The sequence below is a fragment of the Nocardia macrotermitis genome, assembly GCF_009604405.1.
GTDB classification, from domain to species: domain Bacteria; phylum Actinomycetota; class Actinomycetes; order Mycobacteriales; family Mycobacteriaceae; genus Nocardia; species Nocardia macrotermitis.
This window is the reverse complement of record NZ_WEGK01000010.1, coordinates 226662-282816: the sequence shown is the minus strand read 5'-3', so window position 1 is coordinate 282816 and position 56155 is coordinate 226662. Positions and strand designations below refer to the sequence as shown.

Below are 56155 nucleotides of genomic sequence, written 5' to 3'. Positions count from 1 at the left end.
CCGCGGCGGCCAACGGATCTGGCGGGCAGCGGATGTGGTGGGCAACGGATTCGGTGGACAACGGATGTGGTGGGCAGGGGATTCGGTGGACAACGGATTCGGCGGGCAGCCTATTCGGCGGGCAACGGATGTGGCGGGCAGCCGATTCGGCGGGCAACGGATTCGGTGGACAACGGATGTGGTGGGCAGGGGATTCGGTGGACAACGGATTCGGCGGGCAGCCGATTCGGCGGGCAACGGATGTGGCGGGCAGCCGATTCGGCGGGCAACGGATGTGGCAGGCAACGGATGTGGCGGGCGGCGGATTCGGTGGACAACGGGCGCGGCGGACAGCGGACGCGGCGTCGGCCCGGTCGACGCCCCGAGCACGTCAGGCCCGGCCCATCACACCGTCTTCTCGACGACCAGGCACGTGGCGGTGAATCCGATGCCGGTGGTGATCAGCAGTGCGATGGCACCGGTGGGCAGCGTCGGATTGGATTCGGCGTCGACGAGATTGGCGAGCATATCGCCCGCGCCGAGATGTCCGGTGTCGTCACCGAGCAGCCGCACATGGGCTCGCAGCGGCTCGGGCAGGGCGGGCGTGACGGATTGGCGGGTGACGAGGGTGCCGAGCCGGGGCGGATAGACGGCGAGGATACGCGGGTCGTCCTCGGCCAGACCGGCATCGGCGAGTGCCTCCCGGACGACGGTCGCGATGGTCTTGCGGACGGCGAAGGCGTTGTCGGCGAAGCCGATCGCCGGGGTGCGGCGATTCGTGGTGAGGCGGAACGGATGATCCGGCGGGAAGGTCTCCTCGAGGCGAGGATTGCCCGCGGTGACCAGCGCCGCTACCCGGAAGGCGCCGGTACCCCGCCCCAGCAGCGCGGCCGCCGCGCCGTCGCCGTAGGCCATCGCGGGCGCGGAAGCCCAACGGGGAAAAGGCAATCCGGTGAAATCGCTCGCCGACGCGGCCAGTGCGTATCGGGTGCGCTGCTCGGTGGCCAGGCCGGTGACGCAGTGCTGTATCGCGGCGGCTCCGCCGTTGGACATCTGGGTGATGCCGAGCGCGACCGCATGGTCCGCGCCCAGGCGGCGGGCGATGTGATGCGGCGAGGACCACGGCGACAGCTCGGAGAAGTGAACTTCGGTGTACGCGAACAGATTCAGCTCGGCCGGGTCGAGTGCGGCATCCTTCAGCGTCTCCTCGCAGGCCCGCAGACCCAGTTCCCAGGAGGGTTCCGTGGTGACGGTGACGGCTCGGGCCGAACAGATCGGCAGGTCCCGCACGTCGAGTTGGCCCTCGGTTACCGCGTCCGCGGCGGTCGACAGGGTCTCCGGCAGCACGCACGCGGTCGAAATGATCGAAATACCATCGACTTTCATACTTGCTCCAGTCGCACCGGCACCGAGACCGGATTCCAGGCGATCACGCCGATGTTCCAGGCCAGTTCCGCCGGTTCGGCCGCCAGGGACAGCCGCGGGAAGCGGCGGAACAGGGCGGGCAGCGCGACGGCCGCCTCCAACCGTGCCAGCGCCGCGCCGACACAGTAGTGCGCGCCGTAACCGAACGCGAGATGCGTTCCACGGGTGGCGTTCTCGTCGAACAGCAGGCTGTCGGGGCGGTCGAACACGCGCTCGTCCCGGTTGACCGCGGGCAGGCTGATCAGCACCAGATCGCCCGGCTCGATGTTCGCCTCGCCGAGTTCGACGGGACCCACGGCGAAGCGCCAGGTGGTGTGCAGGGTGGGCGGGCGGTACCGGAGCAACTCGTCGACGAGGGCGGCGCATTCGCGTTCGTCGTCCAGCATCCGTTGCAGCGCAGGCTGATCGGCGATCGTCGCGGCGCCCGCGCCGAGCAGGGTCGCGGTGGTGTTCATGCCGCCGATGATGGTCGTCACGATCGTCGCGGCGACCTCCTGCAGCGTCCACTCCCCGCGCTGGTGCAGCTGGATCAGATGGCTGATGAGCCGGTCGTCGGGGTGTGCGCGCTTGTGGTCGATCTGATCCAGGGCACTGTCCATCAGCGCCCCGATCGTCGCGGCGAGTGTGGTGGACGGGCGGCCGCTGGCGAAGTCGGTGGCCAGCGCGTTGATCGTGGAGACCTCCTCGGCGGGCACGCCGAGCAGATGCGCGGTCACGTGGGCGGGAATCGGTTCGGCGAACTGCGCCATGAGATCCGCTGCGGGACCGCCGGACATGCGGTCGAGGCAGTCGGCGGTGACGGATTCGACGATCCGCCGATACCCCTTGACCGCCTGCGCGGACAGGAACGGGCGGTAGGCGGCGCGCAACCGCTGATGATCCGGTCCGTCGGTATTGAGGACGTGCCGCCCGAACACCACCGTCGCGTCGTCGGGGTAGCGGCGGCCGCCGAAGATACCCGCGGGGTTCGGTGACCTGCGGGGATCCTTGATCAGCTCGGGATGATTCAGCGCCCGCTTGGCCTCGGCATGGCGGGTGACCAGCCAGATCTCCGGCCCGTCGGGCAGTCGCACCCGGCAGACCGCGGCCCGCTCACGCAGCAGCGCCAGGGTTCGATCGGCGTCGTCGGCGCTCGCCCACACCGGCAGCGTCTCGACCGCGGACTCCGCCGAACTCACTTCCGCTCTCCCGCTATCAGCCGGGCCAGATCGGCGACGGTGCGCACCCGCAGCATCGCCTCGTTCTCCAGAAGGGAAGCGCCCGTTGTGTTTTCGAGCAGAGTGACCGCGTGCACCAGGCGCAGTGAATCGGCCCCCGGCAGACTCAGCAGCAGCGTTTCCGGCTCCACGAGTTCGGGCTGGATCATCAGCACGATGACGAGTTTCTGCCGGACGAGGTCCAGCGCTTCGGATTCGGACAGTGTGCTCATATCATCGCTTTCCGCTCATCCCCGGTGGTCCGGGGTGGATATCCGGCCGAGAAGCTCGCGCGTCGCCGAGCGCCGCCATTTGCCGCTGGTCGTGCGCGGTAGCTGTCCCTTGCCGACGACGTGGACCGCCACGTCGGGCAGACCGCAGGCCTGCGCGACCGCGGTGCGGACCAGCTGCGCGACCGCGGGGCCGTCCGGTTCGTCGCTCTCCACGACCAGGACGGCCTGTTCGGCGGCGGGATCGACCAGCGCAACGCAGTGCCGCCGGTACACGCCGGGCACCTGTCCGGCCACCGCCTCGAGATCCTCGGCGTACAGGTTGCGACCGGAGAGGATGATCATGTCCTTGATCCGCCCGCACACGAAAAGCTCTCGCTCGCTGAGGAATCCGATGTCGCCGGTGCGCAGCCAGCCGTCGTGGAAGGCCGCGGCCGTCGCGGCGGGATCGTCGAGGTATCCGGTCATCAGCGCGGGGCCGCGGATTTCGACCTCTCCGCAGTAACCATCGGCGACGGCCGCCCCGGACGGGCCGGTCAGGCGGATCTCCATGCGGTCGGTCGCCGCGCCGAGCGATACCAGGGTCGTCGCACCGGACCGCGGCTCGGCCTCCGCGCGGATCTCGGCGCGTTCTCCGCTGGTGAGGGAATCCAGTTGCGCCGCAACAGTTCTGGTTACATTTCCCGGGATGTTTCCGGTGACCGAGAAGGTGGCCTCGGCCAGGGCGTAGCCGGGGATCATCACGCCCGGGCGAACTCCCCACGGCGCCAACGCTTTCGGGAACCGGTGCAGCGTGGTCGCGGTCACGCGTTCGCCGCCGTTCACCGCGAACCGCCACCGGCTCAGGTCCGACCCGCCCAGCGCGTCGCCGCCCGCCGCGGTGATCATCCGGTCGAAGGCGAAGTTGGAGCCGGTCAGGCCGGTTCCGCGGATATCGGCGAGGTACCGCAGCGCACCGGCGGTGTCCCGGATGAACTGGACCGTCGGCATCAGATGGGCCTCGGCGCCCGCGGCCATCGCGGTGAGCAGACCGAACAGCCCGAGATCGTGAAACAGCGGTGCCCACAACAGAATTCGATCCTCCGCGGTGACCCCGGCGCGGACCGCCGACCCGGCCGTCGCGCTCAGGGCCGCGCGATGGGATATCAGAACTCCCTTCGGGGCGGCCGTCGAGCCCGAACTGAATTGCAGCACAGCGGTATCGGAGGGTCGCGCCGGGGCGACGGCGGGGGGATCGGCCGACAGGGCGCACTCCTCCACCCGGATCACCGTGACATCGCAGCGGCTCGCCAACTCCGCGCCGAACTGCCCGAACGCGCCGGCCACGAGGACATGTCGCATGCGGGCCGCGGCGATCATCGGGCCGAACTGGGCCATCGGGTCGTTGCCGGTCAACCGCACCGGCAGCACGCACGCCGCCGCGCCCGCGACCACGGCCCCGAAGAATCCCGCTACGAACCCGGAACTGTTGGGCGCCAACACTCCTACGGTTTCGCCGGGCCGGACACCCGCCGCGATCAGGCGGTGAGCCACGCCGTACGCCGACGCCGGTATGTCGCGATAGGGGACCGCCGTCCCCTCGGCCGGAAAGACGATCCTGCCCGGGTGCGAATGGAAGGAATCCACCAGCTCGGACATCGACTCGAACGTCGCCCAATCACCCACCATGAGGCACCCACCATCTCCAACGTCATCCACTCCGGCAGCGAACAGCAGACCCGACATCCTCGGTGACCGAAACATCCGGATACCGGTCAGTACCGTAATGTCGGCCGGGTCGGCGCGCGACTCGAACCCGAAGCCGCGCAGCGGGATCGAACGGTCGGCGACGCGGATCGAATCGGAGCGGCTTGCATCGCGCGCGACCGCTGTGACCAGCGGTCCGGGATATCGGAGAGCGGCGCGGACGGCATCGCGCGCCGGGCGGGTTCGCGTGACGAACATCCCATAGGCAGGGGACATGGTGTTCAAGTGCCGGTCCGCGTCTGGTCGACACGGCTTCGCGGAGGCTTCACCTCGAACCCGGAGCGGGATCAGCGTGCCGCTGAAAACTTGAACCCGACCCACCGATTCGCCCTGGGAGTGAATCGCACACTTCCGGGGCATTGCGTGTACTTCTACTCTGGGGACACCACGACAGGAGTCGCCCATGACAACGCAACGCCATCTGCATCTGAACCTGGTGGCCAACGATCTCAACCTGCATCAGGGAGCCCGCGAATACGAACGGGCGCAAGGGGTTCCCGAACGCAGTGCCTTCGAGCGGCTGCTCGAATACGGCGCGTTCGGTGACGAAGGGTTGTTCACCGCCCTGTTCGTCGGCGACATTCCCGGGATGCAGGGGTCTCCGGCATTCGATGGCGGTCCGGCCGAGCCGATCACCGCGCTGACCGCGATCTCGCAGCACACCGAGCACGTGGGTCTGATCGCGACGGCGTCGACGACCTTCTACGACCCGTACAACCTGGCCCGGCTGCTGGCCTCGCTGGACCAGGTGTCCGACGGCCGCGCCGGATACAACGCGGTCACCTCGGTGGTCGATCGGTTCGCGCTGAACTACAGCCTGCGACAGCATCTGGATCGGGCGGCGCGTTATGCGCGTGCCGACGAGTTCCTCGAGGTGCTGCGCGCGCTGTGGGACAACCGGGAGATGCGTCGGGACGCCGACGGCCACCTGCGCTTCCACGCCGAACCGATCGATCACCGGGGCAACCATTTTCAGGTTTCCGGCCCGCTCAATATCGCGCCCAGCCGCCAGCAACGGCCGCTGATCGCGCAGGCCGGGGGATCCGGTCCCGGCATCGAGGTCGCGGCGAAACATGCCGAGATGGTGTTCACCAACTCCTCCACTCGCGCGGGCGCGGCGGATTACCGTGCGGCACTGGACAAAGCGCTCATCGCGCAGGGCCGCGCACCCGGCTCGGTCCCGGCCATCCCCGGTCTCATTCCCTACCTGGGCCGGACCGCGAAGGAGGCCGAGGAGAAATTGCGGGAGCTGGACAGTCACGTCGATTGGGCACCGCTCGCGCCGATGGCGTTGGGACAGTTCGGCATCGACGTCCCCCTCGGTGACCTCACCGAACCCTTCCCCACCGAGCTGCTACCCCGCCCGGCCGACGTCGAGGCGACGATCAAGAGCACCTTCGGCAACTACGTCGGACTCTACGACTGGATTCAGGAACGCCCGGGCGTAACCGTGCGCGAGGTCGTCGCCCAGGCCGTCGGCCGCGGCGGTGCGACACACCGCAAATTCGTCGGCACCTACGACGACCTCGTCGAGGACTTCGCCGCCTGGCACGAGGACGGCAACGTCGGCGGCTTCAACCTCATGTTCGCCACCGGCTCGACAGCCATCCGCGAGTTCATCGACGAGGTCGTCCCCCGCCTCACCGCCCGCGGCATCTACCCCACCACCCCCACCGATCGCCCACTGCGAGAACGATTCCGCCCCTGACCTCCGCACGGCCCCGCGACCCGGACGTAGTGGATGTAACCGTCCGGGACCGGTGGCACGCCCTCGGCCGGGCCGATCCCGGTGCGACCCGGAGGAATTCGCTCGACGGCGTGGGGTACCGGCTTCTACGCTCGGCTGGTCGAGAAAGGGGTCGGTATGTCCACGCTTCGAGTTACTTCCGAACAGCTTGTCGTGCACCCGCATTCGAATGCGGATCGGCTGGAGTTGGCGCAGGTCGGGTTGTATCGCGCGGTGGTGGCCAAGGGGCAGTTCGCCACCGGCGACTACGCGGTGTACATCCCGGAGCAGGCGATCATGCCCGCGGCGCTGGTCGAGGAACTCGGGCTGACCGGGAAATTGGCTGGGCGCGAACGGAATCGGGTGAAGACGGTGCGGCTGCGCGGCGAGGTCTCGCAGGGCATCGTCTGCCGTCCGGAACAGCTTCGCGATGTGGATCTGGCACAGGCCGCGGCCGCGGGCACCGATTTCGCCGAATTGCTCGGCATCACGAAATGGGTTCCGCCGGTGCCGCTTTCGATGTCCGGTCAGATGGAATCCGCGCCGGATCTGCTGCGCTGGATCGATATCGAGAACATCGCGCGGTACCCGGACATCTTCACCCCGGGTGAGCCGGTGGTGGCGACGGAGAAGATCCACGGCACCGCATGCCTGGTGACCTATCTGCGTGATGGCGATCGAGTTCTGGTGTCGTCCAAGGGAATCGGTGCGCAGTCGCTGTCGCTGACCGAGGCCGAGGGTAATCTGTACTGGCGGGCGGTGACCCGTTTCGCGCTCGCGGATGCCGGGCGGAAGCTGGCCGTGGCGCTGAACGTGGACCGGGTCGCGCTCTTCGGCGAGGTGTACGGCGACGGTGTGCAGGACCTGCACTACGGGGCGAGCGCGAGGCAGGACGACACCCTCGGCTACGCGCTGTTCGACATCGCCGTCGAGACCGGCGAGGAACCCCGGCGCTGGCTCGGCCGCGCCGAAATCGACTCGGCCCTGGGCGAACTCGGCCTGAACGTACCGCGGGTACCGGTGCTGTTCGAGGGACCGTACGACATCGATGTGCTGTTGCGGCATGCGGACGGCACCGAGACGATCACCGGTACAGCGGCGAACATCCGCGAGGGCCTGGTGGTCCGCCCGGCCACCGAGCGGTACTCCGAGATACTCGGCGGCCGTGCCATCGGCAAGCTGGTCTCGCCCGCCTACCTGCTTCGCGACGGCGGCACCGAATACGAGTGATGCCGGCAGAGGTGTGGCACCGGCCTGCTACCCAGAGTCACGGGTATCCAGGTAATCGCAGTGCCTCCCTCGCATGTCACGGACGTTTTAAGGTCGAGGTATGACTACTCCGAATCTCACCCTGAACAACGGCGTGACCATGCCTGCCCTCGGGTTCGGCGTTTTCCAGACGGCTCCGGACGAGACTGTCGCGGCCGTGGAGGCGGCTTTGGCGACCGGATATCGGCATATCGATACCGCTGCGGCGTACGGCAACGAGCGCGAGGTCGGCGAGGCGGTGCGCCGCAGTGGGCTCGGTCGCGAGGAGGTGTTTCTCGAGACGAAGATCTGGATCACCGATTTCGGGTACGAGGAGACTCTGCACGGTTTCGACAAGAGTGCCGGGAAGCTCGGCGTCGAGCAGATCGATCTGCTGATCCTGCATCAGGCGCTGCCCGGGGAGTTCGAGCGCACCATCGGGGCGTACCAGGCGTTGGAGAAGCTGTACGCCGATGGTCGGGTGCGGGCGATCGGCGTCTCGAATTTCATGCCCGAGCACATCACTCGGCTGCTCGCGGCGACCGAGGTGGTGCCCGCGGTCAACCAGATCGAGGTGCATCCGTATTTCCGTCAGTCGGAGCTGCTCGCGGTCGACGGTGAGCACGGGATCCTCGATCAGGCGTGGTCGCCGATCGGCGGGATCACCTTCTATCGCGGCGGGCCGCACGGCTCCACGCTGGAGGATCCGGTGATCGTGAAAATCGCTGCGGCGCACGGTAAGTCGCCCGCGCAGGTGATGCTGCGCTGGCATCTGCAACAGCACCGGCAGGCGATCCCGAAGTCGGTGCGTCCCGCCCGGATCGCGGAGAACTTCGACATCTTCGATTTCGAGCTGACCGCCGCGGAGCTGGCGGCGATCGATGCGCTCGACACCGGTGTGCGCGGGGGGCCGGACCCGGTCGACATCACCCGGGAGACCTACGGCAGGGAAATCCCCGAGGCCTGATGCGGCGCGTGGTGATGAATGGGTCGTGGGCCGGGCGGCCGAATCCGTTCGTATGGGACGATCCGGGCGGAGTGTAATGATGGTCGGTCGGTAGTCTGGACACATGTATCGGTGTTGGGTTTCGAGGTCCGGGTCGTCGGTCGGGGTGGGACGATGACGCGGGTGGCGGACACTCGGGATCTTCGGATATGGCAGCAGGCTCCGGCGTGGGTGGTCGCGGTGGCCGGGTTGTGCGTCGCGCTCGGCGGTGCGCTCGGTATCGGGACGGAATCCGCGTTCGGGGCGCTGCCTGGGGTGACATTGCTGTTCGCGGTGATTCACGGATTGCTGACTGCGGGGTGGCGGAGTTTTCTCGGATTTTGTCTCGTCGGTTATGTCGTGGCTTTCGTTGCCGAGGTGACCAGTGTCGCGTACGGGGTTCCGTTCGGGTTTTATCAACACTTCACCGCCGGACCTCGGTTGTTCGATGTTCCGCTGATCGTGCCGATCGCGTATGTCGGGAACGGCTGGCTCGCGATAACGCTCGCGTCGGCTATCGTGCGGGGAATTTCGTCCCGGAAGGGAGGGAATGGTCGGTTCGCGATTCCGGTGGTCGCCACCATTGTTCTCGCCGGATGGGATCTCACCGTCGATTCGATATATTCGACGGTGGAGGTGCGGTACAGGTACACGACGCCCGGGGCGTTCTTCGGGGTGCCGATCAGTAATTTCTTCGGGTGGTTGCTGGTCGGCTGGATCATATTCCAGATATTCGTGCTGTTGCGGCGAGATACCGATACTCGGACAGCGACTGCCGGTCGGCCGCTCGACCTACTCGCGTGTCTGGTGTGGGTGTTACCGGTGCTGCCATTGTTCGGCTATTTCTCGGATCCTCCTCCCGGGCGCGTCAGCGTGGGCGGACGTGTATTCGTCATCGCCGATATCTATGCCTCGGCGTTCATCATCGGTCTGATCACGCTGGGATTCACCGCTGTGCTGGCGGCAATTCGGATATGCGATCGCTCGGACCCCGCGCTTGCCGCAACGGCGAAAAGCTAGACGTCGGTTGGCTCCGGTAAGTCGGCGGTGACGGTGCGGGTGATGTTCCGGAGCCAGCGTTGCGCGATATCGCCGTCGAGGCGGGGGTGCCAGGCCATCTGGTAGTGCAGTGGGCGGATTTCCTTGGGCGCGGGCAGGATTCGGATTCGCGGGTCGGTGGGTTGCTCGGTGAGCAGCCGGGTGGGCAGGGTGAGAATCAGGTGGTTGCCCAGGACCGAGAGGGCGGCCAGGGAGTGGTAGGGGACGGTGAGTCCGGCGCGGCGGCGGGTGCCGAACTCCTCGAGTCGCCGGTCGATCGCGGTCTGGTGTTCGCCGGTGGTGCCGACCACCACGTGGGTGGCGTCCAGGTATTCCTCCAGGGTGATCTCGGGGCGTTCGGCGAGCGGATGGTCGGCGGACATGACGCAGGCGAACCGGTCGTCGAAGAGGTGTTCGGTGTGCAGGGTGGGGGTCGGTCCGGATCTGGCGACGAAGACGAGATCGACGACGCCGCGGTCGAGGTCGTCGTAGATGGCGTCGTGCCAGGTGCGGAAATGCAGTGTGGAGCGCGGTGATTCGCGGAAGAAACGCTGGAAGAGGGTGGGGGCGAAGACCAGGCTGTAATCGGTCCCGGCGACCCGGAACGTCTCGGCGGCCTGGGCGGGATCGAACTCCTCGGGGGCGAACAGGCGCTCGAGTCGCGGCAGCACCGCTCGCAGTTGCCGCTGGACACGTTCGGCTCGGGGCGTCAGCCGGTATCCGCCCGGGGTGCGGACCAGCAGTTCGTCGCCGAGGGTGTCCCGCAGTCGTTGCAGGGCCCGGCTCATCGCGGGCTGGCTCATTCCCGCGACCTCGGCGGCGCGCGACACGTGCCGCTCCTCCAGGAGTGCGGCCAGCGGGGCCAGCAGGTTCAGGTCCACGCGTTCGATATGCGTCACTCGAATAATCTACATATTGAGAATGCATTAGACAAATAATTGCAGGTGGATCAGAGTGGATTTCGTCGCCGGAGGAAACCCGCGACTTCCACAGTGATCGGAGAACCACCATGTCGACCGTGCTCATCACCGGTGCAGCCACCGGCATCGGCAACCTGACCGCGCGGGCACTCGCTCGCGCCGGTTACCGCGTCTACGCCTCGATGCGCGCCCCCGGCACCCGCAACGCCGACCGCGCCGCGGAACTGCACGCCCTGGCCGCGGCCGAACGACTCGACCTGCACGTCATCGAACTCGACGTCGCCTCCCAAGAATCCGCCGACCGCGCGGTCGCGGCCGTACTCGACGACGCCGGATCACTCGACGTCGTCATCCACAACGCCGGACACCTGGTCACCGGCTATGTCGAGGCATTCACCGCCGAGGAGATCGCGCACCTGATCGACGTCAATACCCTTGGCGTGCAACGTCTCAACCGCGCCGCGCTGCCGCATCTGCGCGAACAGGGCACCGGCACCCTGCTCTACGTCGGCAGCACCATCCCGGTGACCACGCCCCCGTTCCTCGGTCCGTACGTGGTGTCGAAGGCGGCGATGGACGCGCTGGCCCTGGTGACCTCCTACGAGGTGGCTCCGCTCGGCATCGAGACGGTGATCGTCATGCCGGGCCCCTTCACCGAGGGCACCGACCACTTCCCCAAAGCGGGACGACCTGCCGACTCGACCGGCGTCAACGTCGCCTACCGCACCCTGGATCCGCTGGCCGCCCGCAACGAGGCGGCCACCGAGGGCCTGTTCACCCCGGGCGCCCAGGCCGACCCCGTCGTGGTCGCCACGGAGATCACCAGAATCCTGTCCCTCCCCTTCGGCGACCGCCCCTTCCGCAGCGTCGTGGACCTGACCAACTCCCAGGTCGAACAGGCCAACGCCGCAGTACTGGAGGCCCGCTCGGATTTCGTGCGGCGCATGGGTTTCGAGCAGGTTCTGCACGTGGCGCGGGCGTAAGTCGCGTGCGGCCGTCCGAACAGCACGAAGGTGTAAGGCCCCCGCCCGCGGTCCGTGACCCACGCAACAAGTTGCTTCCGGCAACTAAATGTTGGATACTTGCCTGAGGCAACCAAATGTGGGGGCGGTTCGGGGCATGGAAAGGAATGAGGGATGGCAACCGTTGCGTCGGCCGAGACGCGGGTGACGGCACCCGACGATGAGGACGTTCCGATGTCGCATCGGCAGATCATGGAGGCTTTGTCCGGGCTGTTGCTCGGCCTGTTCGTGACGATTCTGTCGTCCACGGTCGTGTCGAACGCGCTGCCGACGATCATCTCCGACCTGCACGCGACTCAGACCACGTACACCTGGGTGATCACCGGCACCCTGCTGGCGATGACGATCACGACCCCGATCTGGGGCAAACTCGCCGACCTGGTCAGCAAGAAACTGCTGATCCAGCTCGCGCTGGTGATCTTCGTCGTCGGCTCGGCCATCGCGGGTCAGGCACACAATCCCGCGATGCTGATCACGGCCCGGGTCGTGCAGGGCCTGGGCGCCGGCGGACTCAGCGCCCTGGTGCAGGTGATCATGGCGGCGATGATCTCGCCGCGCGAACGCGGTCGTTACTCGGGCTATACGGGCGCGGTGTTCGCCCTGGCCACCGTCGGCGGTCCGCTCATCGGCGGTCTCATCGTCGATACTTCCTGGCTCGGCTGGCGCTGGTGCTTCTACGTCGGCGTGCCGTTCGCGGTCATCGCGTTGATCGTGCTGCAGAAGACCCTGGATCTGCCCGTGGCCAAGCGGAAGGTCAAGATCGACTGGCTCGGTGCGACATTGGTGTCCGGTGCGGCCGCGCTGTTGCTGCTGTGGGTGTCCTTCGCGGGCAGCAAGTACGACTGGCTGTCCTGGCAGACCGGTGCGATGCTCGGCGGCACGGTCGTGCTGGTGGCGCTGTTCATCGTGGCGGAGAACTATGCGAGCGAGCCGATCGTGCCGTTGCAGCTGTTCCGCATCCGCACTCTGTCGCTGTCGACGCTGGCCAGCCTGTTCGTCGGTGTGGTGATGTTCGGCGCGACGACCTTCCTGAGCCAGTACTTCCAGTTGGCGCGCGGTGATTCGCCGACGAAGGCGGGTCTGATGACGTTGCCGATGATCGCTGGACTGGCCGTCGCCTCGACGATCTCCGGACGCATCGTCACCTCGACGGGACGGTGGAAGAACATCCTGGTGCTCGGTGGCGCGGCCATGACCGCCGGTTACGGCCTGCTGGGCATGCTGCGGTACGACACCGCCTACTGGCAGCTGGCGATCTACATGGTCCTGGTCGGTGCGGGTCTGGGTATGACCATGCAGAACCTGGTGCTGTGCGTGCAGAACCAGGTGCGGCCGCAGGAGCTCGGCGTGGCCAGCTCGACCGTGTCCTTCTTCCGCTCGCTCGGTGGCGCGATCGGTGTCTCGGCGCTGGGCGCGCTGCTCGGCAACCGGGTCACGCACTATCTGACGGACGGGCTCGCGAGCATCGGCGTCCACTCGCTCGGTGGTGACGGTTCGGTGCCGAAGCTGTCGGCGCTGCCCGCGCCGATCCGCGCCGTCGTCCAGGCTTCCTACGGGCACGGCATCGGCGATGTGTTCCTGTATGCCGCGCCGTGTGCGCTGGTCGCGGTGATCGTGATCCTGTTCATCAAGGAGGTGCCGCTGCGCACGTCCAACAGCCAGGAGGTGGCGGCTTCGGTCGATGCCGCCGCGGGTGGTCGGCACGCGCGGCGACCGGGTTCGGATGTCGCCGGGAGTGCGGTGCTGTCCAACGGTCGGGTCGTGGAGCATGCGAATGCGGCTGTCCGAGTGGGAGATTCACTGGACAGCGGCACGATTCGCGGGTTCGTTCGCAACGGTGGTGTTCCGGTTTCCGGTGCGGTGCTCACGTTGATCGACGTCGGCGGGCGGCAGATCGGGCGCGCGATCACCGGGATGGACGGGCAGTACGTGCTGTCCGCTCCCGGCAGCGGCAGTTACGTGTTGATCGCCGCGGCGGGGGATTACGATCCGCAGGCCGCGACGCTGATGGTCGGCGATCAGCCGGTCGAATTCGATGTGACGCTGGTCGGTTCCGGTGGACTCGCCGGGCTCGTGCGCGGTGCGGACGGCGTGGCCATCGAGGACGCGAAGGTCGTCGTGACCGACGGACGCGGTGAGGTCGTCGCCGGTGGTGCGACCGACGCGGCGGGTGGATTCCTCGTCCCGGCGGTGACCGCCGGGGTCTACACGCTCGCGGTCAGCGCGCCCGGGTATCGGCCGGTCGCCATGCCGGTCGAGGTCGGTAGTGAACAGATCCGTCAGATGGTCGAACTGCTGCCCGATATGCGGGTGCGCGGCACGATTCGGGTCGAGGGGCGCGGGTCGGTTCCCGACGCTCGCGTCAGGCTGCTGGACGAGGCCGGAAAGGTGGTCGGCGTGGCGACCACCGGACCCGACGGAGAGTACGACTTCACCGGTCTCGCGGCCGGTCGGTACACCGTCACGGCCAGCGGATATCCCGTGGTGACCAGTGGGGTCGAGGTGACCGGGTACGGCGACGACTCGCACGACCTGTGGCTCGGCCACCCCGCCGAATGACATCGCTCCGCCGGACCGCCGCTCGTCGCGGTCCGGCGGAACCCGATAGGTTGCCGGGTATGGAAGCACCGGCCGCCCCCGAACACGAGGCTTATCAGGCGGTCGAGCACGAGCTCGGTGTGCTCTTCCGGCGAGCGCGGGCGTTGTCGACGGAGGTGGCGCGCGAGGTGCATCCCGAACTCGAGCCCGCCGCGTACGGCCTGCTCATCGGCGTCTACGACCGTGCCCGCTCCCGCCCCAGCGATCTGGCCGACTACTTCGGCGTCGGCAAGGCCACCATCAGCCGACAGGTGAAGGTCCTCGAACAACTCGGCCTGATCGAGCGCCGCGCCGACCCCGACGACGGCCGCGCCCACCTCCTGGTCCTCACCGACGAGGGCCGCCGCCGCGTCCAGACCGCCCGCACCGCCCGTCAGCAACGCTTCCACGCCATGCTCGCCACCTGGCCGACCGACGACGTCCGCATGCTCGGCACGATGCTCGCCCGATTCAACGACCTCGCCGAAGGTCGGGCCGACCGCCTCTGAGCGCGAATGTTCCGGCGGCTCAGGGGTTTCGGCGATGGCGGATGATGTACCTGCGTTACTACGCACTGAGATCTGAACGGAGAGAGAGCTGGATTCGGCTCCTCAATTGCCTGTGTGTGACGAATCTGCCTTGCCTGGAAAGGATCTGCACGATCGGTGATCCGGCAGTGATGATTACCACATTGCGGCACAACTCTTTACGGATATCGACGGTCACGTGGCTTCGGGGGTGGAGACGACCTGGATGCGAACTGCTCTGCGGCCGCGGTGTGGTCGATTCGATTGGGGTGCAGGTTTTTACGTCTGTCGACTGGTGGTGGGAATGCGTTGTTCGTCGTAAGTCTCGCGGGCGGTAGCGATGGTGTCGCCGTGACGATCGGCCCAGTCGGTGAGCGCGAGTAGCGTTTGGTAGAGCTCGCGGGCTATGGGGGTGGCTTCGTATTCGGTTCGGGGTGGGACGGTGGGATGGACTGTGCGGGTGAGTAGGCCGTCGCGTTCCAGATTGCGCAGGGTGAGAGTGAGCATTCTTCTGCTGATGCCGTTGATTTCGCGTTCCAGTTCGGTGAAGCGCATCGGACCGCGGGTGGTCAGCAGGAGGATGCCGATGGCCCATTTGCCGCTGATTCGGTTGACGACCTCGAGGACGGTGCATGCCTGGTCCAGGGGAGAGTCGCGCGAATCGTCGGTGGTGACCGGATCGGTGTCGACGGGAACATCGGTGTTCCTCGGGAACATGAAAGTGCCTTCTTCCCATGGGGTTGCCGGTAACAGATCATTCATTCGGTAACAAATAGTGCACCATGAGGATGGAGAGTCAGCGTGAGCGATGGTGAGCAGCCGTATGGACCGGGCCGAGGAGCGCCGCCGACCCGGTTGTCGCCCGAGCGGTTGGACAGTTTTCTGGCGGCCAATCGGATGGGCGCCCTGGCGACTGTCAAACGTGATGGGCATCCGCACATGTCTACCGTTGCGTACCAATGGAATTCCGGCGAACGCCTGATTTCGATCGGCTCGACCGCCGATCGGCTCAAGGTTCGTCAACTGCGCCGGGATCCGCATGCCGCGTTGTATGTGAGCAGTGCGGACCACCTCACGTTCGCGGTTGCCGAGGGGGTTGCGGAGGTCTCCCCGGTGAGCGCCGTTCCCGGTGACGCGGTGGGACTCGACATGCTTGCCATGTTTCCCGAGTTCGACAATCTCGACGACAGGCCGAAGTTTCTCGCGAATATGGTCGAGGACCGTCGGGTGGTGATCACGCTCCGCGTCACGAAGTTGTACGGCGATACCCTCAGCGGCGATTCGTAACGGCTTACGGCGGCGCGACTGTCCGGCTGCCGTCGAGAGTGTGGCGACGGACGAGATAGGTTCGGCCGGTTGGTGATTCGTGACCGGCGGGACCGAGGCGGCGAACAATGGCCTGACCGTCATGGTGGGTGGTTCCGAGGATGCGGTGCGGCGGGTGCGTCCGATTCTCGAGGATTTCGCGAAACTTGTTGTGCACTGCGGTGATTCGGGTGCGGGGATGGTCACGAAGATCGCTCGCAACGCGTTGACCTACTCGGTCTGGGCGGCGGTGCGGGAGGCGGCCTCCCTTGCCGATGCCGGTGGGGTCGCGCTCGATCGTCTGCTCGAAGTGTTGCAGCAGACCGATGGTGGCACCTCGCCGCTGACGCTGCTTCAAGTCCACGCGGCGGGGATCGAGATTCCCGAGGAACGGCTCGAATCGGCGGATGCGTTGGCGCAGAAGGATCTTGCCGCCGCGCAGGAGTTCGCCGGGAGTGTCGGGCTGGAGGTGCCGATCGTCGATGTCGTGCGGCCGCGGATGCGTGCGGTGTACAGCGGCGAGCTGGCCGACGCGCTGCCGGACGAGCCGTGGGAGCGGGGGTTGGCGATGATGGACCGGGTGTACGGCGAGGGCTTCAGCGGGCTCGTTCCGCCGGGCACCACGATCCCCAGTGTCGAGCACACCGTCGAGCAACTGTTCGCCCAGGTGTGGGCGCGCCCCTATCTGACGTTGCGGGACCGGCGTCTGCTCACCTTCGGTGTCACCGCGATGCGTGATCGCGGCGACATGTTGCGCACGCAGTTGACCGGAGCGCTGGCCAATCGCGAATTCACCGTTGATCAGCTCCGCGAGATCGTCGTGCATCTGCACTACTACACAGGCTGGCCCGCCGGCTCCACGGTGCAGGCGGTTTTCGAGGAACTGATCGCGAAATCGTCGTCCCGAGGCGGTGTGTGACCCGGCCGTAGGAGCGTATGCCCGCCCAATAACTGGACTAATGTCTAGACGCTTGGCTATGCGCGTCGTACGCTCGTTACGGACACGGTCGAAGGTGGTCGTGGTGACCTGCGCGCCGGAGGCCGGACAGAGGAGGAATCATGGGCTACGAAGATCTGGCCAGGGCACAACCGGCACGGTTGTCACCGAATCAGATGCTCAGCGGACACACCATCCAGGATCCGCCGATTCCCGCAGCGGCCGTCGAATCGGCGAGTTCGGAGCATGGTCAGGCAGTGGGTCGGTGACCGCGGATCGGCGGCGATACCGTGTAATCGTCTGGGGCACAGGGGCTGTCGGTTCCGAGCTGATCGCAACCGTCCTCGATCATCCGGACGAGTTCGAGATCGTCGGTGCGCGAGTGTATTCCGAGCACAAGCACGGCACGGACATCGGGACACTGGTCGGCCGGGAGTCGATCGGGGTGCGGGCTTCCATCCATGTCGACGCGATCCTGGCGACCGACGCGGACTGCGTGCTGTACGCACCGCGCATCACCGACCTGGACGACGTGTGTGCGATCCTGGCCGCCGGAAAGAACGTGGCCACCACGGCATTTCTGTTCCACCCCAAGCGAATTGCGCCCGATGACCGCGAACGGCTGCTGGAAGCGTGTCGCGTCGGGGGAACCACCGTGCACGGCAGCGGTCTCAATCCGGGCAATATCTCCGGGGTGCTGCCGCTGGCGTTGTCGGGGATGAGTCGCACCATCGAGCGCATCACCTTGCAGGAACGCGCGGACTGGTCGGTGTACGAGAGTACGTCGATCACGTTCGGCGCCATGGGTTTCGGGCAACCTGCCGAGCGGATCAACGTGGCGGAGAACGAGTTCCTGGCGTTCAACAGCGGCCTGTTCACCGAGCAGGTGTGGTTTCTGTCCGACGAGTTGAACGCGGGAATCGATGAGGTCACCGCGACCGTGGAAGCGGTACCGGCGCAAGAGGATCATCGGATCTTCGATCATCTGCTGCGCGCTGGAACCACGGCCGGACAGCGCTGGATCTGGACCGGGCGTCGCCGGGGTGAGCCGCTCATCGAGATCGAGGTTTTGTGGACCGTCGGCGGTGAGTACCCGGGGCATTGGCCTACGCCCGAACACGGCTGGACGCTGACCATCGAAGGCGATCCCTCGATGCGGACCCATTTCTTCTCGCTGGCGAGTTTCACTCGCGCCGTGGACATTCGGGAGCATGTCCGGTCGGCGAGTGTCGCCACCGCGATGCAGGTGCTCAACGCCGTTCCCGCGATCTGCGCCGCGCCGCCCGGCTTCGCGACCATGGCCACGCTGCCGCTGATTCGAAGTCGCGTCGGATTCGGTAATGACACCCCGGAGTGGGGGAGTGTGCAGTGACCGGTCGTCATCTGGTTGTCGGTGCGAGTGGATTACTCGGGTCGCATGTCGTTCGGGCGTTGGTCGAGCGGGGCGAGCGGGTGCGGGCGATGGTGCGCCGGACCAGTTCGCTGTGCGCGCTGGCCGGGCTGGATGTCGAATGCGTATTCGGCGATATCGAGGATCCGGAGTCCGTGCGGGACGCGATGCGCGGGTGTGAGGTCGTGTACTACTGCGTGGTCGATGCCAGGCCGTGGTTGCGGGATCCCGCGCCGTTGTTCCGCACGAATGTCGCGGGTCTGCGCACGGTGTTGGATGTGGCGCTCGCGGCCGAGCTGCGGCGGTTCGTGTTCACCAGCTCGGTGGCGACACTGCCGATCGGTCCCGGCCTGATCGATGAGTCGGCCGGACCGCGCAACTGGACGAAACGTGGTGGCGCATACGTGAAGTCGCGTGTGCAGGCCGAGGATCTGGTGCTCGACTACGCCCGCGAGCGCGGGTTGCCCGCGGTGGCGATGTGCGTGGCGAACACCTACGGGCCGGACGATTATCTGCCGACTCCGCACGGCGGATTCGTCGCGGCCGCCGCGCGGGGCAAGTTGCCGATGTATGTGCGTGGCGCGGGTGCCGAGGTCGTCGATATCCGTGATGCCGCAACGGCTTTGGTACTGGCGGGAGAGCGCGGCACGGTCGGTGAGCGGTACATCGTGTCGGCGGGATTCCGCAATACGCGTGAATTACACGATCTCGCAGCAAGTTTCGCCGGTTTGCCTCGAAGGCACCCTCGACCCGGCACCACTGATCGGCGAGACCGTCGGAATCGACGGTCTCGCAGACGCTTTCGAACGTGCTCGGTCCTCCGACGCACCGCCGCGCATCGTCTTCACAACGACGTAGTCCGTGTGGCGAATCCGCCGATTCTCGGATCAGGACATCCACGGAAGCGGCGGCGGTGCCCCCGGCAGATCGATGTGCAGTATCACGGCAGATCAACGGGAAGAATAACGGCAGATCGTCGACCAACAGTACGGCAGATTGACGGGTAAGATTCCGGCAGATTGACGGCCTCCGGTATGCTGCGAGCGTGCGCGAAGGAATCGACTACATTCCCAGAAGGGCTTCTGAGCTGGTAAAAGAAGCTCTCGCCGATACCCGTGTCGTCATCGTGAACGGCGCGCGACAGACGGGCAAGAGCACTCTCGCTGAGCACTGTCTCGGGGACCGGCTGGACGTGGTTCGCTACTACCTCGACAGGACCCGGGATCGGTCGGCGGCACAAGCCGACCCGGCCGCATTCCTGGATGCGCCCGGCACCATCTTCATCGATGAGGTGCAACGAGTGCCCGAGCTGTGGCTGGAGATCAAACATGTCGTCGATCGGGATCCGACACCCGGCCGGTTCTTGCTGACCGGTTCCGCGCGCCTCCTCGGCCTCAGCAGCATTCCCGATGCCCTTCCGGGGCGGTCGGAGACGATCGAGTTGTTTCCCTTCTCTCAGGGCGAGATCACCGGCGCGCCAGACGGTTTCATCGATGCGGCCTTCATCCGAGGCTCTCGGCTTCGGGTTGAGACCTCGGAGCTGCGACGTCGCGACTATCTGATGCTGGCTGGTCGTGGCGGGTTCCCCGATTCCGTTCGCCGTGCTACCGATCGGCGTAGGGCGCAATTCGCGCGCTCCTACCTCGATGACATCATGACCCGAGATGTCCACCAGGCTGCTGACATTCAGCGCGGCGCCGATATGCGACGGCTCATCGTCACGCTCGCCGCTCAGACCAGCGGACTGCTCAACTACAGCAGACTTGCCAGCGCCCTGAGCATCCCGGTGACCACTGTCCGCGACTACGTTCGCCTGTTGGAGCTGATCTATCTGATCCGGCTGGTCCCGGCATGGTCCGCGAACGCCACCACGCGCGCCGTCGCGACTCCGAAGCTCGTATTCACCGACTCCGGTCTGGCCGCCCAACTCCTCGCCGGAATCACCAACGACACCACCACCGGTGGCCTGATGGAGACGTTCGTGATCGGCGAACTCACTCGCCAGCTGACGTGGAGTCTGTCCCTCGCGCAGCTTCATCACTACCGCGACCGGGATGGCTACGAGGTCGACGCACTGCTGGAGAACAATGCCGGACAGGTCGTCGCGATCGAGGTCAAGGCCGCCGAAACCGTTCGCGCAGAGGACTTCCGAGGGTTGCGCTACCTGGAACGGCGGCTCGGCGATCGCTTTCACGCCGGTTTCGTCATGTATTGCGGCGATCAGCAATTGCCGTTCGGCGAGAAGTTTTCCGCTGTGCCGATCAGTGCACTGTGGACCACTCCGGTGCCGAGCTGAGCAGAGGGCTCCGGCTGGTCGCCGAACAGGCGCAGCACGGCGTGCTCGAGATGGGCGGCTACCGCGGTGTACGAATAGCCGTCGGCGGTCCCGGCGCGAACCAATGCTCCGAAGTACATGTCCTCCAGTACTTCGACGAGTTCCGCGGTGCCGTCGTCGGCGACGGCCGCGGTGATGAGTTGGTGTACTCGGTATCCGATCCTGGATCGCAGGGCCTCGGTATCGGGATCCGCGTTGCACATGGCGACCGTTACCGCGCGGGCGAGGGCTGGTTCGTCGGACATCAGAAGTGCCAACTGGCGCAACAGTATTGCGGCTCGTGTGCGGACATCCGCTGATGATGCCGACGGCGCGTCGATGCTGGAAATCCGGTGCCAGTACACCTCGGCGACCAGATGGTTCCTGGAGCCGAAGTGGCCGTATGCGGTGGCGCGGCCGATGCCCGCGTGGGCGGCGGCGGATTTGATCGTGAGTGCCTCGTAGCCCGAGGTTCGGAGGACCTCGACCGTCGCGTCCAGCAGGGCGCGTACGGTGGCGGCCTTGGATCTGGTCGGGCGATCGGAGGGACCGGCCTCGGATTTGATGGACACAAATCTGGACGGTACTCCAAAAATGTCGGGGCGTGCGGCTGTGACCGTGGTGACGTGGGCCGTTGTAGTAACGTCTGGACGTATGTCCGATGTTTCTCCGGCGGCGCCGGCCCGCCGTGCTCTGACCGGAAAGCGCGCCGAAACCGTGCAGCGTCTGGCCGATGCGACCGTCGAGACATTGGGGGCGATGGGGTACGACGAACTCACCCTGCCTGCCGTCGCGGCGCAGGCGGGCGTGGCGCGGGCGACGGCTTACACCTACTACTCGTCGCGGGAACACCTGGTGGCGGAGGTGTATTGGCGTCGGTTGACGTCCGGGTCGCCGACCGACACCGACTCCCCGGACGTCAAGGTTCGCGTTGTCGGGGTGCTGCGGTATCTGGCGCTGGTCGTCGCGGACGAGCCTGCGCTCGGGCACGCGATCGCGGTCGCGTTGAACAGCCCGGACCCGGACGTCAAACTGCTGCGCGAGGAGATCAGCCGCTACATCCACCGGATGATCGCGACGGCGGTGGGCGGCGACGGTGATTCGAAGACGGTGCTGTTGCTCGAATTGCTGTTTACCGGTGCGATCGTGCGTGCGGGTTCCGGGCAGGTCCCGTATCACGAGATCGCCGACATGCTGGAACAACTCGTCCTCGATCTACTGCCGTGATTGCGGTTCGGCGGGAGTGTCGCATCTCCCGCCGACGGCAGCGGACCTTCTGCGCCCAGGGCTCTGACCAGCCGTGATGTTTACTCGGCTACAAGTTCGGCGGCCGCCTCGAGCGCGTGTGCGGTCTGCTCTGGAACACGTTGGGGCCCTGGCGTATAGACGACGGCCCGCAGATTGCCGGTGTACCGGAACGGTCCTCGACGCGCACGCAGTTCCCAGTCGACCGGGCCACGCGCGTCGACGCCGACCGAAATGCCTGTCCAGGGCGACATTCCGGCCAGTTGAACCTGATCGGGCAGGCGCGCGACGGTGTGGCCGTCGACGGCGACGGTGAAGTCCCATCGCAGTCGCGGACGTACCAGTGCCGCGACCGTGATCCGCTGTGCGCCAAGGGAGATTGGTGCCTCGACGGTGGTGTACCGCCCATAGCTGTTGAAGCCGAACACAACTCGCTCGTCTTCGACGTACAGCAGATAACCGCCTTGCGGATCACCGTGTGCGACAAGCACTCCCTCGTCGCCGGTCCGGTAGCCGTCGAGTTCGGCGGTGATCGTGAAGTCGCGATACGCGATCAACCGCTGTGAGCGATAACGTTCCAGCGTGGGCGTCCCCGGGAGAATGCGCACCGGTGCGGACAGCAGCGTTTCCTCCGGCCGTCGCCGCGCCAGATCCTTGCGGGTGATCAGCGGGAAAACGGTGTTCTTCCAAGCGGATTCGTCCCAGGCGCGGGCCAGCTCGGCCACCTTGTCGGGGAAGTCCGCCGAAACATCGTGCAGCTCAGTCGGATCCGTGCGCACGTCGAACAGCTGCCACCGCGGATCGTCCACATCGGCGCCGGGTTCGTGCAGGGCCAGGAGCTTCCAGCCGTCCCGGTAGAAGCCGCGATGCCCGGTCATCTCCGAATACTGTTCGAGGTGGCGCGAGCGCGCCCGCGGATCGCGCAGCACGTCCGCCGCCGAAACGCCGTCGAACTCCTTGGCGGGCAGCCCGTTCCGCGTGCCGGATCGGCCCAGTCCGGCCAGTTCCAGCAGCGTCGGCGCGAGGTCGGTGACGTAGGTGTATTCGGTGCGGATCTCCCCGGCGGGCAACCCCTTCGGCCAGGACACCACGAACGGCACCCGCACCCCGCCGGCGAAGGTCTGGCCCTTGTAGAACCGGAACGGCGTGTTCGACGCCTGGCCCCAGCCGCGCGGGTAGTGCACGCCGAGCCGCGCGGTGCCGATCAGCTCCTCGTCGTGCGGCACGTCACCGACCCAGTCCGGATCGTCGACGTGCGCGAATTCCGCCAGGTAACTGCGGGTTCCGACCGGGCCGCCCTCCGCGGTGCCGCCGTTGTCGGAGGTGAATACCACGATGGTGTCGTCCAGTTCGCCGAGTTGCTCCAGCACGTCGAGCAGCCGCCCCAGGCTCTGATCGATGTTGTCGACCATCGCCGCGTAGACCTCCATGTACCGGGCGAACCGGTACTGCTCGGCCTCGGTGAGCGAATCCCATTCCTGCGCTTCGTATCCCGGCTCGGTGTTGCGCGGCTTCTGCCGCGTCTCCGCGGGGAACAGGCCCTGTGCCAGCTGCGAGTCGAAACGCCACTGCCGCAACAGATCCCAGCCCTCGGCATAGCGGCCGCGATACTTCGCCAGGTCGACCTCCTTGGCCTGGAGCGGGCCGTGCAACGCGACGTGGGCGAAGTACAGGAAGAACGGTTTGGTGGCGTCGTGCGCCCGCAGATCCTTCAGATAGGAGATCGCCTTGTCGGTGAGATCGTCTGTGACGTAATAGTTCTCGGGATACTCCTCGACATCGACCACCGAACTGTCGGAGACGATCTGATTCGGGTGGAAGTACGAGTTGAAACCCTCCAGGGACCCGTAGTAGCGGTCGAAACCGCGCTGCGTCGGCCACGAATCCCGGTGTGCGGCAGGGTTCATGGTGGCATCGCGCACCAGATGCCACTTGCCGACCGCGTAGGTGGCATATCCGTTGTCGCGCAGGATCTCCGGAAGCGTGGCCACATCGTCGGCCAGTTCCAGCCGCAGGCCGGGATAGCCCGGATCGGCATTGGCGACGAACCCGAAACCCGCACGGTGGGAATTGATTCCGGTCAGCAGCGCCGCGCGCGACGGTGAGCACAGCGGTGTGGTGTGATAGTTGGTGAGCCGAACACCCCGCGCGGCGAGCCGATCCAGTGTCGGCGTCTCGATCTCGGAGCCGAACGGTCCGATATCGCTGTACCCCATGTCGTCGACCAGCACCACGATGATGTTGGGCGTCCCGGCGGGCGCGGTCGGCGGATAGGTCCACTGCGGGGTGGAGTCGGCGGTGGTGCGGCCGACCGAACCGGTGAAGTGTTCGTATCCGCGGGCGTAATCGGGCACAGGCATGCGCATACCCAATCCGGTGGCCCGTCCCGATTGCCAGAGTTTCGCGCATGGTGCGCACAACGGGTGTCACGACGTGCGTACCTGGATAACGTCGGCAGCATCCGATAGTTCCGCCACGAGCGGTTCGTTGCCACAAGGACTGTTCGATGACCTCACCTCCCGATCGCCGTAGCTTCCTGCGCGCGACAAGCGTTGCCGCACTGGCGATCCTGGGCAGCGGCACGCTCGCGGCCTGCACCTCGGCGGTCGGCGAGCAGCGGGCCGCCGCCGACGACAACGCGAAACCGGTACGCGGCGGCACGCTGAAGATCGGCGCTCCGGTCGACCTGTCGCCCGCCGGGCTGCTCACCAACACCGGCGCGGTGCCGTTCGTCATCGGCCTGGTGTACGAGACGCTGGTGCGGTATCCGCACGACAGCCTGGACCCCGCGCCGCTGCTGGCGACCTCGTGGACGCTCGCCGACGACGGTCTGTCGATCACCCTGCAACTGCGCGAGGACGTCCACTTCCACACCGGCCGCCCGTTCACCGCGTCGGACGTGGAATTCTCGCTGCGCACCTACGCCGATCCGAAATGGTCCGCGCAGATGAAGAGTACGGCCGCTGCGGTCACCGGATTCGACACCAGCGACCCGCATCGGATCGTGCTGCGTTTCGCGCATCCGCTGGGCAATATCTTCGATCTGCTCGACACCGTGCCGATCCTGGATCGCGAGACGCTCGACAAGGTGACGACCGAGAACACCTTCGTCGGCACCGGGCCGTTCCGCCTGACCCAGCGAGAACCCAACATACGCATCGTCTTCGAACGCAATCAGCACTATCGGATCCCGGAGCGGCCGTATCTGGACCGGGTCGAGTTGTCGATCATTCCCGACAGTCAGGCCCAGTTGAACGCGCTGCGCTCCGGCCGGATCGAGGTGGCCGCCAGCCTGGCCTACCGGGACAACCAAAGTCTCGCTCGCTCAGCGGCTTTCAAGACCGTCGACTTCGACGGGGCGGAATTGCAGATCTACGTCGGGGTGAATGTGACGAATCCCGAACTCGCCGATGTGCGGCTGCGGCAGGCGATCGCGTATTCGATCGATCGGGAGCGCATCATCGCCGAGGTGTACCGGGGGACCGGGTACCCGTTGAATCTGCCGTGGCCGCGCAGCTCACCGGCATACGACAGCGTCCGCAACACCCACTTCGCGCGCGATCTCGGCAAGGCGCGAGAGTTGTTGGCGCAGACCGGGAAACCGTCGAGACTGACCCTGTCCTACGGCACCGACATTCCGTCCTACCAGGCTGCCGCGCAGATCGTGCAGGCCAATCTGGCCGAGGCGGGTATCGAGGTGATCCTCGATCCGAACGATCCGGCCACGGCGGTGAAGAAGCTCATCGGCGGCCAGTATCCGGGTCTGTGGATCCTGGACCACTCGTGGGCGCAGTTCGTGCCGTCGACCCTGACCGTGAGCGCGTATCCGTTCAACGCGCGAAAGAACGCCTCGCACTTCGCATCCGGTGATTACGTGGCCGCCGCCGACGGGGCGTGGCAGGTGAAGCAGGGCATCGGCGCGGACGCGCAGCATGCCTATGCCGAGCTGAGCGACCAGTTGCTCGACGGGCTGTTCCTCATCGAAATCGGCGCTCACATACAGCAATACGCGGCCGCCAAGCGAGTGCACGGCTACGCCTGGACCAAGAGCCGCGAGACCCTACTCACCGAGGCGTTCCTGGCATGATCCGATACCTGTTGCGCCGCTTACCTTCCGCGGTGCTGATCCTGTTCGCCGCGTCGGTGCTGATCTTCCTGCTGCTGCGACTGGTGCCCGGGGATCCGGCGACCACGTTGGCGGGTGCGGACGCGACGCCCGATACCGTCGCGGCCATCCGGCATCAATTGGGCCTGGATCGCTCGATTCCGGCGCAGTACGTGAGCTGGCTCGGTGGGTTGTTCACCTTCCGGCTGGGCCGTTCCTACATCATCGGCGGGCAGATCACCGAACTCGTCGGCCAGGGTCTGGTCAATACCGTGGTGCTGACGGTGGCGGCGCTGGTGCTGGCGGTGGTGGTGAGTCTGGTTGTCGGTGTGGCCGCGGTGACGTTGCGGAACAGATGGCTGAATATCGTTGTGGCGGTGTCGAATACGGTGGCCGTGGCGGTGCCGACCTTCGTGACGGGAGTGCTGCTGGTGTTGGTGTTCGCCATCGCGGTGCCGATCCTGCCCGCCGGTGGCGTGCCGCCCGCGGGGTTCATCGCCCGGCCCGATATCGCGGTGCAGTATCTGATCCTGCCCGCGGTGTGTCTGGCGTTGCCCGTCGCCGCGGCGCTGACCCGGTTCCTGACCGAGGCCCTGCGCACCGAACTGGGCAAGCCCTACATCCTCACCATGACCGCGCTGGGAATATCGCACCGGCAGATCGTGATTCGCGGCGCGCTGCGCAATGCGCTGCCCTCGGTGCTGACCGCGCTCGGAATTCAGACCGGGCAGTTGCTGGGCGGCGCGGTGCTGGTGGAGGCCATCTTCGCCTGGCCCGGGCTGGGGCAGCTCATCGAGCAGGGCATCAGTCGCCGGGACTATCCGGTCGTGCAGGTGGTGCTGCTGCTGTCGGTGGCGGCGTTCGTGGGCATCCAGTTGCTCACCGATGTCGTGCACGCGTGGCTGGATCCACGGATCCGGATCGGAGGACGTTCATGACCGACCTCGCCGTCGCGGCCGAGCCCGGGACCGCCGATCGGGATGCATCCGAAGACGAACAGCGTTCCGTGATCGCGCGGGCGTTCGGCGGCGGGCAGGGGTTGGCCGGACTGCTGCTCGTGGCCGTCATTGTGCTCGCGGGCGTGCTGGCCGGTTGGCTGACGAAATACAGTCCGCTACAGCAGATTCCGGGTGCGAACCTGGTCGGCCCGGGTGCCGTGCACTGGTTCGGCACCGACGATCTGAACCGCGACGTATTCGCGCGGGTGCTGTACGGCATTCGCGTCGACGTGCTGATCGTCTTCGGCGCGGTGCCGATCGCCGCGCTGATCGGGGCGCTGTCCGGGCTGCTCGCGAGTACCAACGCGATCGCGGATGTGGTGGCGCAGCGGGTGTTCGATCTGATTCTGGCCTTCCCGGCGCTGATCTTCGCGATCGCGCTGACCGCGATCACCGGACCGGGCATCCATGCGGTGTTCATCGTCGTGGTGGCGGCCGAGGTCCCGGTGTTCGGCCGCCAGATCCGTACCGCCATCCTGCAGGTGCGCGAACAGCCGTATGTGGAGGCCGCCGCGGTGATCGGCGCGGGGACCTGGTGGACGTTGCGAAAACATGTGCTGCCCAACGTGATCGAACCACTCGCCGTGCAGCTGGCACTGTCGATGTCGCTGGCCGTGTTCATCGAGGGTGCGATGAGTTTCATCGGCATCGGGGTGCGTCCGCCCGATCCGTCGCTGGGATCCATTCTGGCGGAATCGATGTCGGATATGGATGCGAACTGGGCGTTGGTCGTCGGGCCGCTGGTGGTCGTCGGCGGATTGACGCTCGGGTTCCTGTTGATCGCCCAGGCGTTGGGGCGCGCGAGGAGGATCGGATGAGTTCCATTGTTGGGTCGTCGGCCGCGCGTGAGCCCGAGTCCGCCGTTCTCGACATCCGTTCGCTCTCGGTCACTTTCGGACGGCGCACGGTGGTCGAGGAGGTCGGTTTCGAGATCCGGCGCGGTGAGATCGTCGCGCTGGTCGGTGAATCCGGGTCCGGTAAGTCGCTGACCGCGCGGGCGGTGCTGGGACTGCTGCCCGAGGGTGCGCGGGCATCGGGTTCGGTGCTGCTCGGTGGGACCGAGGTCGTCGGGGCCGAGGAGTCCCGGTTGCGCGCGTTGCGTGGCACCGGCGCGGCCGTGGTGTTCCAGGATCCGCAGACCGCGTTGAATCCGGTGCAGAAGATCGGCACCCAGCTGGTGCGGGCGTTGCGCGCGCACGGCCCGATCTCGCAGGCCGATGCCCGCGATCGTGCGGTGGAACTGCTTGCGCTGGTCGATATTCCGGAGCCGCGCCAGCGCCTGGACTGGTATCCGCATCAGCTCTCCGGCGGGCAGAAGCAGCGGGTGGTCATCGCACTGGCGCTCTCGGGCGATCCGGACCTGCTGATCGCCGACGAGCCGACCACCGCGCTGGATGTCACGGTGCAGGCCGAGATCCTGGATCTGCTGCGAAATCTCCAGCAGCGCAGGGGAACCGCGATTCTGTTCATCAGTCACAATCTGGGGGTGGTGGCCGAGTTGGCCGACCGGGTCGTGGTGATGCGCGCCGGGCGGATCGTCGAACAGCAGGCGGTGCACGAGCTGTTCCATGCGCCGCGTGAGAGCTATACGCGGACGTTGCTCGCTGCGGTGCCGAGACTGCCCGAGTCATCGGAACACGCTGTTTCGGTGGATGATTCGAATTCGAATCCGGTGTCGGACGAACCGGATCCGGTGTTGCGGGTGGACGATCTCACGGTCGTCTATCGCGCGCGCGGCAAGCGTTTTCGCGCCCTGCACGAGATATCGCTGGCGGTCGCGCCCCGGGAGGTGATCGGTGTGGTCGGCGAATCCGGTTCCGGCAAGAGCACTCTCGGCCGGGCGGCACTCGGCCTGGTACCGCTGACCTCGGGAAGCGTTGAGCTGCACGGCACTTCGCTGCACGGCACTTCGCTGCACGGTCTGAACGGCCGGGAGCTGCGGGCGGTCCGCAAGAACGTCGCCCTGGTGCATCAGGACGTCACCGCATCCCTGGATCCGCGCCGCACGATCGAACAGTCCATCGGCGAACCACTGCTGGTGCACCGTGTGGCCACCGGCTCGCTGATGCGTGGCCGCGTCGGGCAACTACTCGAATCGGTGCGTCTGCCAAGGGATTTCGCCACCCGCCGTCCGGGTGAACTGTCCGGCGGCCAACGTCAGCGCGTCGCCCTGGCCCGCGCCCTCGTACTCGCACCCCGCCTGCTGATCGCCGACGAACCCACCAGCGCCCTGGATGTCTCGGTCCAGGCCGAAATCCTGGACCTGTTCACCGACCTGCGCGAGGAATACGGCTTCGCCTGCCTGTTCATCAGCCACGACCTGGCGGTGGTTCATCAGGTAGCCGACCGCGTCGTCGTCCTGCGCGGCGGCGAGATCATCGAAACCGGTCCGGCCACAGAGGTATTCGTACGCCCCGCCGCCGAATACACCCGCCGCCTGCTCGCCGCGGTCCCGGTGCCCGACCCGGCGCACACCCGTTCCCCCGCCCAGTTGGTATCGGCGAGCGCGTGACGGACTCGGTCGCCGCCCGATGCGGCCGGTGTGGTGACAGTGTCGGTCAATGCTGTGATCGGCGATCGCAGGGAATCCGGGAATGATTCCTGCGCAACGGTTTCGGGTCGGAGTGGGCGAGGTAGCGATGCCGTGTTCGAGGGCGAGCACGATCAGGGCGATGCCGACCGCCAGGATGGGTCAAGGGATTTCGGGTTGCGGCTCCAAGCGGAACTCCTCGATGTATTCGATGAGATTCTGCATCGCCCGATGATTGACGCGGGAGACGCTGCGTTTGAGAAGCAGACCGGGGACAGGGATGGGGAGTTGCACCTCGACGTGGTAGCGGACCTCGGTGCCCTCGTCGGTCTCCTCGATGTCGAACCGGCCGCGGCCGCCGCCACCGGCCGCGCTCTCCACCACCTCCCACGCGACACGCCCAGGTGACCAGGTGTATTCGAGGACCTGGCGGTCGGAGTGGTTCAGCGGCGTCACCGTCGCGTAGACCCGGTGCGGGCGATGGAATTCGTCACGGGTCGCCACCCGGACGTCGCGGTGGGCGGGGGACCAGTCCGGGATGCGCTCGACGGCCAGTAGCGCCAGCAGTATTCGGTCGGGTTCCAGATCGGTGATGAATCGGTGATCGGTCGTGCTGCGCATATCGTGCCCTCTGCCTGCGGACTCGCCGGCTCGGAGTGTGGATCGAGTCGGCGAGTATGCGTGGTGCGGTGATCGGCGAGCGGGCCGCACCGTGACGTCGCGCGAACGTCGGCGGTGCGCTGTGGTCCCGGTTATAAGTTATCTGGTGTTCTCGTTGTGATTGGTAACACTCGCTCGATCAATCCGTTGTGTCCACCCGATCATACCGCTTAAGTTAACGAACATTCACAACTGTGTGAGATTTGCACGACGCGCGCGAATCAGCTTGTGCGGACCGGGATGTCGAGACGGGCCGCGAGTTCGCCGACGGTCGTGCCGAAGGTTTCGCGGATCCGCGCCCCGCCGGGGCCGAGGTCGAAGATCGCGTGTTCGGTGTAGACGCGGGAGACGCAGCCGATCCCGGTGAGCGGGTAGGTGCAGGACGGAACCAGTTTGGCCACACCGTCTTTCGTGAACAGGCTCATCATCACGAAGACCTGTTTGGCGCCGATGGCCAGATCCATCGCGCCACCCACGGCGGGGATGGCGTCGGGCGCGCCGGTGTGCCAGTTGGCCAGATCGCCGGTCGCCGACACCTGGAAGGCGCCCAGCACGCAGACGTCGAGGTGGCCGCCGCGCATCATCGCGAACGAGTCGGCGTGATGGAAGTAGGAGCAGCCGGGCAGCTCGGTGACCGGAACCTTTCCGGCGTTGATGAGATCGGGGTCGATCCGTGGGCCGGACGCGGCCGGACCCATGTTGAGCATGCCGTTCTCGGTGTGCAGCACGACCCCCGAACCCGCCGGGAGGTGATTCGCGACCGTGGTGGGCTGGCCGATGCCGAGATTCACGAACGAGCCCGGCGGGATGTCGCGGGCGACCAGCGCGGCCATCTGGTCCTTGGTCAGCGGGCCGGGGTTCATACGGTGACCACCTTGTCGACGTAGATGCAGGGGGTGACGATCGCCTCGGGATCCAGCGCGCCGGTCTCGACGACCTCCCGCACCTGCACGATGGTCGTGGTGGCGGCGGTGGCCATGACGGGGCCGAAGTTCCGGGCGGTCCTGCGGTAGACCAGATTGCCCATCCGATCCGATCGGTCCGCGCCGATCAGGGCGACGTTACCGCGCAGGGGATACTCCAGAACGTAAGTGCGGCCGTCGATTTCGCGGGTTTCCTTACCTTCGGCCAGTTGGGTGCCGACCCCGGTGGGGCAGTAGAACGCGCCGATTCCGGCGCCGGCCGCGCGCATCCTTTCGGCCAGATTGCCCTGCGGGACTACCTCGAGTTCGATCCTCCCGGCCCGGTACAGACCGTCGAACACCCACGAATCGGTCTGTCGCGGGAACGAGCAGATCACCTTGCGGACGCGCCCGGCAGCCAGCAGCGCGGCCAGGCCGGTATCGCCGTTTCCGGCGTTGTTGGAGATCACCGTCAGATCGGTGGCGCCCTGTTCGATGAGTGCTTCGATCAGTTCGACGGGCATGCCCGCCATGCCGAATCCGCCGATCAGCACGGTACTGCCGTCTTCGATCCCGGCGACCGCCTCGGCGGTGTTCTCGCAGATCTTCACCATCACCGCACCTCCCGCATATTTTCCAGTACGACTGCCAGGCCCTGACCGACGCCGATGCAGATCGCGGCCACGCCCCAGCGTGCGCCGCTGTCCACGAGCCGATGGGCCAGGGTACCGACGATCCGTGCGCCCGAGGCGCCGAGCGGGTGGCCGATCGCGATCGCGCCGCCCTTGGCGTTGACGAGATCGGGGTCGGTCAATCCGTTCGCGGTCCAGGCGTCGATACAGGCGAGGGACTGCACCGCGAAGGCTTCGTTGAGTTCGACCGCGGCGATGTCGTGCCAGGTGATTCCGGCGCGGGCCAGTGCCCGGTTCGCGGCCTCGACCGGTGCGTAACCGAAGTCTTGCGGGTCCAGGGCGAAGGTGCCGCGTCCGGCGATGCGGGCCAGCGGGTCGACGCCGAGATCGGTTGTCTCGCTGCCGATTACGAGTGCGGCCGCGCCGTCGTTGAGTGGTGAGGCGTTACCGGCCGTGATGGAACCATCGGGTCGGAAGGAGGGCGCGAGTCGGGCGAGTTTCTCCGCGCTCGAGCCGGGGCGGATGCCCTCGTCGCGGGTGAGCCCGCCGTACGCGACGACCATCGCGTCGTAGAAGCCCTCGTTCCATGCCGCATCCGCCAATTGGTGTGAGCGCGCGGCGAATTCGTCCTGACGTGCGCGTGAGATGCCGAATCGTCCGGCCAGCAGTTCGTTGCACTCGCCCAGTGAGATCGTCCACTCGGCGGGCATATCGGGGTTGACCAGTCGCCAGCCGAGGGTGGTGGACACCGCCGCGGTGTCGCCCGGGGGATAGGCGCGCGAGGGTTTGGGCAGCACCCAGGGCGCGCGGGTCATCGATTCCACGCCGCCCGCGATCACGACGTCCGCGTCGCCGGTTTCGATCGCGCGTGCCGCGCCCATCGTCGCGTCGAGGGACGATCCGCACAGCCGGTTCACCGTGGTCGCGGGCACGCTGGTCGGGAGTCCGGCCAGCAGCACCGCCATCCGGCCGACATTGCGATTGTCCTCGCCGGCCTGATTGGCGCAGCCCCAGATCACCTCGTCGACGGCGGCGGGCTCCAGGCGCGGAGCCTTGGCGAGCACCGCGGTCAGGGCCGTCGCGGCGAGATCGTCGGGGCGGCGGTCGGCCAGCGCACCCCCGAATCGGCCGAAGGGCGTGCGGGCCGCCGCGTACACGAAGGATTGGTTCACATGTCGACGGTAGATCCGCGGCATTCATGCAGTCCAATACCTATTTGAAGGTGATTGATAAGAGATCCGGATAAGATGAGGTCCATGGATCCCCGGACGCTGCGTTACTACCTGGCCCTGGTGCAGGAGCGGCACTTCGGCCGGGCCGCGGCGCGGGCGCACATCGCCCAGCCCGCGCTGTCCCAGCAGATCAAACAGCTCGAGGCGCAACTCGGCGTGCAGTTGTTCGAGCGGTCCACGCGCCGGGTCGAGATCACCGGTGCGGGTGAGCGTTTCGCCGAGCACGCCCGGCGGATCGTGGCGGCGGTCGATCACGCGACCGCGGATATGGCCGCGTTCGCGCACGGCAGCGTCGGGCGGGTGTCGGTGGGTTTCGTCGGCACCGCCACCTATGACGTGCTGCCCCGGCTGGCGCATCTGGCCCGCCGCGAACTACCGGACATCGAGCTGCAACTGCGCGGCGAGCTGCTGTCCCCGCAATTGCTCGACGGTCTCGCGGCCGGGCAGTACGACCTGGCGCTGATCCGCCCGCAGATCGGTCCCGAGCAGGACGTATCGGATGGAAAGCGCCGCGAAGACCCGACCATCACGCTCGAACCACTGCGGACCGAACAGTTGCTGGCCGTCCTCCCCACCGCGCACCCGCTCGCCGCCTCGGAAACGATCGATCTGGCCGCCCTGTCCGACGAAACGTTCGTCACCCACCTCTCGGACGCTCGCTCCTGGATGCACCATCGCGTGCTGGAAGCCTGTGCGAGAGCAGGGTTTCGGCCGCGAGTACTCGAAGTCGGCGAGACCGCCACGCTCGCGGTATCGGTCGCCGCGGGGCTGGGCGTCGCGCTCGCCCCCGAACCGGTCCGCAGCCTGGGCCTGGACGGCGTCACCTATCTTCCGCTACAGACCAGTGAGACCGTGGAACTCCTTCTCGCGCAACGGGAAACGGGAGCCTCGGCCGCCGTCGCGGCGGTCGCCGATCTGGTGCGCCGGGTGTGCGGGGAGGTTGTACCTCGCGGTCGAGGTCCGCACCCCGGCCACGTCGGCGACTCGTCGCGGGAGTAAGGAGCATGTGATCAACGGTTTTGAAGAACGAGGAATACGGCGGCACCGACTTCGAGGGTGCTTCGGTTGCCCGAGGATGGTCGGGTAGCCGAAGTGGAAGGGATTGATGCGTCGGTCAGAGCTGCTGCGTTGTCAAGGGAGGTCGTAGTGGCCGGAGTGGAGGGCGTCGGTGAAGGCATCCCAGGCTGTGGGCGGGAAGACCAGGGCCGGGCCGGTGGGGTTGGTGGAGTCTCGGACGCCGACCATGTCGTCGGTGAGGTGGGCTACCTCGACGCAGGTGTCCTGGCTGGGCGACTTTGTGCTCTTGAACCATGTTGCGCCGCTTAGATCTACAGTCATGGCAGATACTCCCTTGCCACCTTCGTGAGCAGGTCCCTGCTCGCGCTTTCGTCCAATGCTACTCGGTTGATCTCGGCCACTGCCCGTCGATAATGGGCGATCTCGGATTCCTGATCGAGGTAGAGAGCGCCCGTGAAACCCTGCACATACACCAGGGGCGGTTCGGTCAGCCGTGAGGTGGGCTGGGACGGAAACTCCATCAGGACAAACGAACCCGCGAGCAGGCCCAAGTGGCTACCGACCCCGTGCGGAACGATCCGGATCGAAATATTCTGTGCCATACCAACTTTCGCGAGATATTCGAGTTGGTCCTGCATCACGCCCGGTCCGCCGACTTGATGGTGTAGGACCGATTCGCTCAGCAGCACTCGAAACTCGAACGTATCAGCACTGTCGTCGAGACGAGCGATGCGTCGTCTGTGCATCTCGAAAATCGGTTCCAGTTCGCTCGCAGGGCGATTCGGGAAGTCCACCCAGACGAGCGCGCGCCGATACTCGGGTGTCTGCAACAGGCCGGGAATCAAGGTCAGCTGGAAGCTCGTCATCCGTTCAGCGACCTCTTCGAGGCCGATGAAGAGATCGAAGTGTGCTGGGATGAGATCGGCGAAGTTGCTGTGCCACCACCCCGGTTTCTTCGTCTCGGCCACGAGCCCGACCAACGCCTCGGTGAGATCCGCTGGCGCACCGTACATCTCACACAACACCCTGACGTACAACTCTTTCAGCTTCGGCCCCTGCTGCCCGGACTCGATCCGCCACAGGGTTTGCGGTGACGCTTCGATCGCCTCGGCGGCGACCACCACCGCCATACCGCACTGCTCGCGCAGTTTTTTCAGTTCTCGACCCAACATGCGTCGGGGCACGGCCGAACCGGTCATCGCATGACCTCGCTGTCCTTCGACTCGAATTTTGGAATGGGTGTGGAGCGTCATTGTGGAAGCGGCACAGTATTTTCCGGGATTCTCCCACCGAGAGCTTCCACGCTCTTGCCCGGCAGCGTACTACTTGTTCCGGCCCGGCGGCCAGCTATTCCGCTCACCAATGTATTTGCAACACAACCTGATTGGTCTCGGCCGCCGGGAAATCCAATGCGCCTAAACTGATTTGGAGTATTCCATGCTCGATATTCCAGTAATCGACCATCACCGATTGCCGATCATGACGATCGATTGCGCCCACGTCATCATGCAGAAACACCTGGAATGCACAGCCACGACCTGCCCGCTCAAAGCACAAGCCAAACACCGCTTGACCACACCCGGACATCTCGTCCCCGCCGACGTCGCCCACAGGGGATTCTGATGTCCGACAACACATTCCACGACCACCCCAGCCACCCACTGCCCGCGCCCGACATGCACGCCGTCATCAACAGCAGCATCCACGCCCACTGCACCTTCGAAACCTGCGCCGTGATCCGAGCCTGCTGGACCAGCCTCATCGAGTTCGGCCACCCCCACCCGTCGGATCCCCCCGAACAATGCCCGATCTGCTCACCAGCCCGAACCTGACCGAATCGACCCGACAGCACCTACCGACCTCAGCATTCGGCAGCCGAGCGGCCGGCCGCCAGATGCGCCGCGCCGGTCCGGACAGTCCCCAACCAGTTCGTCCCCGATATGCCGTGCTGGACATCTCCAAACCACCGATCACCGGTTGCTGGCCTCAGAACCGAACGTGTACGGTTGGCCCAGATTTCAAAGGGGGCAGGGCGCCGATCCGGCCCCGGGCGGACACATCCGTGCACCGGTGGCGAAAGGATCTCCATGATCAGGCGAGGCGTCGTCTCGGCAGTACTGACTACCGGGGCTGTCGTCCTCACACTCACCGGATGCTCAACCTCCGGCGGGTCCACCGCGAGCAGCAGCGCCACCACCACGACGCCAGTACAGGTGCCCACAGGGTTCGATCCCTGCAACGACATCCCGCAGAGCATCATGGAGTCGGAGGGGCTGCAGGGCAAGCTGCCGAATGACTTCCAAGCCGACGCCGGGAAGGTCCTGTGGCGCGGTTGCGTCTGGTCCGATCCGGACGGGTACGGGGCGACAATTCAGAGAACGAATCTGACCGTCGACAGCGTCCGTAACAAGCATTTCCCGGATACTCACGAGTTCGTGATCGCCGGTCGGCATGCTATATCCACCCGTCAGGGCGACAACGCAGATCCTGCTGGCTGCACCGTCAACATCGAACTCAAGGGTGGAAGCCTCGAGTTCAACCTCGATAATCCAGCGTATCTACCTAAGACGGGCAAGAAGGACACATGTCAGCTCGCGCGCGGGTTGGCCGAAAAAGTTGGCGCGGTTATACCCGCAACGGCGTAAGTAGTAGAAACGCAAGGGAGGGAGCGAAGTATGACTGACGGCGATAGTCATAGAGCCTCAGAGACCGCTGACGAGTCTGATCAATGAGGCGAAGGCTGGTAATCTCACGGTTCGGATGGAGCTCAGTGAATTCGTATACCTGGATCGGGACTGCACCTATTTCAAAAATCAGATCAGAAGTATTCAAACTATAGCGAGAGCGATTTCTCATCAAGAGCATTGGGGGCTTGGCGAGGATCATGTTGCAAAAGGTGACCTCGATCTTATTTCTGCGAAGACGATGGTCGCACGCTGGAGGTCAAAGGCAATGGGCGCGCAGGACAAAAATAGCGTCTATGATATCTTAACCTCTCATCGGGAGACGGTTGACGATTTCCAGACTCTGTTCCGCACCATTCGTGAGCAGATGACGGCTCACGACGAGGCGCAGGCTGCGAAGTACAAGAAGCTTGAGGCTGATCTGCCGCAGCAGGCTCCGGCTCCGGAGCGTTTGTCGACCATCACCCAGTCGTTGCCGGGTGTGATGCCGCAGTTGTTCAAGAATGTGCAGTGAGTTGACATGACGGCGCAGAACGAGCCTGCTCGGATCCCGCATGATGGGGAGAATGTTTTCGCGTGGAGTCGGCAGGACATCCAGGATGCTTTCGAGCATCTCGATACCACGGACGCCCAAGCGCAGGCGGTGAAGTACGCGACTATGGCGAGTGAGTTCGATCAGGGATTGGAGACGTTCAAGCGTTCGATCAACAGGTCGATCACCGAGGCGTGGGAGGGTGCGTCCGCAGAGGCCGCGAAGGCGGCGATCAGTGAGTACACCAAGGATGCGGCGAATCTGACTGATCTGCTGTCCGGGATCGGCACGGGCATCAGTACCGCCGCGGATGCGGTGGTCAAGACGAAGAACGGGATCAAGCCCGCCGCTCAGCACTCGTGGACGACGAATATCCCGTTCCTGGGGCGGGCACAAGCCCAGAGCGAGGAGCACACTCGCACGCAGAACGAGTCGGACACACGGTCGGCCATGCTGCAGCATTACGTGACCGAGTTCAAAAAGACCGACAGTTCTTTACCTGTGCTCCCAGCCAGCTTGAATCCGATCAAGACCGACAAGAATCCCGGGCCGGGTGTCACCAATCCTGGACCCACTGCTCCGACAACGAGTACCGGGCCCGACAGTACGAATTCGAAAGACAAGAATTCGAGTGACAAGAACTCGAAGGATTCGAAGGATTCGACCGATCAGAATCAGTCGAACAATCAGAATCAGTCGACGAATCCGAACAGCAGCAACGCGAACACGTCGAGTAACGCGTCCACGACACCGTCTTCGCTGGACAGCACCACTCCCAGCAGCGTCACACCCAGTTCCTACAGCGGTACCGGCGCGTACAGCGGAACCGGCGGGCTCGGCGGAAACGCCGGTGACAACTCGTCCGGTGGCGGCGCGGGTCGCAGCGTGCCCGGAACGGGTACTCCGAATGCCGCTGCCGCGGCTGCTGCGGCGAATTCCCGCTCGGGTACCTCCAGCGCCGGAATGAATAATATGGGTGGTATGGGTGGCGCTAATCAGGGTAAGCGTGACGAGGACAAGGTACACAAGACGGCCGAGTATTTGACGAATGTCGAGAATGGTGAACTCCTCATCGGTGAACTCGATAAAACAATTCCCGGTGGAGTTATCGGTGCAGATTTCGGTAGCGCGAAAACACCGCCTCCGGAATAGTGAACAGAATCCACGCAGGCCAATATTTCGTATAGCGGTGGTGGCACCGGAAAGATCGATGGGAACAGACGTATGCCGGAATGGGCTTGGGAGCCGGACGATTTCGCGGCGCTGTGGTTCAGCGACGCCAACGACAGGATTCCGGGTCTGCTGCGGTTCACCAGCCGGTTCGCCTACCGTGACGAGTTCGAACTGCATCGTCCCGCCGTGCGTGCACGATACGGCGTGGATGAACTCGACCAGATCGATCTGGCGCTGCACACCGTGACCACCTCGGACATGCGTGTCGAAATCCTCGGCAGTACAACGAAATACAAAGGCAGCGAAGGGAAACCCCGGGCCTACCGGATCATCGGCGCCCGGAATCCGCACCACGCCACGGTGCTGTACCAACTCACCGAGGGCCAGATCGACGGCCGGATCCGCGTCCACTCGTACCGCCCCGAGCAACTCGGCGCCGGCCTGGTCACGGCGATCCGGGGCCGGGAACCGGGCACAGCGCAACCGATCATCGTGCACCCCAACGATCTTCGCGACAACCACCAATCCGCCACCGGCAAAACACCAGCAGAACGCTACCGCCGACTGCTGTCGGGTCGCGTCGACGGAAACGGCACCGCCGCACTCCTGGTCGGCCCGATCCACGCGAATCCCCAACCCGCACACGAGGTTTCGTGGTGCGATTTCACCGACGGCCGCTACCTGCGAGTCCTCGGCGAACACATCACCATCCGCCCCGCCACCGCCAAGGACCTGTCCGCCCGCTTCAACGCCTGGTTCGAGACTGCCGTACAACGCCAACACGAGGACGAACACGAACGCTGGTAGGCCCCAGTGTGGCTCGATCGGTCACTGCAACCAGGATGGTGGAGGATCGCTGCTGTATCCGAGGTCCTCGTCCCAATCCGAAGGCCCGACAACTTCATTGCGATCGTATCGCTTCGATCGGCGCTGGTAAGGATCCCACGGCGGCGGAGCTGTGGATCCCTGGGATGTATTCCTTGACATTGTTTGCGGCAGCGGGGCTACTTGGGGTGCGGCAGAACGTTCAGGGGCCGAAGATATCGGCGTGACGGCGGGCCGGGTGTTCCGCGATCGCCGATTAGCCTGCCGAGCAGTCTGGATGATTGCAGCCGACAGTCGTAATGGAGTTGATGTACGGAACACATTTTTCGCGATATACACTGCGGATACAATTCCGTACGGATCGAGCGTTACTCGCACGCCGCCATCGACTGACTTCGCCTCGAAGTTATGAGAATTTTGTGTAGATTCGGTTGATGCAGTTGTCCCCGCGCCTACACGTCTTGCCGGTGCCGTCGATCGAATCGTCGCGACAATCGAATGTCCGAGACGATCCGGGCTGCTACGCTGGAAAGTATCCTCGGCCAAACTGATCTGCGTCAGCACTCCCTCAGCGCTGACGGCGACTGTGATGAGACCGTCCCGGGAACTCGCCGAACCCCCTGCTGTCGTGGGATGTTGATCTGCGACTGCAGGTTTCCGAGTTTTTCTATCGATTGCCGCTAGGGCTGCGTCGAAATCAGCGATGTCCATTGCACCTCCACGTTTCAAGCCCAAGGCATCGCACCCCACTGGAATTCGAATTTCTGCCGTACATTGATTTCGAAGTGCAGCTCATAGAATCATCACCACCGGGTTGGAAGTTCCTGTCCACCTACACTATAGTCGATCGCTGTTATTCAACAGGGTCTGTGCGGCGGCAGCCGGTCGCACGAGGCATGGCGGGCGGATCGATTGACATCACAACATAACTGGGCAGGACCTGCCAGAACTCGAGCCGACGTCCGATCGACACCGTACCGACCTGACCAGCTGCAGCGGAGCGCAGCGACGAAGAGTGGGGAAACTGGAAGGTTGTCGAGGCGAAAGATGTGCTTTAATAGAGTCGCCCAGCGCTGAGGCTCAACATTAACACAACGGGGGAAGGTGGGGAGATTCGTTAGAGATGATAAGTAACAACGGGTAGCTTGCCTGGACCGGCGTATTGGCCGCTTCGATGCCACATGCCGATCAGATGAATTCCCCAGGGGTTCGGTACGCGATGATATCGGTCGGCGAATACCGATTCTGACGTGAACTGAAAGGTACTGCGATGAATGACGAACTACTATCCAATATTGCACGTTATCACGCTTATACGCAGGATTGGCTGCAACGGTTTAATTCGGTTGCGACTCCGAATAGAGTATCCGGCTACGATTCATCCGGACTGGTCACGGTTACTGTTGGGCCTCAGATTCGTTTTCTTGAACTCTATGTTGCTGATGACTGGGAACGTGGTCTATCTGCGCCATCGGTCAGCGCCGCAGTAACAGAGGCAGCGAGGGCCGCGGAACGTGCAGCCGCATCGGAAACCGCATCGGCCATGGTTGAAGAATCCGTCCTGGATCACCTTCAGGAAATGAGGCCCGAAGATTATCCTGCCACTCCGATAAATATGAATGCGGCGCTGCCACTCGACTATCGTACGAATCCGTCGCTCGACCAAATTCTCGACGAAGTCTTGACGCTCGTCGAGACAGGGACGGAGTCGGGTAGTCATGGGAACATCGTCGCCAACTGTCAAGAATTGGGCGACGCCGTCACTGTGATCTTGTCGCCGGACGGGGTGCTCATCGACTGCCACATCGCAGCAGGGTGGGCTAGTGGTCGTACCGGCGGAACGTTGTCCTGGGCGGTCAATGAGGCGGTAGCGGAGGCATCCGGTCGCCTTTCCCGCTTCACAGCTGCCGGTAGGTCTCGATCGGCAGCTGATCGGATTGCAGCAGATGCGATTGTGTCCATCAGCAAGCTTGGTCAGTAGAAAGGTTTCAGCATGTCCCCACACCCGTCAGCGCGGCAAATCAAAGTTGCCACGGACGATCTTCGAACCGAAGCTACGACATGGTCAAAGGAGTCTCAGACCATCGGTAATGTCTCATCCAAAATAGCTGGTCTGAAATTTAATAGAACTGAAGCAGGGATATTTCAAGAGATCGTCAACGCACATTCCGCAGTAATCGACTATGCATCGAGTCGTACCAAAGAAGGTGCTGCAGCATTTTCCCAAATATCGGCTGCATTGAAGAAAGCGGCCGACACTTATGATTACGAGGATCAACACTACGCGGCCCAGCTGAAAGATCTTTGGTGAGAGAGGTTTGACCAAGTAATGGATTTCAGTGTCGAACAGTTCGAGTCGATAATTAAGAAGATCGAGGACCAGCTCGGAATTCTGTCCGAGAAAGTAAATGGTGTCCCCGCCGTTGTGGACAGCGCTACCGCCCAATGGTGGGTGACCGATGCCATGGAGTCGGCGATTCGATACTGCGGAAAGGAGATCATAAAATTCGGAAAGTGGCTGTACAGCACAATCAAGGATCTACTCAAAGGGATTGCAGCTCCAGTGTACATGGCGATAAAGGCATGGGACTGGTACGAGATTCGTGGAACTGTGACTCAAATAGCAGGCGATCTGAATCCTGACCAGTCGCGAGCGATGAGGGAGTGGCAGGGCGCCGCTGAGCAGTCGTATAAATCTACTAGTACTGTTCAGAATAATGCAACTAAACGGATCGGCGACATCGCGGATAAGGCAGCCACATCACTCGCTATCGTCGCCACTGCCGGGTTGACATTCTATGCGGCTTTGCTGGGAATACTCTATAATGCAATCGCCGCCATGGTTAGCATGATCGTGGAACTTGGTTCAGGAGTGTTGTGCCTGGCAGGCATCGCGACTGTCATTGCTACGGGGGCGGAAACCTCTATATCGATCACGGGTATTGTCATAGCGATTACGGCACTCATCGCAGCGGAGACATCACAAATGTTCGCATTGATGTCGGCGACGACCGATAACTCCTCGTTTCCGAACGGTAAATGGCCAGATTCCGAGTCCTCGACTTTCAACGACTCGTCACGCTTGAACGGAACTGCGCCGTGGTCGGTAAAGTAGGTATGAAATCAGCCGAAAAACAAGGGTGGCGTAGTCATCCTCAAATTTACTTGCTGAGTATCGTAATGGCCGTGGGCAGTAGTTGGGAGGCCGATCGCCAGGTTAATTCCATTGGCTGGGATTCTACGAGTTACGTCGATCGGCTGGCGTATTTTTCTTATTTGGCGGTCATTGCTGTTGCGATAGTGGCAAGCCCGATCTTTTTGGTGCGCCGCCGACTTCCCAGGTGGACGCGCACAGTCACTGCGGCGCTCCTCGTCATCTGCCTTCCCGTGATAACATTTATCGGCGCTCGATTTTCTATCGAGGCGGCGCGTTTGCTCTCCATTGGCTACGTGATCATTTTGGCGTGCTGTTACTTACTCGTGGAAGTAGCGGTAATTTTGCTGATCAGAATCAACCATGAGAAGTTACGGGAGCATAATTCCGTAGTGTAAGGATCAAATTGTGTGGTCCACGCACTAGATCGAGATCACCGGTGCGGGTGAGCGTTTCGCCGAGCACGCCCGGCGGATCGTGGCGGCGATCGATGCGCTCGCCGCGAACCGGTCCGCAGCCTGGGCTTGGGTGGTGTCACCTATCTCCCGTTACAGACCAGCGAGGCCGGGAACTCCTTCTCGCGCAACGGGAAACGGGAACCTCGGCCGCCGTCGCAGCAGTCGCCGATCTGGTGCGCCGGGTGTGCGGGGAGACCGAGGTTCCGGACGGTCACCAGGTGATGGGCAGGTCGTAGACGCCGTAGACGAATCCGTCGTGTTTGAACTGGACCTGATCGAAGTCGATGGCCAGATGCAGGGTGGGGATGCGGCGGTAGAGGGTGCCGTAGACGACCTGTAATTCCATGCGCGCCAACGGTTGTCCCAGGCACTGGTGGACGCCGAAGCCGAAGGCGACGTGCTGTCTGGCCGTGCGGCGGATGTCGAGGCGGTCCGGATCGGGGAAGACGGCGGGATCGCGGTTGGCGATCTCGTTGACCAGGACGAGTCCCTCGCCGGCGCGGATGACGGTGTCGGCGATCTCGATGTCCGCGGTGGCCACGCGGCGTCGCCCGCTGTGCGCGATGTTCAGGTAGCGCAGCAGTTCCTCGACCGCGCTCGCGACCGTGTCCGGGTCGTCGCTCTCGCGCAGCAGGGCGAGTTGGTCGGGGTGCCGGAGCAGGGCCAGGGTGCCGAGCGCGATCATGTTCGCGGTGGTCTCGTGGCCCGCGATGAGCAGCAGGCGGGCCATGTCGGCGGCCTCCTCGCGGGTCAGCTCGCCGGTGCGGACCCGTCGTTCGGCCAGTTCGGACAGCAGATCGTCGGCGGGGTCGGCGATCTTGCGGCCCATCAGGTCGTAGAGGTATTCGTGCAGGCGCAGGGTGGCGGCGCTGCGTTCCTCGGGGGAGCTGTCGCGCTTGATGACGACCTTGGTGTTGTCCTGGAAGAAATCGTGATCCTCGTAGGGCACGCCGAGCAGGCGACAGATGACCAGCGAGGGCACCGGCAGCGCGAACGCGTCGACCAGGTCGGCGGGGCGTGGGCCCGCCAACAACTCGTCGATCAGCTCGTCGACGATCTGCTGGACCGCCGGACGCATGGCCTCCATCCGCTTGATCATGAACGGCGCGGTCACCATGCGGCGCAGGCGCGAGTGTTCCGGATCGTCCATGGAGATGAAGCTGAGTCCCTTGCGGGGCCGGTTCGGGTCGAGCCGGGTCTGATGCGGGAAGCCGGGGCGTTCGATATCCGCGCTGACCCGCGGATCGGCCAGTAGTCGCCGCTGTTCGGCGTGCCGGGTGACCAGCCACGCCGAATCGCCGTTCCAGAGCCGGACCCGGTGCAGCGGACCGGCGTCCTGGAAGGTGCGCAACTCGGGCGGCGGATCGAACGGGGCGGCGGTCGCGCGCGTCGTGGGGACCTCCGACAATTCCGGCCAGGCGTCGTCGGTCGAGATGATGGTGCTCGTCATTCTGTTGTCTCCCAACAATTTTCGGTTGTTCAACACATGGTGATCGGTGCTTGCCAGAGTGCGACGAGGACGTCGATCAGCCCCGTCGCGGTATCGGCCCAACTGGATCGGGCGGGCGGCACGCCGGACGCGAGCGAGCGTTCGCGGTCGGCGCACACCTGCAGGAGCAGGTGACTGGTCATCTGCTGGCGCTCGAGGCGCACGGGCAGCGGCAGCGCGGGCAGGCAGCTGTTCAGACCCTCGACGGTGCGCTGGAACGACGGTGAGCTGAACGCCTCGTCGGTCATCATCTCCTGGTACGCGGGATCGGCCGCCGCCTGCACGGCGAACCGCGCGTACCAGGTCGGATTACCCAGTGCCGCAAGGTGTTCGGTGAACGGCCGCACCAGGCAGGACACCCAGTCCCGCAGTTCGGCCGACGCGCCGATCCCGGTGAGCAGGTCTGCGCGGATCAGCTCGATCGAGGCGGTGTGCTTGCACACGATCGCCCGCAACAGGTCGGCCTTGCTGCCGAAGTGATACCCGACCGCGGCGTTGTTCCCTTGTCGCGCAGCCTCACTGACCCGGCGGCTCGACACCGCCGCCACCCCGTGTTCGGCGAGCAACCGTTCGGCGGCGGCGAGGATCAGCTCCCGCGTCCCCTCGGCCCGCGCGGTCCGTGCCTCGGTGCCGGACATCGGGCCTCCTTCGGTTGTTCCCGTTCCAGTGAACCCGCGCACATCGGTTAAGTCAAACGCTTGAAGTAAGTCGGCATGGTGTAGCGGGCTACACCACCGGTTCGGGACCGCACTCTCTCGTGACCGCGGCCGGATTTCGGAAAAGTTGCAGTCGGAAGTTGATCACCCCGACATCGCGATCCGAAAGAGAGTCTCCCATGAACGTTCCCGACAGCGTGGCCGTGATCGGCGCCTCGGCCGCCGGTCTGTCGACCGCGGAGGCGTTGCGCCGCAACGGATATCGCGGCGTCATCACCATGATCGGCGCGGAGGGCGAACTACCTTACGACCGCCCGCCGCTGTCCAAGCAGATCCTGTCCGGCGCGTGGGAGCCGCAGCGCGCGGATCTGCGCCCGGCGGACCACCTGCGCGACCTGGATCTGGACCTGGTGCTCGGTGAGTCGGCGGTGCGCCTGGACGTGGCAGACCGCGTGGTGCACACCGCATCCGGATCGCGGGTCCGCGCCGACGCCGTCGTCATCGCCACCGGCGTGCGGCCCCGGACGCTGCCCGGCGCGGATTCGCTGCGGGGCGTGCACGTGCTGCGGTCCCGCTCCGACGCGCTCGCCCTGCGTGCGGATCTGCTGCGCGCCACCCGGCTGGTCGTGATCGGCGAAGGGGTGCTCGGCTCCGAGATCGCCGCTACCGCAAGGACTATGGGGATCGACACCACGATCGTCGGCCCGCTCGCCGCGCCGATGGCCGGACAACTCGGCCCGGTGGTCTCGGCCCGGCTCGGCGAATTGCACACCGAACGCGGCGTGCGCCTGCACCTGGGCGCCGGTGTGGCCGAAATCGACTCGGACAGTGGGCAAGTCACCGGGGTGCGGTTGCGGACCGGGGAACGGCTGCCCGCCGATGTGGTGGTGGTCGCCATCGGCGCGACGCCCAACACCGAATGGCTCACCGACAGCGGCCTCACCCTGCACAACGGGATGGTCTGCGATGCGTATTGCCGTGCGGCCGAAGGGATCTACGCCGTCGGCGATGTCGCCCGCTTCTACCACGAGCACCTCGGCGACATGGTCCGGCTGGAGAACCGGACCAACGCGACCGAGCAGGCCGCCGCCGTGGCCACGAACCTGCTGGGCGGCGAACAGCCCTACACGCCCGTGCCCTACTTCTGGACCGATCAGTTCGACGCCAAGATCCAGGTCCACGGCTTCCTGCCGCCCGATGCCGATGCCGAGATCGTCGAGGGTTCCCTCGCCGAGGGCCGGTTCGTGGCCCGCTACCGGCTCGCCGGCCGGGTCACCGGCGTCGTCGGCTGGAACATGCCCAAACAGTCCCGCCTGCGTCGGCAGGAAGTCGTCGAGGCCCAATCGGCGCACAGCATAGGGAGTTTCGCATGAGAATCACGATCGACGAGGACAAGTGCGTCGCCTGCGGCCAGTGCGTGGTCGCCGCGCCGGAGGTGTTCGACCAGCGCGAGGAGGACGGGATTCTCGTTCTGCTGGAGGCGAATCCACCGGCCGATCAGGCCGACGCGGTCCGGGAAGCGGCTGCGGTCTGCCCGGCCCTGGTAATCACCGTTCACGAGTAATCACCCCCTGCGAGGAGGAAATATCATGTTCGAGTTGACAATTGCCGCGAATCGTCCGGAGTTCCCGGCGGCGCGGTCCGCGAAATGCCCGTTCCATCCGCCCGCCGAACTGCGCGAGCGGCACGCGCAGGCTCCGGTGTCGCGGGTGCGGATCTGGGACGGCAGCACGCACTGGCTGGTCACCGGCCACGCCGAACAGCGTGTGGTGCTGTCGGATCCGCGGGTCAGCGCCGACGAGCGCCGTCCCGGATTTCCCCACCAGAACGCCGGTATGGCCGAGACGCTCGAGCATCGGCCACTCACCATCTTCAATTCCGATGCCCCCGAACACAATCGGTTCCGGCGGCTGATGACGTTCCCGTTCACGCTCAAGCGTGTCGAGGCGCTGCGGTCGAAGATCCAGCGGATCACCGACGATCTGATCGACGAGATGCTCGCCGGGCCCGCGCCGACCGATCTGGTCACCGCGCTGGCCCTGCCGCTGCCGTCGCTGATGATCTGCGAACTGCTCGGAGTTCCCTACTCGGACAAGGAGTTCTTCCAGCGGCACGCCGCCGTGGCGGTGGACCGCAACGCGACCGCCGCGCAGAACGCGCGGTCCAGCATCGAGATCGTGGAGTACCTCGCCGGACTGATCAGCGCGCGGATCGACGATCCGGGCGAGGGCTGGGTCTCCGAGCTGGCCGCCCGGGTGAAAGCGGGGGAGACCACCGTGGCCGAGGCCGCGCAGCTGGGCGTGGTGCTGCTGATCGCCGGTCACGAGACGAGCGCGAACATGATCGCGCTGGGAACCCTTGCGCTGCTGCAAAATCCGGATCAGCTGGCGGTGTTCCGGGACAGTGACGACCCGAAGGTGATCGCGGGCGGCGTCGAGGAGATGCTGCGCTACCTGTCCATCGCGCAGCACGGACTGCGCCGGATCGCGACCGAGGACATCGAGGTCGGCGGCGTGCTGATCCGGGCCGGGGACGGCATCATCACACCGCTGCCGGTCGCCAACTGGGATCCGGCGGTGTTCCCCGAACCCGAACAACTCGACCTGCACCGCCCCGCGCGCGCCCACCACGCCTTCGGTTTCGGCATCCATCAGTGCGTCGGTCAGCAGCTGGCCCGGGTGGAGTTGCAGATCGTCTACGGCACCCTCTACCGCCGCATCCCCACACTCGCACTGGCGACCTCGATCGAGGAGATCGAATTCAAGGACGACATGTTCGCCTTCGGTGTGCACGAACTACCCGTCACCTGGTAATCGCCCTGTGACACAACATATTTCGAAAGGAATTCGTCATGAATGAGCTCAACGGTAAGGTCGCGGTCGTCACCGGCGGCGCGTCGGGAATCGGCCTCGCGTCGGTGGAGAAATTCCTCGACCGCGGCGCGCGGGTCGTCATTGCCGACATCAACGCCGAACGCGGCGAATCCGCCGCCGCGGCACTGGGATCGGACGCGGCCTTCAAGGCCACCGACGTCGCCGACGCCGATCAGGTCCGCGACCTGATCTCCTTCACCGACGAACGCTTCGGCGGCCTGGACATCATGTTCAACAACGCCGGCATCCCGGCCGCCATGCGCGCCAACTTCCTCGACGACGACCTCACCGATTTCCGGCGCGTCATGGACGTCGACCTGCTCGGCGTCATGCTCGGCACCCAGCACGCGGCCCGCTACATGGCCGAACACGGGGGCGGCTCGGTCATCAACACCACCTCCATCGGCGGCATCCGGGCGGGTTGCGGCCAGATGGTCTACCGCGCGGCCAAGGCCGGTGTCATCCACTTCACCAAGTGCGCGGCCATCGACCTGGCCCGATACGGCGTCCGGGTGAACTGCATCGCACCCGGTGCGATCGTCACCCCCATCCTGTCCGTCGCCACCGCGCACCTGGGCGACGGTGACGCCGCCACCCAGGAGTTGCGCGAGGTGATCAAGACCATCCGACCGTTGCAGCGGGAGGGCAACGTCGACGACATCGCCGAGGCCGCAGTGTATTTCGCGGGTGAGGGCTCCGCCTACGTCACCGGAACGGTGCTCCCCGTCGACGGCGGTATCGTTGCCGGGCACGCCTCGAACCAGATGCTCGACATCGAACAGCACCACGCCGAATCCCTCTCCGCGTGAACACATCTCGCGGACACCACCGCCCCCTGTACCGATCGTGAGACGGACAGGGGGCGGTTGCCGTCCGAACGGGTTTCACGCGAATTCGGCCGTGATGTAGTTCGCGGCGGCGGTCGTCCAGGGAGTGGCGGTGCCGGGCATGTTCTGGGCGGGGTACAGGACGTGCTGGCCCTGGGGGTACGGGGTGAGGTAGCCGATCGCGCCGGTGACCGCCTCCGTGTAGCGCTGGAGGTTGGTCAGGGGGTCGAGCATCAGGAATTCCAGTAGCTGGGCGAAGATCAGGTAGCTGATGTTTCCCAGGCGCGCGCCCTCGACGAACGAGAACGGTGAGATGCCCGCGTTGATGACGCGCAGTGGGGAATCGGGCGGTGAGGCGGTGATGATGTCGCCCGGATTCGCGTACTCGCGGGTCGCGACCGCGCCGGGCCAGGTTCCGCGCTGACCGTGCAGGCCGAAGGTCGTCGGCGGGCACAGGTCGTTCACCGAATCGCCGGCTTTCCGTAGGGGATTGGCGATGAAGACGGCGAAGGCGATCTCCAGCGGGCTGCCGTCGGTGTTGGTGTACTCGCCCGCCGCCACCCCCTCGAGGATTCGGCTCGCGCAGATCCCGCCCAGCGAATAACTCAGCAGCCCACAGACATTCGGCGATTGCTGGATCGCCTGGACGCCCGCCGCGGTGCCCAGCCGCACCGAGGTGTCCAGCGACGGTCCCCACAGATTCGGGTCCGGTCCGACCGAGGCGGGCCAGTCGGGTTCGAAGAAACGGAAACTGGTCGTCGGCAGCAGGCCGGTGACCGAGGCCAGCATGCCCGCGGGGGAGCCGTCCGCCTCGCGTGTCTCCCCGGTGCCTCGCAAGGTGATGATGTCGATCATGGAATCTCCTTGATCGCAACGATTTTCCGGTGTCCTCAGCGTAGCTCGCCGGAGGTTGCGGGCGACACCACCGGGGGATGCCGAAGCGGCGCGGTCGCTTCGGCATCGTGGATTCCGCTTACCAGCTACCGAACGGGCCGAAGTGGTGGAAGAAGCCGAAGCTGCCGGTCGGCGGGAAGAACGGGAATCCCGCGGAACCGCTCGGCGGGAACGGCGGATGCGGCGGCTGTGGGAACATGATCGGTACCTCTCGTCGAAGAATTCACCGAATATGGTGAATAATGAACCAGTCGTCGTGATGGTTCCGTTACACGCTAAAAAGCCCGGACGGATACGACACGAGGTGTTTCATTCAGAGCATGTGATGTATGTCATCGGTATTTCTCGACGAGAGGGTCTCGTATGGCGGTCGCGCCTTCGCGTAGACGGTTCCTGCAATCGATCGGCGCGGTGGTTGCCGCGGGAGCGTTGGGTGGTGCGGTCACCAGTTCGTGTGCCGTCGAATCCGGTACCGGCGTACCGGAATGGTTGCGTGAGCCCGCGGCCTCGATGCGGCCCCGGTTCCGCTGGTGGTGGCCCGGCGCCATGGTCGAGGACGCGCAGATCGCGGCGGAGGTCGAAGCGATGGCCGCGGCCGGATTCGGCGGGTTCGAGATCGGGGACGTTTGGGACAGCGTGTCGGGCGTCGGTGCCGAAAGTATCGATCCGGTGCGGTACGGCTGGGGCACGCCGCGCTGGCATGCGGCAGTCGCCACGGCGTTGAAAACGGCGAAACAGCATGGCCTGACTGCGGATTTGACCATCGGGCCGCACTGGCCGTCCGCGATTCCGGGGCTCACACCGGACGGTGTGGGATCGGCCAAGGAGATCGTCGCCGGTGCGGTCGAGGTGGCAGGTGGTGCGGTTTTCGACGCTGCGGTACCGGAACCCGCGACGCCGCCGAGCGGTGTCACCGAGGGAAATCCGGCTCCACCCGTCACCGCAGTGCTGCACGCTCTGCTCGCGGCCCGGCTCCAGCCCGGCAGTGCGGTGGGGGGCCGGGTCGTCGGGCTCGTCGCGGACTCGGTGACGGATCTGACCACGACCGTTCGCGACGGCCGGATCTCCTGGACGGCTCCGGACGGTTCCGCGTGGGCATTGATCGCGATATGGACGCGCGGCACCGGCCAGATCGTCAACGCGTACGACACGAAATCCAGTGCGGCCTCCCCGATGACCACACCCCAGGCATATGTTGTCGACCATTTCGGACCGGACGGTGCGCAGGCGGTCATCGATTACTGGGGCAGGAATCTGCTGCCGGACCCGATTCTCGACCTGCTGCGTGACGTCGGCGGATCGATATTCGAGGACTCCCTGGAATTGAAGGCCGTCGTGTACTGGACGCCGAATATGCCGAGAGAATTCGCCGAACGACGCGGCTACGACCTGACTCGCTATCTGCCGCTGATAGCGGGTACCGGATTTTCCTACGACGATGCGACAACTACCCGGGTGCGGCACGATTACGACCAGACCATCAGCGATCTCTACCTCGACAATCGCGTGGATAAACTGAAACAATGGTGCGAATCGCTCGGATTGCGATTCCGGAATCAACCCTACGGCGCACCACTGGATTCCACGCTCGCCGCCGCGCGCACCGATATCCCCGAAGGCGAATCGCTGGCATTCAGCGATCTGGATCGGTTCCGGACGCTGGCCGGTGGGCGGGACCTGGGCGGACGCGCGATTCTGTCCGACGAGGCCGGTGCCTTCCTGAACGGTGCCTACAACACCACCTGGAAACAGCTCATCACGACGCTGAACAGCAACTATGCGGCGGGCGTGAACCAGGTGATGATCCACGGATTCGCCTACGCGGACGCGCCCGGTGCGCAGTGGCCGGGTTTCGCGGCATTCAGCCCGCTGTTCGGCGGCACCATCAGTTTCGCCGAAGCCTGGGGACCGCGGCAGCCGAGTTGGGTGCACGCGCCCGATGTGTCGACCTATCTCGGACGATTACAGGCCGTGCTGCGGGCCGGATCGCCGCGCGTGGACGTGGCCGTATATCGCCAGGAATTCAACGCGTCGGCCGGAGCGTTGACTGGCAGCGCGGTCGGATTCTTCGATGATCCGGGGTTGCGTCGGGCCGGTTACACGTATCAATTCCTGAGTCACGGCGCGCTGACGTTGCCACGGGCGCGGGTCAGCGATGGTCGGCTCGCGGCGGACGGGCCCGGCTATCGGGCGCTGATCCTGAACGATCAGGCGACGATGCCGTTGGCCACCGCGAACACGCTGCTGGTATTCGCGCGCCGGGGATTGCACATCGTCGTCGTGGGCCGGGCACCGGGCAGCACTCCCGGATACCGCGATGCTCGATCGGAGGACGAACAGCTCTCGCGTGTCATCGCCGAGTTGCTGGCCGAGCGGACTGTCGTGCGGGTGTCCATGCAGGGGGACGTGCCAGCCGCGCTGACCCGCGTGGGGATACTTCCCGACGTTCGACCGGACGGCAGTACGGAGCTGCTGTCGGTGCATCGCGTGGACGGCGACTCGCACTATTACTACCTGTACAACGCGGGCAGTGCGGCGATCGACCAGTCAATCTCGTTGCAGGGGAACAGCATCGGCTATCAGCTGAATCCGTGGACCGGTGCCGCGAGCACAGTCTCCGATGCGCGGGGTAGTGACAACCTCGAGGTTCGGATCCGACTGGAACCGGCCGAGACAACGGTGATCGTGCTCGGTGCTGTCGTGGGTGGCACGTTGCGTGACCCCATCGATCGAGGCGAACCGCTCACGCTCGAATCGTGGACATTACGAGTCGAGGACTGGCGTCCCGGACCGACCGCCACCCGAACCGCGAAGACCGAACACACCGTGCACCTGGACCGGTTGACGCCGTGGAGCAAGATCACCGGCCTCGAGGACGTTTCCGGAATCGGCACCTACACAACCACTTTCGAGGTACCCGCCGAATTCACCCGAACGGGTGCGACGCAATTGAACCTCGGCGAGATGTTCGACACAGCCCGAGTGAGCCTCAACGGACAGCAACTGCCGCCCGTCGACGTGTTCCATCCCGTGGCCGATCTCGGCGATCGACTTCGCACCGGAGAGAACACCATCACAGTTCAGGTGGCGAGCACACTCAACAATCGATTGCGGATCAGCAGACCGGAACTCTTCGGCAGCCGGGAGCGACAGGACTACGGGTTGCTCGGACCGGTGCACATCACCTCGTACACATCGGGAACGCCTCACCCACGGCCATCGGGCGCATGACCGGATACGACCACCTGCACATCCTCATCGGACGCATCCGTCGACACCGCGACCTCCCCGACCGGCAGGTGAACGGTGAACGCGGTGCAGCCCGGAATGCTGTCCACGGTGATGGTGCCGTTGTGCGCCTTGACCACCGCGGCCGCGATGGCCAGCCCGAGTCCGGTGCTGCCCGCGTGCCGGGAGCGCGACGCGTCACCACGGGCGAATCGTTCGAAGATCTCCGATCGCACGTCCTGCGGGATGCCCGGACCGTCGTCGCACACCCGCCACACCGCACCGTCCGGATCGCCGAATTCGAGCGACACCATGACCGTGGTGCCGGGCGGGGTGTGCACGCGGGCATTGGCCAGCAGATTGGCCAGCACCTGATGCAGTTGGGCGGCGTCGCCGTGGATCAACAGCGGCCCGTCCGGTAGATCCAGATCCCAGATCTTGTCCGGATCGGCGATGTGCGCGTCGGCGAGGGCGTCCACGGTCAGCCGGGACAGGTCCACAGGACCGAGTTCGAGCGGGCGTCCGGCGTCGAGCCGGGCCAGCAGCAGCATGTCCTCGACCAGGTCCGACATCCGGTGCGCGGCGGCGTCGAGCCGTTCCATCACGGTGGCGATATAGGCGGGCAGGGTTTCGCGATTGCGGTAGACGAGTTCGGCGTAGCCGCGGATCGCGGCCAGGGGAGTGCGCAACTCGTGGCTCGCGTCGGCGAGGAAGCGACGCGCCCGGGTCTCGCTGGCGTGCCGCACCAACAGCGCGTCGGCGATATGGTCGAGCATCCGGTTGATCGCCGAACCCAGTTGTCCCACTTCGGTATTCGAGACCGCGTCGGCGGCCGGGACGCGCACCGGCAGGGTCACCTCACCGCGGTCCAGCGGTAGATCCGACACCTGCACCGCGGTGCGGGCGACCCGGTCCAGCGGCGCCAGCGCGCGCCGGATGACCAGCACGCCCGCCGCGATCGCGATGATCAGGGCGACGACGGTGATGATCCCGGAGATCATCAGCCCGCGCATGAGTGTCACGTCGACCGGGGCCATCGGCAGTCCGGTGATGAGAATCGTGTGCTGCCAGGTCCGGTCGACCATGATCCGGTAGTGGCCCGCGCCATCGATCGTCACGGTGGTCGGGTGGTCCATGGCCGCGAGCGCGGTGAGCTGCCGCTTCGCCCGCGCGGACAGGTCGTTGTCGGTGCCGTCGGGTTCGATCCGTCCGGCCGAGCGGACCCTGCCCTGATCGATGATCGCGCCGATCGCCCCCGACTGGACGCCGCCGCGATCCAGGAATGCCGGGCCCGATCCGACGCGTCCGGGGTGGGGATTCGGCGCTTGGGTGAACACCTGTGCGGAATGGGTCGAGCCGCCACCGCCACCGGATGATCCGCCGCCTCCAGACGGACCGGCGTGTCCCAGCGAGCCACCGGGACCGGACGATGTGTTGTCGGGCAGCGAGCCGCCGGGTTGCGAATTACCGGGCAGTGAACCGCCGGACTGCGAATTACCGGGCAGTGAACCGCCGGATTGCGAATTACCGGACAGCGAGCCGCCCGACTGCGAAGTACCGGATTGTGAACTGTCGGACTGTGATTGGACTCCCGCCCCGCCGGGCCCGGGATGATGCTCGCCCGGCGCGGGCGGCCCCGGAATGTGCGGATGCGGCACGGACACAGCCGAACTCGGCGGTGTGTACTCGGGTTGGGTCGTCGGTGCGACGGACGGCAGCGGCTGGGGCGTCGGCGTCGGGGTGTCCGTGGTCGGCGGCGTGGTGATCGGGGTCTGCGGCGGCGGTCCCAACCGGGGGCCGCCGCCCAATTCGAGCAGCGTGCGATCCTGGAAATCCATCAACTGCGTGTCGAGTTGATCCACGACCAATTTCTGCAAACCGAATTCGCTGGCGACGCCGATCCCGCCCACCACGGCCACCAGCAGAATCGCCTGCCCGATCAGTAACCGGGCGCGTAACGACAGGCGTCCTCGCGACCGGTATTCACGCCGGTTTGAGCACATAACCGGCGCCGCGCATGGTGTGGATCATCGGATCGCGGCCGTTGTCGATTTTCTTGCGCAGATACGAGACGTACAGTTCGACGATATTGGCCCGGCCGCCGAAATCGTATTTCCATACCCGGTCCAGCAGAAAGGTCTTGCTCAGCACTCGTTTCGGATTGCGCATGAACAGTCGCAGCAATTCGAATTCGGTGGCGGTCAGGACGATCGGGGCGCCCGCGCGCCAGACCTCATGGGTGTCCTCGTCGAGCATCAGATCGCCGACGACCAGCCGGGTGTCAAGCTCCGCGGCCCCCGCACCGGTCCGGCGCAGCAGCGCGCGCAGGCGCAACACCACTTCCTCGATGCTGAACGGCTTGGTGACGTAGTCGTCCCCACCCGCGGTGAAGCCCGCGATGCGGTCCTTGACCGTGTCCTTCGCGGTGAGCAGCAGCACCGGTAGGTCGGGGTCGCGCTCGCGCAGCCGGGTCAGCACGTCCAGGCCGGTCATATCCGGCAGCATGATGTCCAGGACCACGACGTCGGGCCGCGATTGCTGGACCTTCGCGATGGCCGTCGCGCCGTCGCCCGCCGTGACGACCTCCCACCCTTCGAAGCGCAGAACCATGGACACCATCTCGGTCAGCATCGCCTCGTCGTCGACCAGCAGCACCGTCACGGGGGTGCCGTCGGCGCGACGCAGGGCCGAGCGTCCGATCGGGGCGGAGATGCCGGTCGCGTACACGAACGGTCAGTCTGGACGCCGAACCTCCCGAAACACTGGGACGAGGCTATGTTTGAGCTGTGAAAGACCGCGCTCACAATTGTGGAAACCGTGCCGCGTGTATTTCCCGTGACGCAAATCCTATCAGCGCCGGAAGGGTGATCCACCACTCGATGCAATGAATGGAAATATCGATACTTCCGGTATTTCCATAAATGGTGGCGGAGATCGAACCGATCAACCGATCGGGCCGGTACTGCGGCGTGTGTGCGGGACCGGAACCGGTCGGTTGTGGGAAACCGTGCGTCGCCCTTCGCCGCTGTGTCGATGTGCCGGAGCGGTCGCATTAGCGTGATTGCGTTCGGCATATGCCTGGGAAATTCGGGCTCCGGTGCGGGACACCGCCGCCAGCGCGCCGCGCGCCCGCTCGCCGTTCGGCACCGCGACCGACAGGGCCGCCATCACCCGGCCGCCGGGCGCGCGCAGCGGCACCGCGATCACCGTGACGTCCGGATCCGGCATCCCCGGACAGTAGGCGCAGCCGGTGGACCGGATCTCGTTCAGCCTTCTGCGCAGCAGCGCCGGATCGGTGGCGCTGCGGCCGGACGGATCCTCGGTCAGCAGGGATTCCTGGAATTCCGGCGACGTGTGCGCCAGCAGCACCAGTCCGGGCGCGGAGGCCAGCAGCGGCAGCCGATCCGCGTAACGCCCGTTGCTGTGCACCGCGTCGAGCGCCGAGAGCCGCTCGACCACCACCATGTCCCGGCCCT

Annotated in this window: 54 protein-coding genes (1 of these 54 running past the window's edge); 33 read left to right on the top strand and 21 right to left on the bottom strand. The window is 65.4% G+C overall.

What is annotated here, in order from left to right; genetic code table 11:
• Window positions 1-384: 384 nt before the first annotated feature.
• The 4 genes from NRB20_RS23585 to NRB20_RS23570 are packed head-to-tail and all read right to left on the bottom strand — an operon-like array spanning window position 385 to window position 4498.
• Window positions 385-1365: a beta-ketoacyl-[acyl-carrier-protein] synthase family protein gene (locus NRB20_RS23585; protein WP_153412592.1), complete on the bottom strand. Its 981-nt coding sequence runs from the start codon at window positions 1363-1365 to the stop codon at window positions 385-387.
• Window positions 1362-2582: a cytochrome P450 gene (locus NRB20_RS39355; RefSeq protein ID WP_153412590.1), complete on the bottom strand. Its 1221-nt coding sequence runs from the start codon at window positions 2580-2582 to the stop codon at window positions 1362-1364. Before NRB20_RS39355 ends, NRB20_RS23585 begins: the two co-directional genes overlap by 4 nt.
• On the bottom strand, window positions 2579-2833 hold the full coding sequence (locus tag NRB20_RS23575; RefSeq protein ID WP_153412588.1) for an acyl carrier protein: 255 nt from the start codon (window positions 2831-2833) through the stop codon (window positions 2579-2581). Before NRB20_RS23575 ends, NRB20_RS39355 begins: the two co-directional genes overlap by 4 nt.
• A gap of 15 nt (window positions 2834-2848) precedes the next feature.
• Entirely contained in the window at window positions 2849-4498 is a 1650-nt protein-coding gene (locus tag NRB20_RS23570; protein WP_194289976.1) for an AMP-binding protein, read from the bottom strand.
• A gap of 481 nt (window positions 4499-4979) precedes the next feature.
• Between NRB20_RS23570 and NRB20_RS23565 the strand changes: the two genes are divergently transcribed.
• From NRB20_RS23565 to NRB20_RS23550, 4 genes are all read left to right on the top strand, one after another.
• The gene (locus NRB20_RS23565; protein WP_153412585.1) at window positions 4980-6284 is read left to right on the top strand and encodes an NtaA/DmoA family FMN-dependent monooxygenase; all 1305 of its coding nucleotides are present in this window, start codon (window positions 4980-4982) and stop codon (window positions 6282-6284) included.
• Between the two features lie 156 nt (window positions 6285-6440).
• Window positions 6441-7532, top strand: coding sequence for an RNA ligase (ATP) (locus NRB20_RS23560; protein ID WP_153412582.1), 1092 nt, complete (start codon window positions 6441-6443; stop codon window positions 7530-7532).
• Between the two features lie 100 nt (window positions 7533-7632).
• On the top strand, window positions 7633-8517 hold the full coding sequence (locus tag NRB20_RS23555; RefSeq protein ID WP_153412581.1) for an aldo/keto reductase: 885 nt from the start codon (window positions 7633-7635) through the stop codon (window positions 8515-8517).
• A 153-nt stretch (window positions 8518-8670) separates the two neighbouring features.
• Window positions 8671-9555 carry a carotenoid biosynthesis protein gene (locus tag NRB20_RS23550; protein ID WP_194289975.1) on the top strand — a complete coding sequence of 295 codons (885 nt, stop codon included), beginning with the start codon at window positions 8671-8673 and terminating at the stop codon, window positions 9553-9555.
• Here NRB20_RS23550 and NRB20_RS23545 read toward each other — a convergent pair.
• Window positions 9552-10472, bottom strand: coding sequence for a LysR family transcriptional regulator (locus NRB20_RS23545; protein ID WP_319945307.1), 921 nt, complete (start codon window positions 10470-10472; stop codon window positions 9552-9554). The genes NRB20_RS23550 and NRB20_RS23545 overlap by 4 nt on opposite strands.
• Window positions 10473-10582: 110 nt before the next feature.
• On the opposite strand from NRB20_RS23545, the gene NRB20_RS23540 reads away from it, so the two are divergent.
• The 3 genes from NRB20_RS23540 (at window position 10583) to NRB20_RS23530 (ending at window position 14601) form a co-directional block, all read left to right on the top strand.
• Window positions 10583-11476 (top strand): SDR family NAD(P)-dependent oxidoreductase, encoded by an 894-nt coding sequence (locus tag NRB20_RS23540; RefSeq protein WP_153412578.1) that lies wholly within the window; start codon window positions 10583-10585, stop codon window positions 11474-11476.
• Window positions 11477-11629: 153 nt separating this feature from the next.
• On the top strand, window positions 11630-14074 hold the full coding sequence (locus NRB20_RS23535; protein ID WP_227833779.1) for an MFS transporter: 2445 nt from the start codon (window positions 11630-11632) through the stop codon (window positions 14072-14074).
• 59 nt (window positions 14075-14133) lie between these two features.
• Complete coding sequence (locus tag NRB20_RS23530) at window positions 14134-14601, top strand: MarR family winged helix-turn-helix transcriptional regulator (RefSeq protein WP_153412576.1); 468 nt, start codon at window positions 14134-14136, stop codon at window positions 14599-14601.
• A 297-nt stretch (window positions 14602-14898) separates the two neighbouring features.
• Here the strand turns inward: NRB20_RS23530 and NRB20_RS23525 are convergent, their stop codons facing one another.
• Complete coding sequence (locus NRB20_RS23525) at window positions 14899-15336, bottom strand: winged helix-turn-helix transcriptional regulator (RefSeq protein WP_153412573.1); 438 nt, start codon at window positions 15334-15336, stop codon at window positions 14899-14901.
• A gap of 138 nt (window positions 15337-15474) precedes the next feature.
• Between NRB20_RS23525 and NRB20_RS23520 the strand changes: the two genes are divergently transcribed.
• The 6 genes from NRB20_RS23520 (at window position 15475) to NRB20_RS23495 (ending at window position 20547) form a co-directional block, all read left to right on the top strand.
• Window positions 15475-15906, top strand: coding sequence for a pyridoxamine 5'-phosphate oxidase family protein (locus NRB20_RS23520; RefSeq protein WP_227833778.1), 432 nt, complete (start codon window positions 15475-15477; stop codon window positions 15904-15906).
• 79 nt (window positions 15907-15985) lie between these two features.
• Entirely contained in the window at window positions 15986-16843 is an 858-nt protein-coding gene (locus tag NRB20_RS23515) for an NAD-binding protein (RefSeq protein ID WP_153412571.1), read from the top strand.
• A 140-nt stretch (window positions 16844-16983) separates the two neighbouring features.
• Complete coding sequence (locus tag NRB20_RS23510) at window positions 16984-17130, top strand: hypothetical protein (RefSeq protein ID WP_153412568.1); 147 nt, start codon at window positions 16984-16986, stop codon at window positions 17128-17130.
• On the top strand, window positions 17127-18233 hold the full coding sequence (locus NRB20_RS23505; RefSeq protein WP_319945306.1) for an NAD(P)H-dependent amine dehydrogenase family protein: 1107 nt from the start codon (window positions 17127-17129) through the stop codon (window positions 18231-18233). Before NRB20_RS23510 ends, NRB20_RS23505 begins: the two co-directional genes overlap by 4 nt.
• A complete protein-coding gene (locus NRB20_RS23500; RefSeq protein WP_319945305.1) occupies window positions 18230-19258 on the top strand; it encodes an NAD-dependent epimerase/dehydratase family protein in 1029 nt (342 codons plus the stop codon). The genes NRB20_RS23505 and NRB20_RS23500 overlap by 4 nt, the downstream gene beginning before the upstream one ends.
• A 38-nt stretch (window positions 19259-19296) precedes the next feature.
• Entirely contained in the window at window positions 19297-20547 is a 1251-nt protein-coding gene (locus NRB20_RS23495) for an ATP-binding protein (RefSeq protein WP_319945304.1), read from the top strand.
• On the opposite strand, the gene NRB20_RS23490 is transcribed toward NRB20_RS23495, so the two are convergent.
• On the bottom strand, window positions 20472-21137 hold the full coding sequence (locus NRB20_RS23490) for a TetR/AcrR family transcriptional regulator (protein WP_319945303.1): 666 nt from the start codon (window positions 21135-21137) through the stop codon (window positions 20472-20474). The genes NRB20_RS23495 and NRB20_RS23490 overlap by 76 nt on opposite strands.
• A gap of 82 nt (window positions 21138-21219) precedes the next feature.
• Between NRB20_RS23490 and NRB20_RS23485 the strand changes: the two genes are divergently transcribed.
• The gene (locus NRB20_RS23485) at window positions 21220-21792 is read left to right on the top strand and encodes a TetR/AcrR family transcriptional regulator (protein WP_153412566.1); all 573 of its coding nucleotides are present in this window, start codon (window positions 21220-21222) and stop codon (window positions 21790-21792) included.
• A gap of 80 nt (window positions 21793-21872) precedes the next feature.
• Here NRB20_RS23485 and NRB20_RS23480 read toward each other — a convergent pair whose 3' ends face one another.
• A complete protein-coding gene (locus NRB20_RS23480) occupies window positions 21873-24170 on the bottom strand; it encodes an arylsulfatase (protein WP_153412564.1) in 2298 nt (765 codons plus the stop codon).
• A 146-nt stretch (window positions 24171-24316) separates the two neighbouring features.
• Here NRB20_RS23480 and NRB20_RS23475 point away from each other — a divergent pair, with 146 nt between their 5' ends.
• From NRB20_RS23475 to NRB20_RS23460, 4 genes are read left to right on the top strand one after another with little or no spacing between them, the layout of a single operon-like run.
• Window positions 24317-25897, top strand: a complete 1581-nt coding sequence (locus tag NRB20_RS23475; RefSeq protein WP_153412562.1) for an ABC transporter substrate-binding protein — start codon at window positions 24317-24319, stop codon at window positions 25895-25897.
• Entirely contained in the window at window positions 25894-26853 is a 960-nt protein-coding gene (locus NRB20_RS23470) for an ABC transporter permease (protein ID WP_153412560.1), read from the top strand. The genes NRB20_RS23475 and NRB20_RS23470 overlap by 4 nt, the downstream gene beginning before the upstream one ends.
• On the top strand, window positions 26850-27731 hold the full coding sequence (locus NRB20_RS23465; RefSeq protein WP_153412558.1) for an ABC transporter permease: 882 nt from the start codon (window positions 26850-26852) through the stop codon (window positions 27729-27731). Before NRB20_RS23470 ends, NRB20_RS23465 begins: the two co-directional genes overlap by 4 nt.
• A complete protein-coding gene (locus NRB20_RS23460) occupies window positions 27728-29425 on the top strand; it encodes a dipeptide ABC transporter ATP-binding protein (RefSeq protein ID WP_153412556.1) in 1698 nt (565 codons plus the stop codon). Before NRB20_RS23465 ends, NRB20_RS23460 begins: the two co-directional genes overlap by 4 nt.
• A gap of 180 nt (window positions 29426-29605) precedes the next feature.
• Here the strand turns inward: NRB20_RS23460 and NRB20_RS23455 are convergent, their stop codons facing one another.
• From NRB20_RS23455 to NRB20_RS23440, 4 genes are all read right to left on the bottom strand, one after another.
• Entirely contained in the window at window positions 29606-30064 is a 459-nt protein-coding gene (locus NRB20_RS23455) for an SRPBCC family protein (RefSeq protein ID WP_153412554.1), read from the bottom strand.
• 260 nt (window positions 30065-30324) lie between these two features.
• Window positions 30325-30966 carry a 3-oxoacid CoA-transferase subunit B gene (locus NRB20_RS23450; protein WP_153412552.1) on the bottom strand — a complete coding sequence of 214 codons (642 nt, stop codon included), beginning with the start codon at window positions 30964-30966 and terminating at the stop codon, window positions 30325-30327.
• Window positions 30963-31619 (bottom strand): 3-oxoacid CoA-transferase subunit A, encoded by a 657-nt coding sequence (locus NRB20_RS23445; RefSeq protein WP_153412550.1) that lies wholly within the window; start codon window positions 31617-31619, stop codon window positions 30963-30965. Before NRB20_RS23445 ends, NRB20_RS23450 begins: the two co-directional genes overlap by 4 nt.
• Window positions 31619-32809 (bottom strand): thiolase family protein, encoded by a 1191-nt coding sequence (locus NRB20_RS23440; RefSeq protein ID WP_319945302.1) that lies wholly within the window; start codon window positions 32807-32809, stop codon window positions 31619-31621. Before NRB20_RS23440 ends, NRB20_RS23445 begins: the two co-directional genes overlap by 1 nt.
• A gap of 84 nt (window positions 32810-32893) precedes the next feature.
• Between NRB20_RS23440 and NRB20_RS23435 the strand changes: the two genes are divergently transcribed.
• Window positions 32894-33868 carry a LysR substrate-binding domain-containing protein gene (locus NRB20_RS23435; protein WP_153412546.1) on the top strand — a complete coding sequence of 325 codons (975 nt, stop codon included), beginning with the start codon at window positions 32894-32896 and terminating at the stop codon, window positions 33866-33868.
• A 132-nt stretch (window positions 33869-34000) separates the two neighbouring features.
• On the opposite strand, the gene NRB20_RS23430 is transcribed toward NRB20_RS23435, so the two are convergent.
• The 3 genes from NRB20_RS23430 to NRB20_RS23420 all read right to left on the bottom strand — a co-directional run bounded on the left by NRB20_RS23430 (window position 34001) and on the right by NRB20_RS23420 (window position 35497).
• The gene (locus tag NRB20_RS23430; RefSeq protein ID WP_153412544.1) at window positions 34001-34207 is read right to left on the bottom strand and encodes a DUF397 domain-containing protein; all 207 of its coding nucleotides are present in this window, start codon (window positions 34205-34207) and stop codon (window positions 34001-34003) included.
• On the bottom strand, window positions 34204-35085 hold the full coding sequence (locus NRB20_RS23425; protein ID WP_227833777.1) for a helix-turn-helix domain-containing protein: 882 nt from the start codon (window positions 35083-35085) through the stop codon (window positions 34204-34206). The genes NRB20_RS23430 and NRB20_RS23425 overlap by 4 nt, the downstream gene beginning before the upstream one ends.
• Before the next feature lie 157 nt (window positions 35086-35242).
• Complete coding sequence (locus NRB20_RS23420) at window positions 35243-35497, bottom strand: hypothetical protein (RefSeq protein WP_153412542.1); 255 nt, start codon at window positions 35495-35497, stop codon at window positions 35243-35245.
• Between the two features lie 11 nt (window positions 35498-35508).
• Here NRB20_RS23420 and NRB20_RS23415 point away from each other — a divergent pair, with 11 nt between their 5' ends.
• The 9 genes from NRB20_RS23415 (at window position 35509) to NRB20_RS23375 (ending at window position 42652) form a co-directional block, all read left to right on the top strand.
• Window positions 35509-35718, top strand: a complete 210-nt coding sequence (locus NRB20_RS23415; protein ID WP_153412540.1) for a hypothetical protein — start codon at window positions 35509-35511, stop codon at window positions 35716-35718.
• Between the two features lie 255 nt (window positions 35719-35973).
• Window positions 35974-36531 carry a DUF3558 domain-containing protein gene (locus NRB20_RS23410; protein ID WP_153412538.1) on the top strand — a complete coding sequence of 186 codons (558 nt, stop codon included), beginning with the start codon at window positions 35974-35976 and terminating at the stop codon, window positions 36529-36531.
• 115 nt (window positions 36532-36646) lie between these two features.
• Window positions 36647-37084, top strand: coding sequence for a hypothetical protein (locus NRB20_RS23405; RefSeq protein WP_194289974.1), 438 nt, complete (start codon window positions 36647-36649; stop codon window positions 37082-37084).
• A gap of 6 nt (window positions 37085-37090) precedes the next feature.
• Window positions 37091-38254 carry a WXG100 family type VII secretion target gene (locus NRB20_RS23400; protein WP_153412536.1) on the top strand — a complete coding sequence of 388 codons (1164 nt, stop codon included), beginning with the start codon at window positions 37091-37093 and terminating at the stop codon, window positions 38252-38254.
• Window positions 38255-38326: 72 nt separating this feature from the next.
• Window positions 38327-39082: an ESX secretion-associated protein EspG gene (locus NRB20_RS23395; protein WP_153412534.1), complete on the top strand. Its 756-nt coding sequence runs from the start codon at window positions 38327-38329 to the stop codon at window positions 39080-39082.
• A 1288-nt stretch (window positions 39083-40370) separates the two neighbouring features.
• Window positions 40371-41081: a hypothetical protein gene (locus NRB20_RS23390; protein ID WP_153412532.1), complete on the top strand. Its 711-nt coding sequence runs from the start codon at window positions 40371-40373 to the stop codon at window positions 41079-41081.
• Between the two features lie 12 nt (window positions 41082-41093).
• Complete coding sequence (locus tag NRB20_RS23385) at window positions 41094-41411, top strand: type VII secretion target (RefSeq protein WP_153412530.1); 318 nt, start codon at window positions 41094-41096, stop codon at window positions 41409-41411.
• Window positions 41412-41429: 18 nt separating this feature from the next.
• The gene (locus NRB20_RS23380) at window positions 41430-42215 is read left to right on the top strand and encodes a hypothetical protein (RefSeq protein WP_153412529.1); all 786 of its coding nucleotides are present in this window, start codon (window positions 41430-41432) and stop codon (window positions 42213-42215) included.
• A gap of 71 nt (window positions 42216-42286) precedes the next feature.
• Complete coding sequence (locus tag NRB20_RS23375) at window positions 42287-42652, top strand: hypothetical protein (RefSeq protein ID WP_194289973.1); 366 nt, start codon at window positions 42287-42289, stop codon at window positions 42650-42652.
• A gap of 271 nt (window positions 42653-42923) precedes the next feature.
• Here the strand turns inward: NRB20_RS23375 and NRB20_RS23370 are convergent, their stop codons facing one another.
• Window positions 42924-44162: a cytochrome P450 gene (locus NRB20_RS23370; RefSeq protein WP_153412526.1), complete on the bottom strand. Its 1239-nt coding sequence runs from the start codon at window positions 44160-44162 to the stop codon at window positions 42924-42926.
• A gap of 29 nt (window positions 44163-44191) precedes the next feature.
• Window positions 44192-44839 carry a TetR/AcrR family transcriptional regulator gene (locus NRB20_RS23365; RefSeq protein WP_153412524.1) on the bottom strand — a complete coding sequence of 216 codons (648 nt, stop codon included), beginning with the start codon at window positions 44837-44839 and terminating at the stop codon, window positions 44192-44194.
• Window positions 44840-45036: 197 nt separating this feature from the next.
• On the opposite strand from NRB20_RS23365, the gene NRB20_RS23360 reads away from it, so the two are divergent.
• Genes NRB20_RS23360 through NRB20_RS23345 form a run of 4 tightly spaced genes read left to right on the top strand, consistent with a single transcriptional unit; the run spans window position 45037 to window position 48539 of the window.
• Window positions 45037-46230, top strand: coding sequence for an NAD(P)/FAD-dependent oxidoreductase (locus tag NRB20_RS23360; RefSeq protein ID WP_153412522.1), 1194 nt, complete (start codon window positions 45037-45039; stop codon window positions 46228-46230).
• Window positions 46227-46421 carry a ferredoxin gene (locus NRB20_RS23355; RefSeq protein ID WP_153412520.1) on the top strand — a complete coding sequence of 65 codons (195 nt, stop codon included), beginning with the start codon at window positions 46227-46229 and terminating at the stop codon, window positions 46419-46421. Before NRB20_RS23360 ends, NRB20_RS23355 begins: the two co-directional genes overlap by 4 nt.
• Before the next feature lie 25 nt (window positions 46422-46446).
• Complete coding sequence (locus NRB20_RS23350) at window positions 46447-47670, top strand: cytochrome P450 (protein WP_153412518.1); 1224 nt, start codon at window positions 46447-46449, stop codon at window positions 47668-47670.
• Between the two features lie 38 nt (window positions 47671-47708).
• The gene (locus NRB20_RS23345; RefSeq protein ID WP_153412516.1) at window positions 47709-48539 is read left to right on the top strand and encodes an SDR family NAD(P)-dependent oxidoreductase; all 831 of its coding nucleotides are present in this window, start codon (window positions 47709-47711) and stop codon (window positions 48537-48539) included.
• 75 nt (window positions 48540-48614) lie between these two features.
• On the opposite strand, the gene NRB20_RS23340 is transcribed toward NRB20_RS23345, so the two are convergent.
• On the bottom strand, window positions 48615-49412 hold the full coding sequence (locus NRB20_RS23340; RefSeq protein ID WP_153412514.1) for a hypothetical protein: 798 nt from the start codon (window positions 49410-49412) through the stop codon (window positions 48615-48617).
• Between the two features lie 402 nt (window positions 49413-49814).
• Here NRB20_RS23340 and NRB20_RS23335 point away from each other — a divergent pair, with 402 nt between their 5' ends.
• The gene (locus NRB20_RS23335) at window positions 49815-52682 is read left to right on the top strand and encodes a glycosyl hydrolase (protein WP_153412512.1); all 2868 of its coding nucleotides are present in this window, start codon (window positions 49815-49817) and stop codon (window positions 52680-52682) included.
• Here the strand turns inward: NRB20_RS23335 and NRB20_RS23330 are convergent.
• From NRB20_RS23330 to NRB20_RS23320, 3 genes are all read right to left on the bottom strand, one after another.
• Entirely contained in the window at window positions 52658-54682 is a 2025-nt protein-coding gene (locus tag NRB20_RS23330; protein ID WP_153412510.1) for a sensor histidine kinase, read from the bottom strand. The two genes, NRB20_RS23335 and NRB20_RS23330, sit on opposite strands and share 25 nt — an antisense overlap.
• On the bottom strand, window positions 54663-55364 hold the full coding sequence (locus tag NRB20_RS23325; RefSeq protein ID WP_153412722.1) for a response regulator transcription factor: 702 nt from the start codon (window positions 55362-55364) through the stop codon (window positions 54663-54665). Before NRB20_RS23325 ends, NRB20_RS23330 begins: the two co-directional genes overlap by 20 nt.
• A gap of 258 nt (window positions 55365-55622) precedes the next feature.
• A protein-coding gene (locus NRB20_RS23320; RefSeq protein WP_153412508.1) for an IclR family transcriptional regulator crosses the window boundary here: on the bottom strand, window positions 55623-56155 show its 3' portion. Its footprint extends 325 nt past the window's final position; 533 of the gene's 858 nt are visible here — the last part of the coding sequence; the start codon falls outside the window, past its right edge; its stop codon occupies window positions 55623-55625.

Bases quoted from the DNA above. Each gene is read 5' to 3' on its own strand.
- NRB20_RS23585 (WP_153412592.1), bottom strand. From the start codon at position 1,365: ATGAAAGTCGATGGTATTTCGATCATTTCGACCGCGTGCGTGCTGCCG.
- NRB20_RS23575 (WP_153412588.1), bottom strand. From the start codon at position 2,833: ATGAGCACACTGTCCGAATCCGAAGCGCTGGACCTCGTCCGGCAGAAA.
- NRB20_RS23570 (WP_194289976.1), bottom strand. From the start codon at position 4,498: ATGGTGGGTGATTGGGCGACGTTCGAGTCGATGTCCGAGCTGGTGGAT.
- NRB20_RS23565 (WP_153412585.1), top strand. From the start codon at position 4,980: ATGACAACGCAACGCCATCTGCATCTGAACCTGGTGGCCAACGATCTC.
- NRB20_RS23560 (WP_153412582.1), top strand. From the start codon at position 6,441: ATGTCCACGCTTCGAGTTACTTCCGAACAGCTTGTCGTGCACCCGCAT.
- NRB20_RS23555 (WP_153412581.1), top strand. From the start codon at position 7,633: ATGACTACTCCGAATCTCACCCTGAACAACGGCGTGACCATGCCTGCC.
- NRB20_RS23550 (WP_194289975.1), top strand. From the start codon at position 8,671: ATGACGCGGGTGGCGGACACTCGGGATCTTCGGATATGGCAGCAGGCT.
- NRB20_RS23540 (WP_153412578.1), top strand. From the start codon at position 10,583: ATGTCGACCGTGCTCATCACCGGTGCAGCCACCGGCATCGGCAACCTG.
- NRB20_RS23535 (WP_227833779.1), top strand. From the start codon at position 11,630: ATGGCAACCGTTGCGTCGGCCGAGACGCGGGTGACGGCACCCGACGAT.
- NRB20_RS23530 (WP_153412576.1), top strand. From the start codon at position 14,134: ATGGAAGCACCGGCCGCCCCCGAACACGAGGCTTATCAGGCGGTCGAG.
- NRB20_RS23525 (WP_153412573.1), bottom strand. From the start codon at position 15,336: ATGTTCCCGAGGAACACCGATGTTCCCGTCGACACCGATCCGGTCACC.
- NRB20_RS23510 (WP_153412568.1), top strand. From the start codon at position 16,984: ATGGGCTACGAAGATCTGGCCAGGGCACAACCGGCACGGTTGTCACCG.
- NRB20_RS23485 (WP_153412566.1), top strand. From the start codon at position 21,220: ATGTCCGATGTTTCTCCGGCGGCGCCGGCCCGCCGTGCTCTGACCGGA.
- NRB20_RS23480 (WP_153412564.1), bottom strand. From the start codon at position 24,170: ATGCCTGTGCCCGATTACGCCCGCGGATACGAACACTTCACCGGTTCG.
- NRB20_RS23475 (WP_153412562.1), top strand. From the start codon at position 24,317: ATGACCTCACCTCCCGATCGCCGTAGCTTCCTGCGCGCGACAAGCGTT.
- NRB20_RS23470 (WP_153412560.1), top strand. From the start codon at position 25,894: ATGATCCGATACCTGTTGCGCCGCTTACCTTCCGCGGTGCTGATCCTG.
- NRB20_RS23465 (WP_153412558.1), top strand. From the start codon at position 26,850: ATGACCGACCTCGCCGTCGCGGCCGAGCCCGGGACCGCCGATCGGGAT.
- NRB20_RS23460 (WP_153412556.1), top strand. From the start codon at position 27,728: ATGAGTTCCATTGTTGGGTCGTCGGCCGCGCGTGAGCCCGAGTCCGCC.
- NRB20_RS23455 (WP_153412554.1), bottom strand. From the start codon at position 30,064: ATGCGCAGCACGACCGATCACCGATTCATCACCGATCTGGAACCCGAC.
- NRB20_RS23450 (WP_153412552.1), bottom strand. From the start codon at position 30,966: ATGAACCCCGGCCCGCTGACCAAGGACCAGATGGCCGCGCTGGTCGCC.
- NRB20_RS23445 (WP_153412550.1), bottom strand. From the start codon at position 31,619: ATGGTGAAGATCTGCGAGAACACCGCCGAGGCGGTCGCCGGGATCGAA.
- NRB20_RS23435 (WP_153412546.1), top strand. From the start codon at position 32,894: ATGGATCCCCGGACGCTGCGTTACTACCTGGCCCTGGTGCAGGAGCGG.
- NRB20_RS23430 (WP_153412544.1), bottom strand. From the start codon at position 34,207: ATGACTGTAGATCTAAGCGGCGCAACATGGTTCAAGAGCACAAAGTCG.
- NRB20_RS23425 (WP_227833777.1), bottom strand. From the start codon at position 35,085: ATGACCGGTTCGGCCGTGCCCCGACGCATGTTGGGTCGAGAACTGAAA.
- NRB20_RS23415 (WP_153412540.1), top strand. From the start codon at position 35,509: ATGTCCGACAACACATTCCACGACCACCCCAGCCACCCACTGCCCGCG.
- NRB20_RS23410 (WP_153412538.1), top strand. From the start codon at position 35,974: ATGATCAGGCGAGGCGTCGTCTCGGCAGTACTGACTACCGGGGCTGTC.
- NRB20_RS23405 (WP_194289974.1), top strand. From the start codon at position 36,647: ATGGAGCTCAGTGAATTCGTATACCTGGATCGGGACTGCACCTATTTC.
- NRB20_RS23400 (WP_153412536.1), top strand. From the start codon at position 37,091: ATGACGGCGCAGAACGAGCCTGCTCGGATCCCGCATGATGGGGAGAAT.
- NRB20_RS23395 (WP_153412534.1), top strand. From the start codon at position 38,327: ATGCCGGAATGGGCTTGGGAGCCGGACGATTTCGCGGCGCTGTGGTTC.
- NRB20_RS23390 (WP_153412532.1), top strand. From the start codon at position 40,371: ATGAATGACGAACTACTATCCAATATTGCACGTTATCACGCTTATACG.
- NRB20_RS23385 (WP_153412530.1), top strand. From the start codon at position 41,094: ATGTCCCCACACCCGTCAGCGCGGCAAATCAAAGTTGCCACGGACGAT.
- NRB20_RS23380 (WP_153412529.1), top strand. From the start codon at position 41,430: ATGGATTTCAGTGTCGAACAGTTCGAGTCGATAATTAAGAAGATCGAG.
- NRB20_RS23370 (WP_153412526.1), bottom strand. From the start codon at position 44,162: ATGACGAGCACCATCATCTCGACCGACGACGCCTGGCCGGAATTGTCG.
- NRB20_RS23365 (WP_153412524.1), bottom strand. From the start codon at position 44,839: ATGTCCGGCACCGAGGCACGGACCGCGCGGGCCGAGGGGACGCGGGAG.
- NRB20_RS23360 (WP_153412522.1), top strand. From the start codon at position 45,037: ATGAACGTTCCCGACAGCGTGGCCGTGATCGGCGCCTCGGCCGCCGGT.
- NRB20_RS23355 (WP_153412520.1), top strand. From the start codon at position 46,227: ATGAGAATCACGATCGACGAGGACAAGTGCGTCGCCTGCGGCCAGTGC.
- NRB20_RS23350 (WP_153412518.1), top strand. From the start codon at position 46,447: ATGTTCGAGTTGACAATTGCCGCGAATCGTCCGGAGTTCCCGGCGGCG.
- NRB20_RS23345 (WP_153412516.1), top strand. From the start codon at position 47,709: ATGAATGAGCTCAACGGTAAGGTCGCGGTCGTCACCGGCGGCGCGTCG.
- NRB20_RS23340 (WP_153412514.1), bottom strand. From the start codon at position 49,412: ATGATCGACATCATCACCTTGCGAGGCACCGGGGAGACACGCGAGGCG.
- NRB20_RS23335 (WP_153412512.1), top strand. From the start codon at position 49,815: ATGGCGGTCGCGCCTTCGCGTAGACGGTTCCTGCAATCGATCGGCGCG.
- NRB20_RS23330 (WP_153412510.1), bottom strand. From the start codon at position 54,682: ATGTGCTCAAACCGGCGTGAATACCGGTCGCGAGGACGCCTGTCGTTA.